The organism is Methanobacterium spitsbergense (assembly GCF_019931065.1).
GTDB lineage: Archaea > Methanobacteriota > Methanobacteria > Methanobacteriales > Methanobacteriaceae > Methanobacterium_B > Methanobacterium_B spitsbergense.
On the sequence record NZ_JAIOUQ010000004.1, the window covers coordinates 1 to 57,671 of the forward strand.

The 57,671-nt window shown below is 32.3% G+C and carries 60 protein-coding genes and 1 tRNA gene (1 of these 61 running past the window's edge); 39 read left to right on the forward strand and 22 right to left on the reverse strand.

What is annotated here, in order from left to right; all coding sequences use genetic code 11:
- Nucleotides 1-474 precede the first annotated feature (474 nt).
- The 3 genes from K8N75_RS04790 to K8N75_RS04800 all read left to right on the forward strand — a co-directional run bounded on the left by K8N75_RS04790 (nucleotide 475) and on the right by K8N75_RS04800 (nucleotide 2,159).
- The gene (locus tag K8N75_RS04790) at nucleotides 475-642 is read left to right on the forward strand and encodes a PRC-barrel domain-containing protein (RefSeq protein ID WP_223790980.1); all 168 of its coding nucleotides are present in this window, start codon (nucleotides 475-477) and stop codon (nucleotides 640-642) included.
- 276 nt (nucleotides 643-918) lie between these two features.
- Nucleotides 919-1,653 (forward strand): Hsp20/alpha crystallin family protein, encoded by a 735-nt coding sequence (locus K8N75_RS04795; protein ID WP_223790981.1) that lies wholly within the window; start codon nucleotides 919-921, stop codon nucleotides 1,651-1,653.
- Between the two features lie 236 nt (nucleotides 1,654-1,889).
- A complete protein-coding gene (locus tag K8N75_RS04800) occupies nucleotides 1,890-2,159 on the forward strand; it encodes a hypothetical protein (RefSeq protein ID WP_223790982.1) in 270 nt (89 codons plus the stop codon).
- A gap of 67 nt (nucleotides 2,160-2,226) precedes the next feature.
- Here K8N75_RS04800 and K8N75_RS04805 read toward each other — a convergent pair whose 3' ends face one another.
- From K8N75_RS04805 to K8N75_RS04820, 4 genes are all read right to left on the reverse strand, one after another.
- Nucleotides 2,227-2,727 (reverse strand): hypothetical protein, encoded by a 501-nt coding sequence (locus tag K8N75_RS04805; protein WP_223790983.1) that lies wholly within the window; start codon nucleotides 2,725-2,727, stop codon nucleotides 2,227-2,229.
- Nucleotides 2,728-3,067: 340 nt separating this feature from the next.
- On the reverse strand, nucleotides 3,068-4,228 hold the full coding sequence (gene nifS / locus K8N75_RS04810; protein ID WP_338038028.1) for a cysteine desulfurase NifS: 1,161 nt from the start codon (nucleotides 4,226-4,228) through the stop codon (nucleotides 3,068-3,070).
- A 398-nt stretch (nucleotides 4,229-4,626) separates the two neighbouring features.
- Nucleotides 4,627-6,096, reverse strand: coding sequence for a homoserine O-acetyltransferase MetX (gene metX / locus K8N75_RS04815; RefSeq protein WP_223790985.1), 1,470 nt, complete (start codon nucleotides 6,094-6,096; stop codon nucleotides 4,627-4,629).
- A gap of 149 nt (nucleotides 6,097-6,245) precedes the next feature.
- Nucleotides 6,246-7,616: an O-acetylhomoserine aminocarboxypropyltransferase/cysteine synthase family protein gene (locus tag K8N75_RS04820; RefSeq protein ID WP_223790986.1), complete on the reverse strand. Its 1,371-nt coding sequence runs from the start codon at nucleotides 7,614-7,616 to the stop codon at nucleotides 6,246-6,248.
- Nucleotides 7,617-8,000: 384 nt separating this feature from the next.
- Between K8N75_RS04820 and K8N75_RS04825 the strand changes: the two genes are divergently transcribed.
- The 11 genes from K8N75_RS04825 to K8N75_RS04875 all read left to right on the forward strand — a co-directional run bounded on the left by K8N75_RS04825 (nucleotide 8,001) and on the right by K8N75_RS04875 (nucleotide 18,842).
- Nucleotides 8,001-8,396, forward strand: coding sequence for a pyridoxamine 5'-phosphate oxidase family protein (locus tag K8N75_RS04825; protein WP_223790987.1), 396 nt, complete (start codon nucleotides 8,001-8,003; stop codon nucleotides 8,394-8,396).
- A 237-nt stretch (nucleotides 8,397-8,633) separates the two neighbouring features.
- Nucleotides 8,634-8,704: transfer RNA gene (locus tag K8N75_RS04830), tRNA-Cys, on the forward strand.
- A 155-nt stretch (nucleotides 8,705-8,859) separates the two neighbouring features.
- Nucleotides 8,860-10,263 carry a cysteine--tRNA ligase gene (gene cysS, locus K8N75_RS04835; RefSeq protein WP_223790988.1) on the forward strand — a complete coding sequence of 468 codons (1,404 nt, stop codon included), beginning with the start codon at nucleotides 8,860-8,862 and terminating at the stop codon, nucleotides 10,261-10,263.
- A gap of 183 nt (nucleotides 10,264-10,446) precedes the next feature.
- Entirely contained in the window at nucleotides 10,447-11,412 is a 966-nt protein-coding gene (locus K8N75_RS04840) for an FAD-dependent oxidoreductase (RefSeq protein WP_223790989.1), read from the forward strand.
- Complete coding sequence (locus K8N75_RS04845; RefSeq protein ID WP_223790990.1) at nucleotides 11,412-11,801, forward strand: GMC oxidoreductase; 390 nt, start codon at nucleotides 11,412-11,414, stop codon at nucleotides 11,799-11,801. The genes K8N75_RS04840 and K8N75_RS04845 overlap by 1 nt, the downstream gene beginning before the upstream one ends.
- A gap of 125 nt (nucleotides 11,802-11,926) precedes the next feature.
- Entirely contained in the window at nucleotides 11,927-12,943 is a 1,017-nt protein-coding gene (locus tag K8N75_RS04850; protein ID WP_223790991.1) for a ThiF family adenylyltransferase, read from the forward strand.
- Entirely contained in the window at nucleotides 12,940-13,530 is a 591-nt protein-coding gene (gene hdrC / locus K8N75_RS04855) for a ferredoxin:CoB-CoM heterodisulfide reductase subunit HdrC (RefSeq protein ID WP_223790992.1), read from the forward strand. Before K8N75_RS04850 ends, hdrC begins: the two co-directional genes overlap by 4 nt.
- A complete protein-coding gene (hdrB, locus tag K8N75_RS04860) occupies nucleotides 13,527-14,537 on the forward strand; it encodes a ferredoxin:CoB-CoM heterodisulfide reductase subunit HdrB (RefSeq protein ID WP_223790993.1) in 1,011 nt (336 codons plus the stop codon). The genes hdrC and hdrB overlap by 4 nt, the downstream gene beginning before the upstream one ends.
- Nucleotides 14,538-14,570: 33 nt before the next feature.
- A complete protein-coding gene (hdrA, locus tag K8N75_RS04865) occupies nucleotides 14,571-16,901 on the forward strand; it encodes a ferredoxin:CoB-CoM heterodisulfide reductase subunit HdrA (protein WP_223790994.1) in 2,331 nt (776 codons plus the stop codon).
- A 111-nt stretch (nucleotides 16,902-17,012) separates the two neighbouring features.
- The gene (hisG, locus tag K8N75_RS04870; RefSeq protein WP_223790995.1) at nucleotides 17,013-18,002 is read left to right on the forward strand and encodes an ATP phosphoribosyltransferase; all 990 of its coding nucleotides are present in this window, start codon (nucleotides 17,013-17,015) and stop codon (nucleotides 18,000-18,002) included.
- Between the two features lie 72 nt (nucleotides 18,003-18,074).
- Entirely contained in the window at nucleotides 18,075-18,842 is a 768-nt protein-coding gene (locus tag K8N75_RS04875) for a hypothetical protein (protein WP_223790996.1), read from the forward strand.
- 162 nt (nucleotides 18,843-19,004) lie between these two features.
- On the opposite strand, the gene K8N75_RS04880 is transcribed toward K8N75_RS04875, so the two are convergent.
- Nucleotides 19,005-20,024 (reverse strand): TolB family protein, encoded by a 1,020-nt coding sequence (locus K8N75_RS04880; RefSeq protein ID WP_223790997.1) that lies wholly within the window; start codon nucleotides 20,022-20,024, stop codon nucleotides 19,005-19,007.
- 520 nt (nucleotides 20,025-20,544) lie between these two features.
- Nucleotides 20,545-20,901 carry a hypothetical protein gene (locus K8N75_RS04885; protein ID WP_223790998.1) on the reverse strand — a complete coding sequence of 119 codons (357 nt, stop codon included), beginning with the start codon at nucleotides 20,899-20,901 and terminating at the stop codon, nucleotides 20,545-20,547.
- A 492-nt stretch (nucleotides 20,902-21,393) separates the two neighbouring features.
- On the opposite strand from K8N75_RS04885, the gene K8N75_RS04890 reads away from it, so the two are divergent.
- Both K8N75_RS04890 and K8N75_RS04895 read left to right on the forward strand, forming a co-directional pair.
- Nucleotides 21,394-22,068 carry a stage II sporulation protein M gene (locus K8N75_RS04890; protein WP_223790999.1) on the forward strand — a complete coding sequence of 225 codons (675 nt, stop codon included), beginning with the start codon at nucleotides 21,394-21,396 and terminating at the stop codon, nucleotides 22,066-22,068.
- An 87-nt stretch (nucleotides 22,069-22,155) separates the two neighbouring features.
- The gene (locus K8N75_RS04895; protein WP_223791000.1) at nucleotides 22,156-22,446 is read left to right on the forward strand and encodes a putative quinol monooxygenase; all 291 of its coding nucleotides are present in this window, start codon (nucleotides 22,156-22,158) and stop codon (nucleotides 22,444-22,446) included.
- 60 nt (nucleotides 22,447-22,506) lie between these two features.
- Here the strand turns inward: K8N75_RS04895 and K8N75_RS04900 are convergent, their stop codons facing one another.
- From K8N75_RS04900 to K8N75_RS04910, 3 genes are all read right to left on the reverse strand, one after another.
- Nucleotides 22,507-23,106 carry an NAD(P)H-dependent oxidoreductase gene (locus tag K8N75_RS04900; RefSeq protein ID WP_223791001.1) on the reverse strand — a complete coding sequence of 200 codons (600 nt, stop codon included), beginning with the start codon at nucleotides 23,104-23,106 and terminating at the stop codon, nucleotides 22,507-22,509.
- 314 nt (nucleotides 23,107-23,420) lie between these two features.
- The gene (locus K8N75_RS04905; protein WP_223791002.1) at nucleotides 23,421-23,963 is read right to left on the reverse strand and encodes a THUMP domain-containing protein; all 543 of its coding nucleotides are present in this window, start codon (nucleotides 23,961-23,963) and stop codon (nucleotides 23,421-23,423) included.
- A gap of 152 nt (nucleotides 23,964-24,115) precedes the next feature.
- The gene (locus K8N75_RS04910; protein WP_223791003.1) at nucleotides 24,116-25,015 is read right to left on the reverse strand and encodes an ABC transporter substrate-binding protein; all 900 of its coding nucleotides are present in this window, start codon (nucleotides 25,013-25,015) and stop codon (nucleotides 24,116-24,118) included.
- A 545-nt stretch (nucleotides 25,016-25,560) separates the two neighbouring features.
- Here K8N75_RS04910 and K8N75_RS04915 point away from each other — a divergent pair.
- Nucleotides 25,561-26,538, forward strand: coding sequence for a transglutaminase domain-containing protein (locus K8N75_RS04915; protein WP_223791004.1), 978 nt, complete (start codon nucleotides 25,561-25,563; stop codon nucleotides 26,536-26,538).
- Between the two features lie 12 nt (nucleotides 26,539-26,550).
- Nucleotides 26,551-26,925, forward strand: a complete 375-nt coding sequence (locus K8N75_RS04920; protein WP_223791005.1) for a PepSY domain-containing protein — start codon at nucleotides 26,551-26,553, stop codon at nucleotides 26,923-26,925.
- Nucleotides 26,926-27,067: 142 nt separating this feature from the next.
- Here the strand turns inward: K8N75_RS04920 and K8N75_RS04925 are convergent, their stop codons facing one another.
- The 4 genes from K8N75_RS04925 to K8N75_RS04940 form a co-directional block, all read right to left on the reverse strand.
- The gene (locus K8N75_RS04925) at nucleotides 27,068-27,565 is read right to left on the reverse strand and encodes a hypothetical protein (protein ID WP_223791006.1); all 498 of its coding nucleotides are present in this window, start codon (nucleotides 27,563-27,565) and stop codon (nucleotides 27,068-27,070) included.
- 201 nt (nucleotides 27,566-27,766) lie between these two features.
- The gene (locus K8N75_RS04930; RefSeq protein ID WP_223791007.1) at nucleotides 27,767-28,546 is read right to left on the reverse strand and encodes a hypothetical protein; all 780 of its coding nucleotides are present in this window, start codon (nucleotides 28,544-28,546) and stop codon (nucleotides 27,767-27,769) included.
- Nucleotides 28,547-28,825: 279 nt separating this feature from the next.
- Nucleotides 28,826-28,969, reverse strand: coding sequence for a YHS domain-containing protein (locus tag K8N75_RS04935; protein WP_081882625.1), 144 nt, complete (start codon nucleotides 28,967-28,969; stop codon nucleotides 28,826-28,828).
- Nucleotides 28,970-29,210: 241 nt separating this feature from the next.
- Nucleotides 29,211-29,486, reverse strand: coding sequence for a MoaD/ThiS family protein (locus K8N75_RS04940; RefSeq protein WP_223791008.1), 276 nt, complete (start codon nucleotides 29,484-29,486; stop codon nucleotides 29,211-29,213).
- 225 nt (nucleotides 29,487-29,711) lie between these two features.
- Between K8N75_RS04940 and cysK the strand changes: the two genes are divergently transcribed.
- The 17 genes from cysK to K8N75_RS05025 all read left to right on the forward strand — a co-directional run bounded on the left by cysK (nucleotide 29,712) and on the right by K8N75_RS05025 (nucleotide 46,105).
- Nucleotides 29,712-30,701: a cysteine synthase A gene (gene cysK, locus K8N75_RS04945; protein WP_223791009.1), complete on the forward strand. Its 990-nt coding sequence runs from the start codon at nucleotides 29,712-29,714 to the stop codon at nucleotides 30,699-30,701.
- Nucleotides 30,702-30,812: 111 nt separating this feature from the next.
- Nucleotides 30,813-31,526 (forward strand): serine O-acetyltransferase, encoded by a 714-nt coding sequence (gene cysE / locus K8N75_RS04950; protein ID WP_223791010.1) that lies wholly within the window; start codon nucleotides 30,813-30,815, stop codon nucleotides 31,524-31,526.
- A 253-nt stretch (nucleotides 31,527-31,779) separates the two neighbouring features.
- Nucleotides 31,780-32,172 carry a transcriptional regulator gene (locus K8N75_RS04955; RefSeq protein WP_048190729.1) on the forward strand — a complete coding sequence of 131 codons (393 nt, stop codon included), beginning with the start codon at nucleotides 31,780-31,782 and terminating at the stop codon, nucleotides 32,170-32,172.
- A 273-nt stretch (nucleotides 32,173-32,445) separates the two neighbouring features.
- Entirely contained in the window at nucleotides 32,446-33,993 is a 1,548-nt protein-coding gene (gene asnB, locus K8N75_RS04960; RefSeq protein ID WP_223791011.1) for an asparagine synthase (glutamine-hydrolyzing), read from the forward strand.
- 103 nt (nucleotides 33,994-34,096) lie between these two features.
- Complete coding sequence (gene gatC, locus K8N75_RS04965) at nucleotides 34,097-34,312, forward strand: Asp-tRNA(Asn) amidotransferase subunit GatC (RefSeq protein WP_048190731.1); 216 nt, start codon at nucleotides 34,097-34,099, stop codon at nucleotides 34,310-34,312.
- A gap of 1 nt (nucleotide 34,313) precedes the next feature.
- Complete coding sequence (locus K8N75_RS04970; protein ID WP_223791012.1) at nucleotides 34,314-34,802, forward strand: amino acid-binding protein; 489 nt, start codon at nucleotides 34,314-34,316, stop codon at nucleotides 34,800-34,802.
- Between the two features lie 89 nt (nucleotides 34,803-34,891).
- Nucleotides 34,892-35,905, forward strand: a complete 1,014-nt coding sequence (locus K8N75_RS04975; protein ID WP_223791013.1) for a homoserine dehydrogenase — start codon at nucleotides 34,892-34,894, stop codon at nucleotides 35,903-35,905.
- Nucleotides 35,906-35,982: 77 nt separating this feature from the next.
- On the forward strand, nucleotides 35,983-37,188 hold the full coding sequence (locus tag K8N75_RS04980; RefSeq protein WP_223791014.1) for a cofactor-independent phosphoglycerate mutase: 1,206 nt from the start codon (nucleotides 35,983-35,985) through the stop codon (nucleotides 37,186-37,188).
- 206 nt (nucleotides 37,189-37,394) lie between these two features.
- On the forward strand, nucleotides 37,395-38,777 hold the full coding sequence (locus K8N75_RS04985; RefSeq protein WP_223791015.1) for a Mur ligase family protein: 1,383 nt from the start codon (nucleotides 37,395-37,397) through the stop codon (nucleotides 38,775-38,777).
- A 13-nt stretch (nucleotides 38,778-38,790) separates the two neighbouring features.
- Nucleotides 38,791-39,522 (forward strand): type 1 glutamine amidotransferase, encoded by a 732-nt coding sequence (locus tag K8N75_RS04990; protein WP_223791016.1) that lies wholly within the window; start codon nucleotides 38,791-38,793, stop codon nucleotides 39,520-39,522.
- Nucleotides 39,523-39,780: 258 nt separating this feature from the next.
- Entirely contained in the window at nucleotides 39,781-41,361 is a 1,581-nt protein-coding gene (locus tag K8N75_RS04995) for a CTP synthase (RefSeq protein ID WP_338038027.1), read from the forward strand.
- 191 nt (nucleotides 41,362-41,552) lie between these two features.
- Nucleotides 41,553-42,728, forward strand: a complete 1,176-nt coding sequence (locus K8N75_RS05000; RefSeq protein ID WP_223791017.1) for an A24 family peptidase C-terminal domain-containing protein — start codon at nucleotides 41,553-41,555, stop codon at nucleotides 42,726-42,728.
- Nucleotides 42,729-42,829: 101 nt separating this feature from the next.
- Nucleotides 42,830-43,261: a hypothetical protein gene (locus tag K8N75_RS05005; RefSeq protein ID WP_223791018.1), complete on the forward strand. Its 432-nt coding sequence runs from the start codon at nucleotides 42,830-42,832 to the stop codon at nucleotides 43,259-43,261.
- Between the two features lie 72 nt (nucleotides 43,262-43,333).
- On the forward strand, nucleotides 43,334-44,260 hold the full coding sequence (locus K8N75_RS05010; RefSeq protein WP_223791019.1) for a DUF2101 family protein: 927 nt from the start codon (nucleotides 43,334-43,336) through the stop codon (nucleotides 44,258-44,260).
- Nucleotides 44,261-44,425: 165 nt separating this feature from the next.
- On the forward strand, nucleotides 44,426-45,178 hold the full coding sequence (locus tag K8N75_RS05015) for a 4-phosphopantoate--beta-alanine ligase (RefSeq protein ID WP_223791053.1): 753 nt from the start codon (nucleotides 44,426-44,428) through the stop codon (nucleotides 45,176-45,178).
- Nucleotides 45,175-45,786, forward strand: coding sequence for an AAA family ATPase (locus K8N75_RS05020; protein ID WP_223791020.1), 612 nt, complete (start codon nucleotides 45,175-45,177; stop codon nucleotides 45,784-45,786). Before K8N75_RS05015 ends, K8N75_RS05020 begins: the two co-directional genes overlap by 4 nt.
- On the forward strand, nucleotides 45,731-46,105 hold the full coding sequence (locus tag K8N75_RS05025) for an RNA-binding domain-containing protein (protein ID WP_223791021.1): 375 nt from the start codon (nucleotides 45,731-45,733) through the stop codon (nucleotides 46,103-46,105). The genes K8N75_RS05020 and K8N75_RS05025 overlap by 56 nt, the downstream gene beginning before the upstream one ends.
- Before the next feature lie 56 nt (nucleotides 46,106-46,161).
- On the opposite strand, the gene K8N75_RS05030 is transcribed toward K8N75_RS05025, so the two are convergent.
- The 7 genes from K8N75_RS05030 to K8N75_RS05060 form a co-directional block, all read right to left on the reverse strand.
- A complete protein-coding gene (locus tag K8N75_RS05030) occupies nucleotides 46,162-46,842 on the reverse strand; it encodes a diphthine--ammonia ligase (RefSeq protein ID WP_223791022.1) in 681 nt (226 codons plus the stop codon).
- A gap of 102 nt (nucleotides 46,843-46,944) precedes the next feature.
- A complete protein-coding gene (locus K8N75_RS05035) occupies nucleotides 46,945-47,748 on the reverse strand; it encodes a hypothetical protein (protein ID WP_223791023.1) in 804 nt (267 codons plus the stop codon).
- Between the two features lie 78 nt (nucleotides 47,749-47,826).
- Nucleotides 47,827-48,243: a PepSY domain-containing protein gene (locus tag K8N75_RS05040; RefSeq protein WP_223791024.1), complete on the reverse strand. Its 417-nt coding sequence runs from the start codon at nucleotides 48,241-48,243 to the stop codon at nucleotides 47,827-47,829.
- A gap of 39 nt (nucleotides 48,244-48,282) precedes the next feature.
- Nucleotides 48,283-48,717, reverse strand: coding sequence for a hypothetical protein (locus K8N75_RS05045; RefSeq protein ID WP_223791025.1), 435 nt, complete (start codon nucleotides 48,715-48,717; stop codon nucleotides 48,283-48,285).
- A 4-nt stretch (nucleotides 48,718-48,721) separates the two neighbouring features.
- Nucleotides 48,722-49,792: a hypothetical protein gene (locus tag K8N75_RS05050; RefSeq protein WP_223791026.1), complete on the reverse strand. Its 1,071-nt coding sequence runs from the start codon at nucleotides 49,790-49,792 to the stop codon at nucleotides 48,722-48,724.
- Nucleotides 49,793-49,807: 15 nt separating this feature from the next.
- Nucleotides 49,808-51,880, reverse strand: coding sequence for a hypothetical protein (locus tag K8N75_RS05055; protein ID WP_223791027.1), 2,073 nt, complete (start codon nucleotides 51,878-51,880; stop codon nucleotides 49,808-49,810).
- A 19-nt stretch (nucleotides 51,881-51,899) separates the two neighbouring features.
- Entirely contained in the window at nucleotides 51,900-52,808 is a 909-nt protein-coding gene (locus K8N75_RS05060; protein ID WP_223791028.1) for a hypothetical protein, read from the reverse strand.
- 323 nt (nucleotides 52,809-53,131) lie between these two features.
- Here K8N75_RS05060 and K8N75_RS05065 point away from each other — a divergent pair, with 323 nt between their 5' ends.
- From K8N75_RS05065 to K8N75_RS05075, 3 genes are all read left to right on the forward strand, one after another.
- The gene (locus K8N75_RS05065) at nucleotides 53,132-53,539 is read left to right on the forward strand and encodes a class III signal peptide-containing protein (protein WP_223791029.1); all 408 of its coding nucleotides are present in this window, start codon (nucleotides 53,132-53,134) and stop codon (nucleotides 53,537-53,539) included.
- Between the two features lie 56 nt (nucleotides 53,540-53,595).
- The gene (locus tag K8N75_RS05070; RefSeq protein WP_223791030.1) at nucleotides 53,596-53,829 is read left to right on the forward strand and encodes a hypothetical protein; all 234 of its coding nucleotides are present in this window, start codon (nucleotides 53,596-53,598) and stop codon (nucleotides 53,827-53,829) included.
- A 65-nt stretch (nucleotides 53,830-53,894) separates the two neighbouring features.
- Nucleotides 53,895-54,920, forward strand: a complete 1,026-nt coding sequence (locus K8N75_RS05075; RefSeq protein WP_223791031.1) for a M42 family metallopeptidase — start codon at nucleotides 53,895-53,897, stop codon at nucleotides 54,918-54,920.
- Between the two features lie 157 nt (nucleotides 54,921-55,077).
- On the opposite strand, the gene K8N75_RS05080 is transcribed toward K8N75_RS05075, so the two are convergent.
- Nucleotides 55,078-55,767, reverse strand: a complete 690-nt coding sequence (locus K8N75_RS05080; protein ID WP_223791032.1) for an ATPase domain-containing protein — start codon at nucleotides 55,765-55,767, stop codon at nucleotides 55,078-55,080.
- 91 nt (nucleotides 55,768-55,858) lie between these two features.
- A complete protein-coding gene (locus K8N75_RS05085; protein WP_223791033.1) occupies nucleotides 55,859-57,124 on the reverse strand; it encodes a methanogen output domain 1-containing protein in 1,266 nt (421 codons plus the stop codon).
- Between the two features lie 258 nt (nucleotides 57,125-57,382).
- Between K8N75_RS05085 and K8N75_RS05090 the strand changes: the two genes are divergently transcribed.
- Nucleotides 57,383-57,671, forward strand: the 5' portion of a protein-coding gene (locus K8N75_RS05090; RefSeq protein ID WP_223791034.1) for a tyrosine-type recombinase/integrase. The gene runs 836 nt beyond the window's last position; the window shows 289 of its 1,125 coding nt (coding positions 1-289); its start codon is at nucleotides 57,383-57,385; its stop codon lies off the right edge, out of view.

The following is a 57,671-nucleotide window of genomic DNA, read 5'->3' on the forward strand; positions in this document are numbered from 1 at the left end:
ACTTCACAACGTTGATGAATTGATCAAGGTCCACTGGTTTGGTGATGTAACAATTAAACAATTTAATTTATTTTAGTAAATGGTCTAATGTCAATATAATATAGAATTTTGAAGCTAATAGAACTTCCTATCTAATATATAACTATAGTTATATTTAAATGTTATTGGATTAATTAGATAATCCAAAATTCAATCAGTAATTTACTTTATATTCTATTAGAAGTAATTAAATCTAATTTTATACTTATAAAATGGTTCATTATGTAATTTAAAGCTTTATTGTTTTTTCCATTAGTTTAAAATCAAAAAATGAATTTATAAAAAATTGTTTCTAATAATTTTGAAATTGTATATTCATTATTTTAAACAGAAGATAGTTAAGAAATTAAAATCATAAAATAGGTTTGTATAAGTTGTATTAGGGTGTAATTGAATTATACTTTAATACTTAATCCAATTATTGGAGGTGAAAAAATGAAGATAGAAAGTGAATTAATTGGAAAAAATGTCATTGATTCATCTGGAGATCAAGTAAGTGTTGTTAAGGATGTAGAATGGGATTTTAACTCCAAACGCGTTGAATCTATCGAGCTCAAAGAGGCAGGAATTTCATCTAAAATTGGATTAGGTGAAAAAAAATAGTACCCATCAACATGGTTGATAAAATTGGTGATAATGTACTCTTAAAAAGTAAACTTTTCAACAAAAAATAAAACACATTCCAATTAACCCTTCCCTATATTTTTTTAACAAACCGATGATCAATCCAAGTAATTGTCTGAAACTGGCTTAAAAGGAGCGGAATTTTATGAAAATTGCAGATCATATTTGACATATCAATTTAATTTGCCGGTTAAATAAAAAATAAGCAATATTTAAGGCTTTGGATACAATTATGATTCAAATGGAGGATTTATTATGGCAGAAAAATATGAATCAGATCCAGAATTAGAAAAGAAAATGAAATTGGAAAAGACAGATGAAGGAAAAGTTATTGATATAAAAGGAACTTCATCTGGAAAGAAAGAAGAAATGGAAGCTAAGATGAAGGAAACCAAAGCAAAAATGGCAGAAAAGAAAGAGGATATGAGCAGTAAGATCCATGAAGTGAAAAAAGGTGCAGAAGAAAAAAAAGAAGATGTGAAATCCAGTCTTGAAGATGTTAAAAAAGAAGCTGAAGAGCAGAAAGAGAAGCTTGAAAAAGAAAGTGAAGAAGAAGGCTTGACACCTGCAGAGAAAATCCTTAACGATATAGTTAACAGATTTAAGCAGGGAACAGGGCAGATTAATGATGCCATATCAGATTATACTGAAGACGAATCTAAAAACCTTGTAGAAAAACCATTGGTCGATGTAATGGAAACTAATGATACAGTTACCATTATAGCAGATATTTCAGGTCTTAAAAAGGACGATATAGATCTTGGCATATCAAAAAACCGTGTTGAGATAATTGCAATGTTTAAAGATGAACCCGAGGATGAAGAAATAAAATTCACAAAAAAAGAGAGAAGTTATGGAAAAACTCATCGAAAAATTATGTTATCATCTGAAATAAAAGTACATGAAGCCAAAGCAAACTACAAAAATTGTACATTAACCATAGTACTTCCAAAAACAGTAGAAGATATAACTAAAGTGAATATAGATTAAAATATTTGATACCTGAAGTCAGGAAACATTCTGGTTTCAAGTAATAATTTTTTAACCAAAGGACATTAGTCATTCCTAAAGAACTAATAGCCTAGTTTATTGGTTAATGTATTTATTTCTCTTTTATCATTTTTTTTTTAATTATTGAGGAAGTTATAATTTTAAAATCATTTGAAATTTAATTACAACAATTGACACAAATTTAATAAGTTTTAAATTCAAGGAGATGATATATTATGGTTAATTATGCCACTTCTGAGGGATTTACCTTTAATATGATTATGTTAAAATCCTTTTCCCTGTGTGCTGAATGTATAAACATTGAAGTTTGGGAAGATCCATCTTGTTCTGAAAAGTTAAAATGTCTTATAGATTATAAAAAAAATCTTACAAAATTTAAATTCATTGATGAATATGAGATAAAACAACAACAAAGTATGATTAATGATTTATCTGCTATGATTTCCAAGCTTGAAAATTTGAAAAAAAACTTTAAAACATATTGATTTGATAAACTGTTAATTGGCAATTGAATTCATTTTTTTTGGCTCATTTTAATCTAAAAATTACCAATTATATGATTACAATCAAATAGGCTATAACAGGAAATATAATTAAGTAAGAGAATCCTGTTATGAAATGTGCTTTAAAACTGTTATCTGGATCATCCCCCCTGCCCCATTTTGACATGACAATGTTAAAGTCTTCATCTGAATAAAATTTTTTATGTTTTTCAGTTGCAATAACAGAATGGAGAATACGTGCAAAACCCAAGATGGATAGGGCTGCAAATGCTGCAGCCATAATTGGAAATGGTCCGGGTTGATTTGGAATTATAAATGTATAAAGTACTAAAAACCATAAAATGGGCATCACATCGATTATTATAAACCCTGAAATAAATCTGCGTATTGACCTATTTCTTTTTGATTTATCATTAGAAAAGAACAAGTAAATATCAAACGTACGGTACTTTCTTATCAAATTTATAACAACAGTAAGGTAAACTCCAAAAAATAATATAAGAGCATTCTTGCCGGATAATAAACTAACTGAATCAGGAACATAAACCATTCAAAACTACCTCTTTGATCCTATTTATCCTTTTTAATGGACATTAAATATAATTATCAAATTAAAATACAATGAACGAAAAATATTAAACATTAATAAAATATTTCTTAGTAAAATAGTATATTTACTATTATTTGGTACTAAAATCTGCATTTGTACTTATAAACTATTGTTGGCTGTTAGATAAATAACTTTAGACTTGAATATTTAGTAAGAGTTAAGAAAAAAATAAATTGATAGATAAATCTGAATTTTGTGATTCAGTAGATATTAATCAAAGCTAAAGAGGGACTTTAAATAAAATAAATATCACTCCTTATTTATAGACAAAATGGGACATTTATGTCCCACTTGCACACCATAGAGGTGACATCTTCCTTAACTTTGCAACAACTTCTTTTATAGCATTGATTGTATAATTAATATCTTCCTCTGTATTTTCATGTCCCAAGCTTATTCTTAAAGATCCGTGTGACTCTACTTCCTTGAGTCCTATTGCCATTAGAACATGTGATGGTTCCAATTTAGTTGAAGAACAGGCTGATCCTGTTGATGAGGCAATACCCTTGGAGTCAAGTGTAAGAATTAATGATTCTCCCTCGATAGCAGTAAATCTAAAGTTTGCATTATTTGGGAGACGTTTAGTTCTGTGACCGTTTAGATATGAATCTTCGACCTGTTCAAGTACACTATCGATGAGTTTGTCTCTTAAACTTGTGAGTTTTTGTGCATCCCTTACAAGGTTTTCCTTTGCAATTGAACATGCTTTACCAAGACCAACAATTCCGGGAATATTCTCCGTACCTGGTCTGATACCTCTTTCATGCCCTCCACCGTGAATAATTGGTTCTACTCTAACTCCTTTTCTTATATATAATGCACCAACACCCTTTGGTCCGTATAGTTTGTGTGATGATAATGAAAGCATATCCACGTTCATTTCCTTTACATCAACAGGTATTTTTCCAACAGTCTGAACTGCATCTGTATGGAAATATATGCCCTTTTCACGGGCTATTGCACCGATCTCTGCTATTGGCTGGATAGTACCTATTTCATTGTTTGCATGCATAATAGTAATTAAAATGGTTTTGTCGGTAATAGCTTCTTTCAGATCTGAAACCTTTACAATACCATCGTTATAAACTGGAAGGTAAGTAACTTCAAATCCATTTTTTTCAAGGTATTTACATGTTTCATAAACTGCAGGATGTTCTATTGTACTTGTAATGATATGATTTCCTTTATTTTTAAATTTATAAGCTGTTCCCTTTATTGCAATGTTATCTGATTCTGTACCGCCACTTGTGAAAATAATTTCCTTTGTTTCAGCACCTATTATGGATGCTACTTGTTCCCTTGCTGCTTCCATTGCATTTTTGCCTTCTCTTCCAAGCGAATACAGAGTAGATGCATTTCCAAAGGAATCTATGAAATATGGTTTCATTGCTTCAAATACTTCAGGATCTACTGGGGATGTTGCTGAATGATCCAAATAAATCATGTCTATAACCTCTTGTATTTTTGTTAAAATAATCAATTTTATTTATATTTCATTTTTTAGTCGTATTAATAATATTTTTTTTTATGGGCTTAAAATATTCATTAATTATTTTATAACTATAGTTATATTTAAATGTTATTTACAAAACTATTCCAGAGTTTTTATAATGTATTATTAAGTTATTATTAGGTTAGATATATTTTTTTAGGCTATTAAAAGAATAAGAAAACTATTTTTATATACTAACATCAATATTCTAAAAAATAATAATTAATATTATTAATATTCAGTTTCTATAGTATTATAATCGGTAACTAACTTTTTCAGTACTATTTTAAGGTAAGTTTTTAGTAATTTAACCCGTACAAGTAACAAAGAAAAAATATTTGATTACATTAATTTTCAGTCATTAATGTGCTTATATGGTCTGTGGTTACGATTCCAATGACTTTATCATTATCATCCACTACTGGAAGAGAGGATATACTATATTCCTTCATCTTTCTAGCTGCAAGCTCTATTGGATCTTCTGGACTTACTACTATTACTTCTTTGGTCATTATATCATCCAATTCACTAATTTTTAGTGCAACTGATTTGGATACGTCCCATGCTGTAACTATTCCAAGTAATTTATCTTCAGTTGATATTACTGGTATATGTGTGACTTTTTTTTGTAGCATTAACTCTGCAGCATTTTCAATGCTTGAATTCTCCTTTATCTTAGCAAATTCCCTAGTCATAACATCCTTAACAAGTGTGTCCGATAAAAATCCTGCTATCAAATAGTTTAACTGCCCTGCCTCTATAAGGAATGCATCATGGCCATAACTTGATTTTATTTCACAGTACCTTACATCAATATCATTTGCATTTAACCCCATTACTATATCTTTAGACTGTGATGGAGGATATAACCAGTCTGAATCAACTGATATTACTAAAAATTTGATTTTAAGGCCGTAGAATGTTTCTGCAAGAGATCCTTTACCTGCAAGATCAAAATAGTCTATTGCCTTTGAAATGTATAAATATGAGTTTGCATCGAATCTCTTTGTAAAAGAATTGCCCTGATAATGGAGGTAACTTTCAACTTCAAAATCTGTTTCAAAATCGAAGCCATAATCATCCTTATCCTGCAGTCTTCTTCCAAATTTCTGGTACATGGATTCGTTACTAAGGTAAGTTATGTGTCCTATCATTCTGGCTAAAGCTAGACCATCATCTGGAAATTCAGAGTCATAATAATAGCCATTATTCCAGTCGGGATCTGATATTATGGCTCTCCTACCAACCTCGTTAAATGCTATCTGTTGTGGAGATGAATATGCTGTTGTTGCTATTGGAATAGCAGATCTAACCATTTCGGGATATGATATACACCATTGTAAAACCTGCATTCCACCCATAGAACCTCCTATTACAGCAAAAAGCTGTTTAACTCCTATTGAGTTTACCAATTTTTTCTGGGCATTAACCATGTCTTTGATGGTTATTATAGGGAAATCCAGCCCATATGGTTTTTTGGTATCAGGATTTATTGAAGCCGGGCCTGTTGATCCCATGCAACCACCAATAACATTAGAACATATTATGAAATACTTGTCTGTGTCAAGGCATTTACCTGGGCCAATGATTATATCCCACCAACCTGGTTTTTTATCCCCCTCATACCAACCTGCAACATGGGCATCTCCTGAAAGAGGATGGCAGACTAATATAGCATTGCTTTTTTCTTTATTCAGCTTACCATAGGTTTCATATGCTATTTGAGGGTTATTTAGCTTTTCTCCACTTTCAAGGATCAAATCATCGGATAGTGAATGGTATTTAGTTTCTACAATCCCGATTGATTCGTTTTTCATATTTCTTCTCCTTATTAATTATACCCCAATTATCTTTTTTAGGGTCAACAACTAAATCTTTTTTCATCCGAGTAAATTAATGATATTTGTGACATATTTCAACTGCACTAATTTTTCCTTGATTATTTCATATGCAATTTAGTTTTTGATTAAATTTTTGCAAGTGCTTGTTCAATATCTGCTATGATATCTTCCACATCTTCAATTCCTATTGAAAGTCTAACAAAGTCTTCTGTAACGCCTGTTGTTTCCTGTTCTTCTCGGGTTAACTGTTGGTGAGTTGTGCTTGATGGGTGTATAACAAGGCTCTTTGAATCTCCAATGTTTGCAAGGTGTGAGAATAATTTAACACTTTCAATGAACTTCTGTCCTGCTTCTAATCCTCCTTTAATACCGAATCCTATTAATCCACCATAGCCTCCTTTGAGGTATTTACTAGCAATCTCATGTTTAGGATCGTCTTCTAGTCCAGGATAGTTCACCCATGAAACTTTTGGATGATTTTTCAGGTACTTTGCAACTTTAAGTGCATTTTCAGCATGTCTGTAAACCCTTATCTCAAGTGTTTCCAGTCCTTGTAGGAATTGGAATGCATTGAATGGGCTTAAGGCAGGTCCAAGATCTCTTAAAAGTACTACACGAGCTCTTATTGTGAATGCAATGTTACCTGCTTCAGGGAAGTCTCCAAATGTTTCCCAGTATTTGAGTCCATGATAACTTGGATCTGGTTCTGTAAATTCCGGGAATTTACCATTACCCCAATTGAAATTACCAGAGTCCACTATGACACCACCAATGGATGTTCCGTGTCCACCAATATATTTAGTTGCAGATAATACAGATATGTCTGCACCGTGTTCTATTGGTCTTACAAGTCCCACTGTTGATGTATTATCTACAATTAAAGGTATTCCTGCGTCATGTGCTATTTCAGCAAGTACTTCAAAGTCCGGTACATCAAGTTTTGGGTTTCCGAGTGATTCAACATATAATGCTTTGGTTTTTTCATCTATTGCAGCTTTGAAATCTTCTGGTGTTTCTGAATCAACAAATTTTACAGTTCTTCCTAGACGTGGAAGTGAGTAGTTGAATAGTTCGTATGTTCCTCCATAAAGGTTGTCACCTGAGACTATATTATCTCCAAGTTCTGTTACATTCAGTATGGCCAGAAATATTGCACTCATTCCTGATGAAACTGCAAGTGCACTTGTTCCGCCTTCAACTGCTGCTACCCTCTTTTCAAAGATATCTGTGGTAGGATTCATGATCCTTGTGTAAATGTTTCCAAATTCTTTAAGTCCAAAGAGATTTGCTGCATGTTCAGTGTCTTTGAATACATAGGATGATGTTAAGTATATAGGTACAGCTCTTGATCCTGTTGCTGAATCTGGTTCTTCCTGTCCAACATGCAGACCTATGGTACTTAATCCTGGGCCATGCCATTCTTCTGATTTGTTTTTATCCCCGTTTAATTTAGATTTAATATTTCCCAATACTGATTCTTTTTTTTCTTCTGTCATTTTTTTTTTCCTCCATTTAATTAATATCCGGAAGATTTTATCCTAATTTTAATTCATATTTGTGTATTTTCATTAAACAATAGTGTTCTGGGTTTCTTCTTTTCTGGTTGGACGTTATTTTAATCTTTAATTGTACTTATAATCCAAAAATACCACTTAACAAAAATATAACAATTGTTATTTTTTTATCTTATTTAAAGTTTCCTCTGTCTGGTTTACCATTTAGATCCAAATTAGTATATTATTAAAAGCAAAAACTGGAATTATGAATATTAATCATATAAATTTGAATTTCATTTGTATTAACCAACTTAATTTTCTTTTCAGACATTTTTTCCACAACATTTATATTATTAACAATTGTTATATATAATTGGTGATAATATGACTATGACTAAAGAAATGATAGACGCAGTTGAAAAGGACTTAGTCTTTCTTGCAACCTCATCCAAGGAAGGAATTCCAAATGTTGTTCCAATAGGATTTGCAAGACCTATAGATGATGAAACTATTCTTATTGCAGATAACTACATGAATAAAACACGTAAAAATCTTGAAGAAAATCCAAATATTTCCCTAGTTACTAAAGATGCAACTAAATGCCCATTCCAATTTAAAGGAAAAATAGAAATTGTTGAATCTGGAAAATACTTCGACATAGTGACAGAATGGGGCCAAAACGCCATGACCAAATTAACCCCAAAGGCTGCCATATTAATGAAAGTAGAAGAAATATATTCAATACAGCCTGGCCCTGATGCAGGTAAAAAGATAGGATAAGAAGATATTAAATTAATTTTTATTATAATTCTTTTTTTATTGAAGTGCTGAAGTAAAAATATATATGATAATATTTTATAGTACAAAGATGATATTGTATATAGTAATGTTAATTAAATAACTTTAAAAAGAAATCCACGTATGGAAATTCTTTATAAAATATACAAAAACTATTTATATAACAATTGTTAATCTAGTACTGCTGCTGAAATTAATATATATTTAAGGCATTATTTTGCCGAGATGACCGAGCGGCTAGGTGCGTGGCTGCAAACCACGATACTTGGGTTCAATTCCCAATCTCGGCCTACATTTTTTAATTATAACCAAATTTAGGGATCAGGTAAATAATTTTCATGATCTAAAAAATTTTTTGTTAAAAATATAAACATTCTTAAATAAATAGTAAACTTAATAATTTATCAAAACTTTATTTGTAGAACTATATGGACTAGTGAAACACATGATAAAACTGTACAACACAATGACCCGCAGAAAGGAAATATTCAAGCCAATACAAGGAAACCGGGTAAAATTATTTGTATGTGGGCCAACAGTATACGATCACTCGCATATAGGACATGCAAGAACCTATATATCTTTTGATGTGATTGCAAGATATTTGAAGTACAGTGGATTTACTGTGTTTTACATTCAAAACATAACTGATCTAGACGATAAAATCTTAAAAAGGGCAGATGAATTAGGTTCATCACCAATAGAACTCGCAAGGAGATATGAAGAAAAATATCTCTATGATATGAAGATATTGGGTGTTGAAAACGTTAACTTATATGCAAGGGCAACAGAACATATCCCAGAGATCATAAAACAGATAGAAATTCTCATAGAGAAGGGTTATGCCTACGAAACTGATAAGGGTGTTTATTTTGATGAATCTAAGTTTGAAGACTTTGGTAAGTTATCAAACCGTAACCTTGAAGACCTGAATGTTCATAGGATAGGACCTGACAGTTCCAAAAGGAATCCTGGTGATTTTGCACTCTGGAAAAAGAGGAAAAATAAATCTGAAAGTCAGGAAATGATCTGGGATTCACCGTGGGGCACAGGAAGACCCGGCTGGCATATAGAAGATACAGCAATAACAGAAACATATTTTGGACCCCAATATGATATACATGGAGGCGGTCTTGACCTTATATTCCCCCATCATGAAGCGGAAATTGCACAGATGGAAGCAGCTTCGGGCAAAAAACCTATGGTACGCTACTGGATGCACACTGGATTTTTAAATGTCAAGGGTGAAAAAATGTCCAAATCCCTTGGTAACTTCATAACCATAAATGAACTCTTGCAGGAATACTCCTCAGAGGTTTTCAGATTCTTTGTTCTTTCAACACATTACAGGAGTCCAATTGACTTCAGTCAAGAAATACTATCTCAATCCCAAAAGGGACTTCAGAGGATCTACAAGTTCATCGAAACAATAAACGAAATGTTAGATGAAGATACCAAGATATCTATGGAAAACGATGTAGAATACATTGAAAAACTAGTTAAAGTCCGAAAAGAATTCTTCGATGCCATGGACAATGATTTTAACACCCCTTCAGCTTTTTCATCGGTTTTTGATCTTATAAGGGAAGTTAATAGGGATATTAATCAATCTAATATTTCAAAAAATTCATTAACCAAACTAAAAGCATTAATTATAGAATTTGGTGTTATATTAGGATTTGATTTTTCAGTCAAACAAAACAATGAAGAGGGACTAGAAGACGACTTGGTTACACTTCTTAAAGATGTAAGAGAAAAATTGCGCGAAAAAAAGGAATGGGCACTTTCTGATGAGATAAGAAGCAGATTAAAGGATCTTGATATTGTTTTAGAAGATAAATCCACTTGATATCTTCATGGTATATTCTATTTATTGTTCAAATATTTTTTTTTTATGATAAAATATTCTAATCCAATTAAGCTGATCAATAGATTTATTAATCATGTACTTAACAATTGTTATCTAATTGTTATTGATTAATTCCCTATAGTGATAAGAATTAGATTTAAAAAAAAATTAAAAGTGAAAACCATGATATACGATGTTATAATTGTGGGAACCGGAGCTGGGGGGGCAACGGTTGCACATGAACTTTCTAATAAAAAATTGAACATACTCGTACTTGAAAAAGGCGCTGATTATCCAGATGGAACTGCAGCCAGCCATATTAAAAACACGGCTTTAAACCTTAGATTACCAGATGGAGATCATGATAATGAAGAATATGAATTTTTGAAACATGCTCCCGAGCTCATGAATATCGAAGGTGTAGGCGGTACAACACCAGCATCACTTGCAAATGCATGTTATGCATGTACAAGTTGTTATAAAAACTCTGCTACAGCCCAATTTAAAGTACATGATATGGAACTCTTTGAAGAACTACTCGATGCAAGTAAGAATCTAAAGGTTGGATCTCTACCAGCTGAAAGAATGGGACAAGCAACACGCAGAATTGTGGAAGAAGGTGAAAAACTCGGATACTTCATGGAACCCATGCCCAAATTCATTGACTTAGAAAAATGTGACAGCTGCGGACTCTGTATTATGGGATGTACAAAAGGTGCCAAATGGGATGCATCTCATTTTATAAATCAGATAATTGAAAATAACAATAATACCGAAGTAATCACTAATTTTACAGTCTTAAAAGTTTTACACAATAATGGAATTGTTGACGGAGTTGAAGGAATAGATAACAACGGTAAAACAATTTCGTATAAAGCCCGGAAAGTGATAGTTGCTGCTGGGGCTTTGAACACTCCCAAAATACTCATAGATTCGGGTATTGTGAAACATGTTGGTGATGGGCTCTTCACAGATCTGTTCATTACAGTTGGAGGTTATCTCAAGGATATCAAACTCAACAAGGAAATTCCTATGGGAGTTAAATCAGAGTTTGGTCCTTACTTTTTATCGCCACATTTTTCAAACCAACTAATACCATTAATAGAAGAGAAGGGATATAATCCTCGTCCTGAAGATGTTATAGGATAATGGTTAAGATAGCAGACGAAGCCAATGGTAAGATTGGGGAAGAAGGTAAAATTGAGAAAAAACTGACACAAAGAGACTTAGATCTTTTGACAGAAGGTTATAAGAAAGCTGTTGAACTTTTAAAGGCTGTTGGAGTAGAAATATCTTCAATATCATCCACTCCTATAAGGGGTGCTCATCCAGGGGGAACAGCAGCAATTGGCAAAGTTGTTGATAAAAACCTTGAAACACAAGTAAAAGGACTGTATATTTCAGATGCAAGTGTAATACCTCAAGCACCAGGAAGACCACCTATACTCACTATAGCTGCCCTTTCTAAAAGGCTTTCAAATATTATTATGGGAGAATTCACACCGGAAACTATTAATTCAATCACAACTGAAAGGTGAATATTAATTTCTTTAATTTTTATTTTTAAAAAATAATTTAAATTTTTATAATAAATCATATTATCATAAAAAAATGTCATCATAACAGATTAATTTAAGAAATAATAAAATTAGGAAGATTTATTATGCAAAACAGATATGCACGACAAATAATATTGCAAAACATTGGAGAAGAGGGACAGAAAAAACTTCTTGCTAGTAGCGCTGCCATTGTAGGTTGTGGTGCGCTGGGTACTGTTGCTGCCAATAATTTGGCCCGTGCAGGTATTGGGAAAATTTATATTATTGACAGGGATTTTGTAGAGCTTAACAATCTGCAGAGACAAATGCTCTTTGATGAAAATGATATTGGGACACCTAAAGCAGTTGCAGCAGCAGAGAAGGTTAAAGCAATAAATTCTGGAATTGATGTATATCCAGTTATTAAGGATGTAAACTATACCAATGTTGAGGATCTGTTAAAAGGTGTGGACATTGTAATCGATGGAACAGACAATATACAGACCAGAATGTTGATAAATGATGTTTGTGTTAAACATAAAATTCCATGGATTTACACCGGTGCCATAGGAACATCTGGAATGAGTATGAACATAATACCCGAAAAAGCATGTATCAGATGTCTCTACCCCGGTGTACCCAAGTCAGGATCACTCCCAACATGTGATACAATGGGAGTATTGAATACAGCAACGGTTATAATGGGTTCAATAGAAACAACCGAAGCAATTAAAATATTATTAGGATATTATGATGAAATAGAATCAACCCACAGTAACTTAGTTGTATACGATATATGGAAACAATCTTTCGACAGTATAATGGTTAAAAAGAATGAAAAATGTGAGTGCTGTGTTAATGAAAATTTCGAATTTTTAGAGTCTGATGAACAGGAAATAATAACATCACTATGCGGTAGAAACGCAATACAGATCACACCTGCAGATCCAAAGGAATTGGTACTTAAAAATATTGGAGAAAAACTTGAAAAACTCGGTACAGTTAAGTGCTCAGATTTTATTATGCTCTTCAAAAACCATGAAACAGAAATTTCATTATTCCGTGATGGAAGAGCTATTATTAAAGGAACCAACGATGAAATGGTTGCTAGAACCATATACGCGAGGTATATTGGAACATGAAAACTATTAAACTTAACAAAAATTCATTAAAACTTGTAAAGGATGTTTTAAATGATATGAAAGCATCCCCAGATCTTGGTATTTACAAGTGTGTACAATGTGGTATGTGCACATCCGTCTGTCCAGGAGCAAGTCAAACAGAATACGACCCTAGGGATATGATAAGAAGGGTTCTTGAAAACGATGAAACAGTTATAGACTATGAAGATATATGGAACTGTTTTTCATGCTACACCTGTAACAGTGTATGCCCATCTGGTAACAATGCAAGCGAAGTAAACCAGATACTAAGGCAAATGTCTATAGAAAGGGGAAAAGGTGCCGAAAAAATTACAGATTTCAGTGCTTATGGAGATAGTTTTATGGAACTGGGAGTTGGTTCCATACCCAGTAAATTTTTTGATGTCATGGTCAAAGATGTTGGAAAAGATTACATGGATCTGAAGGTGAATATTGAGGATATACGTGATGATCTTGGTCTTGGAAACTATATATTACCCAAAAAATCCACAGATGAAATTGAAGCTATACTTGATAAATCCGGCTTTAAAAAAAGGCTTGAAAGAATAAAGAGATGTAAAAAATGAAGTTTATACCTGATAAAGATATTTTACTCTTTAAAAGCTGTTTAGTGAATGTTGAATATCCTGGAGTTGAATCATCTACATGCTATATATTTGACAGGATCGATGTTGAATATTATGTGGATGAAAGACAATCATGTTGCACGGGGCTTGGGCATTACTACGATCTATTTGATCAACTTTCAACAACTGCACTTGCTGCAAGAAACTTCCATATAGCAGCAGAAACTGGTCATAATAATATAGCAACCATGTGTGCAACATGTTATGCAATACTTAAAAAAACAGTTAAGATATTGAACCAGAATGAAGATGCAAGAAATCAAGTAAATAATATCCTTGATGAATCTGGACTTGAAGAAATGGAATACACACAGGACAGTATGGATCCATCCAAAAACATATTCCATGTAGCTGAAATCCTATTCAATAAAAAAGATGAAATATCCAAGTTAGTAACTGTTGATCTTTCAGGATTCAAAATAGCAACCCATCATGCCTGCCACTACTGTAAGGTTCATTACAACGACACAATAGAAGGTGTTAGAGAACCTAATCTTATAGATGGCCTTGTAAAGGCTGTTGGAATAAATACCATTGGATGGTATGACCATAAAAGAGTTACTTGCGGTGCGGGGTTCCGTCAGAGGTTTACAAACAAGGAAATTTCATTGGCTGTAACAGCAGAAAAGCTCGAGGCATTGAAAGATAAAGATGTGGAAATATTGTTACATATGTGTCCCAATTGTCAGATGCAGTTTGACCGTTATCAACCATATATCGAAGATAAACTAAAAACAAAATTCAATATATTCCATTTGAACATTACACAGTTCATTGCACTGGCAATGGGAGCAGATCCTTACATGGTTCTAGGTATACAAACTCATACTGTACCTATAGAACCCCTTCTAAAACGTTTAAAACAGCAATTTGATCTGAAAGAAGATCAAGTTAGTGAATCTAACACTAAAAAATCACTTAAAATTGACAATAAATTTATGGAATAATATTTCACAATTCCCAAGGAGGAATTTAAAAAAATGAGCAAAGCTTCATTTAACGAAAATAAACCTGACCTTAAAATTGGTGTTTTTCTCTGTAGATGTGGTGGAAACATCTCAGACACCATTGACATGGAAAAACTACGATCATCGGTAAATGCTGAGGTTGTTGAAGAATTTGAGAACTTATGTTCAATAAATGGACGTAAAATCATAAGAGACAACATTATACAGAAAAACCTTGATAGAGTAGTTGTTGCAGCTTGTTCTCCTATAACACATGAAAAAACTTTTCAAAAATATGTGAACCCACTTAACCCTTACCTCCTTGAAATGGCAAATATAAGGGAACAGTGTTCATGGGTAAATCCAGATAATAACACAGCAACTGAAAAAGCAATTTCCCTTGTTAATGCAGCAATAGAAAAGGTAAAATATTCTCAACCACTAGACCCAATACTCCGTAAAACTCCTAAAACAGCTGCTGTGATAGGTGGTGGAATATCAGGTATAAGTGCATCGCTTTCACTTGCAAGACAAGGTATAAAAACATGCCTTATAGAAGAAGAACCAACTATTGGAGGTTCCATGGTTAAGGTGGGTAAATTATTTTCCCCAGAGAAATTGGCAGAGGAATGTGCTATGTGTCTCTTAAATCCATTAGTCAATGAGGCAGTACAGCACAAAAACATTAAAATAATGACCAATACCACATTAAAAGCTGCGGAACGAAGGGCTGGAAATTTCAACTTGTTAATTGAAAACAAAGCTAGGAAGGTTATAGAAGACAGGTGCATAAGCTGTGGAAGTTGTGCAGAAGTCTGTCCAGTCGAAGTTGATGACTCATGGAACGAAGGAATGACCATTAGAAAGGCCATCTACAAACCATTTCCACAGGCTGTTCCAGATGTATATACAATAGACCCTGAAAACTGTAAAGAATGTGGAAAATGCCAAGATACCTGTAGAATGAATGCAATAGACCTTTCAATGGAAGGTGAAGTTATCCCGATTACAGCCGGCTCTGTTGTTATTGCAACAGGCCATAAAACTTTTGATATGAGCAAAAGGCCAGAATATTCCTATGGTAGGCACAAAGATATTGTAACTCAGATGGAACTGGCAAGGATCATGGGTGTTAACGGACCAACCAAGGGAAAACTTCTCAAACCATCAGATGGTCAAGTTCCTCAAAGGGTTGTTATGATACAGTGTGTTGGTTCAAGGGATGAAAAACCAGGGGGAAGAAAGTATTGTTCTAAAGTATGCTGTATGGTTGCAATAAAGCATGCAAATGTAATAAAACAACATTATCCGGATACTGATGTAATAATATGCTATACAGATATGAGAACTCCTGGAATGTATGAAAAATACTTTAAATATGCGCAATCAAACGAAGTAAGACTTATAAGAGGTAGACCTGGAGAAATAGAGGAGAAAAACGGTATATTCATTGTCAGATTGGAGGATACCCTTTCTAGAGAGCCAATGGAAATAGAAACAGATCTAGTTGTTCTATCAACTGCAATGGAACCATCAGAAGGTACTATAGAAGTTTCAAATATACTTGATGTTGGTTTAACAGAAGAACTCTTTGTCAAGGAAAAACATTCCAAGATCAAACCCGTTGCAACCGAAGTGGAAGGTATATATGTCTGTGGAACTGCACAAGGTCCTAAAGATATTACAGACAGTATTGTTCAAGCAAATGCAGCAGCAGCAAAAGTTTCCGAACTTATAAATGGAGGAGTAGAGCTGGAACCATTTGTTGCAACTATCGACAATTCCAAATGCAATCTATGTAAAAAATGTATCGATGTTTGTAAATATAAAGCAGCATTCATACAAGATGATGTATTGAATGTTGATCCTGTGTCCTGTATAGGATGTGGTGCATGTCTATGGGAATGTGAAAATAATGCAATAGAAATAATGGGCCAGACCGATGAACAGATTCTTTCAATGATCACAGGTATGTTAAAGGATAAAAAACCCGGTGAAACTCGCATAATCACATTTTTAGATTCAGTTGGTTATATATCAGCCGATAATATAGGAATAAATAAAATAAATGTTCCAAGCTCTATACGAATTATTAAAATCCCTTCAATGAACCGGATAATGCCAAAACATATACTTCATGCATTCAATATGGGTGCTGATGGAATAATTATGGGAGAATATCCTTACAACCCAATGTACTCCAAAACAAAGGAAAGAATTAAGGGGTTGAAAAAGGAACTTTTAAAAAATAACATAGACCCTGATAGACTTGCCTTCTACAAAGTATACATACCCTACTTCAGGGGACTAGCAAACAGATTCAATGAATTCGATACTGAAATAAGATGTTTAGAGGAAAACTGAGTCCAATTTATTAAAAGATATATTTAACTTTAGGATATATTTTTTGATTTTTTTTTAAATTTTAATTTTTTCATCGAAACATTTATATAAAATTGTCCTTTGCTTATTAATATGAACAAAATAGTGCTTGGTCTTCCAAAGGGGAGTTTAAATAATGTTAACCGGGGTAATACTTATCAGTTATTAGTTGATGCAGGATACGAAGTGAGGGGATATGAACCTGGTAAAGAATCTAATGAGATTGGAATAATGAACGATCCTGAGATCAAAGGATTTTTAACAAGGCCACAAAGTGCGCCTGTTGAATTAAACCGTCAAATCCTAGATATTGCTATAATAGGTGAAGATTGGGTGCAGGAAGAATCTGTTAACTACAAAGAAAAATTAATAAGAAAAATAGGTGACTTAGATTATGGTCAAACAAGGTTAATTGTTGGAGTTCCAAAAGAATCACCTTACAATTCGTTAACTGACTTCTTCAGGGCCAATAAAGATAGAAAAACTCCAATACTTTGTTTTACAGAATATCCTAATTTAACGCGACAGTTCTTCATGAACAACAAGGGATACAAAGAAGTCTTTGGATATAGTATTCCATTTGTACAAGTAAGAGGATTAAGAGATGGGGACAATCAGATGGTCCAAGTCATAAATTCTGATGGTGCAACTGAGGTTTATATTGCAAAGGGTGCAGATCTTATTGTCGACAATACTCAAACTGGGAGTAGTTTAAAAAAAGCAGGACTAAAAGAACTTGAAACTATAATGGAATCAAGTGCAGGTCTGTATGCCGGACCAAGTTGTAAAGGAGCTAAGGAAGAGAAAGCTCATATGATGTTTGAACAGCTTTTCGGTGCAATAAAGGCCAGGAAATATTTTGATGTCAAGTTCAATATTTCTAATCTGAAGGTATCTGATGTAAAGGATTTCCTACTATCAAATGCTTACTGTTCAGATGAACCAACTGTTGTGGAGGGAAGTACATTTTCCCAAGTTAATGTTTTAATACCCAAAAATAAGTTTCCTGCAATGTTAAAGGGAATTAAAAATTATGGTGCTTCATCTATTGTGAGAGAGAATGTTAAACAGTACGTTAAATAGTCAAAATTTGAATTGATCTCATATAAATGGATTTCTTAATTAAATCTAAAAACATATGGAAGGTCTAAATCTATGAAACAATTTTTAATTACACCTGCAGCAGGTAAAAGGCTGATTGCAAAGGCTTTAGTAACATATTCTCCCATTACAGATGCACTTAAAAATGGTACATTTGTAATTGTAGCTGGAACAACCAATGGTTACGTTGCTGAGGAAATTCTTACAGCAATTGGTCAATCTGATGATTTTTCTAGGGAAAGATTCTTTAGAGGAGTGGTACTGCCTCCTTCAAAACCTAAATCAGATTCTGGAAGATTATACGATGACGCCAAATTTTTTGGCGATGTTGTAATTAAAAAAGGGGTTTGGCAAAAGGGATTAACTATTTATGATGTAGTAGACCAGCTTGAAGAAGGTGATGTAATCCTAAAAGGTGCAAACAGCTTAGATTTAATCCGTAAGAAAGCTGCTATTTATATTGGCCATCCGGAAGCTGGAACAATTGGTGCTGCATTACCAGTTGTTGTTGGACGGCGTGTTCGTCTGATTATTCCTGTGGGGGTAGAGAAACGTGTTTCAAGTGATCTGGATGATATTGCCAAAAAATTAAATATACCTGGTTTAACTGGACCGCGGCTTTTGCCCATAAGTGGAGAAGTTTTTACAGAAATTGAAGCCCTTAATATGCTTTGTGATGTAAAAACAGATCTAATTGCTGGCGGTGGTGTGTCAGGAGCCGAAGGTTCTGTTTGGCTGGGTATAACCGGTGCGGATAATTCTTTAGAGTTTGCTGAAAGAGTAATAAAATCAGTTTCTTTTGAGGAACCGTTTAATATTTGAAAAATATTTCTTTTCCTAAGGAAAATATTATAAAAAAATTAATTCTCAAATACACCATGATTTAATTGGAATTTTCATTTGTGCATAGAAAGATATGAAAAATAAAAAAAATGAATTAGATGCATAATGATTATCCATGTAATTGGATTTACATAGTTTTTTTTATGTAGTTATTTTACTGATTATTCCAGTCACAATGTTTTTCATATAGGTAGAATACTGATTTGAGTTTGTAATCTGTGTCCAGAGAATATTTTTACCTGAAATAGCTGGTTCATTGCTCTCATTAAATTGAGATATTATATTGATTGTTCCGGTTAAGAGATTTTTATAGTAAATATTAGATTTTCCATTGGATTCATATTGCTGCCATGCCACGATATTATCCTTGATAGAAGGGAGGAACTGGGAATTTTTTGATTTTAACATAACGCTAACTTTTCCAGTTTTAAGATCTTTGTAGTAGATATTTGAGTTTCCTGACTCTGTCTGAACCCATACAATATGATTATTATCAATTGCAGGATTGAACTGGAATTCATGAGTATTTAATACTTTGTTGCTTATTCCGGTTGCTAAATCTTTATAATATACTAATGAATAGCCTTTAATATCATACTGGGTCCAAACAATCATTTTACCATTGGTAACTGGTTCGAATTGTCCCTCGTCGGATTTCTTAACAATACCTATAGTTCCTGTTTTAAGGTTTTTGTAATAAATAGACGTACCATTGAAAGTATCCTGCTCCCAGACAATAATATTACCCGAAATATCAGGGGAAGCCTGATTTAATTTTGAATTGGAAACTCTACCGTATTTTCCAGTTACAATATTTTTGTAGTAAATACAAATTTGCCCTTTGGAATTTTCCTGTTGCCATACAATGTTTGAGCCTGAAATTGAAGGTTTAGACTGATCTTGATTAGAAGACAGTAATTTATGGCTTAATCCCGTTACAAGGTCTTTATAGTAAATAGATGTATGTATTGTTGGATCTCCCTGTGTCCATACAACTATTTTACCATCTGCAACGGGTTCAAACTGATCAACGTTGGTTACTGAATTGCTTAATTTAACCTTTGCAATGTGATTAGTATTTACGGTTGCAGCTGATGCTACACCACAGAAAATAATTACAGCAACAAAGACTGTTAATAACATTATAAGTTTAGTTCTCATTTTTTGTACATACTCCACCAATTATTTAAATTTGTATAATGGATAATGTAAAAGTTTTAATATATAAATTTATCTCTAATTTTGTTCATTTAAGCTATAAAAATAGAATAATATTTAAATTATATTCAAAAAAATCATAGAAAATAGAAGAATAATACTAATTTTACTTCTTCAAATACTGCATCAATAATCAAGTCAAAAAAATTAAATTGAAATGGGGAAGATATACCGAATTTAAGATTAAAATTAGAGAGGAATAAGTTTACCAATTTTATCTTATTCATTTAAAATTTTTATTAAAATATTACAGAATATTATAGATATTGAAATAAGTATAATATAATTCCAAATTTCAATTACTGATCTCTAAATATTTAGGTTCCTATTCTAACTGAGATATACATTATTTCAGATATTCTGCATTTAAATGATGAATTAATTCCATAATCTATTTTAAGGGACCCTATAGTACAAGTGCACGTTCTTGAACTGATATTTTTCATGAATATACTCTTTATATTTAGTTGGTTTCAGAAACATTGAAGTCACCATTAATTAGTCTCATAATCATGGTTGTAAAGTATCTATGTTGTTTTTGTGAAAATGATAGATTACATTTGGCACATAAATGCCATATTTCTCCAGGGTCGCTATTTAATTCATAACTATTCATTTTGGATCTACAATTAGGACATTCCATTGAATCTAAACCAGCATTCCGTTCTTTTATTCCAATTTCTCCTATAATTCCTTTTGTATTTTTAAACCATTCTAAAAATTCTTTTTTGGGAGTTATTACCAGTTCTAAACTATCAATTTTTTCGATGGGTTGCTTTCCAAGAATTTCTGGTTTAAGTTTTGCTTTTATGTCTTTCATTAAAAATCACCAAAGTAAGATCTAGTTGGTGTTGTTGGTGCTTGTAATGGTAGAGCATATGAGAATAACGCATACCATAAAAATACTGCATAAAAAAAAGGTGGAATAAATGCCAATTAAATCTTTAATGTTGAATTAACTAAAATTAGAATTGAAAACTAAATTTAAACATTTTTTAAATAAGTTAATTAAGAAAATAAAATAATGAATTGGAATCATAAAATTTTTTTTTATCTGTGTTTTATTTCAATTTTATTATTGAAACGATTTTTCAGATATTCTATCATTATTTTATGGTCTTCCAAAGTGGGACTAGGCCCATTATAATACCATGAATGCTTTTTTTGTTTGTTGTATACCGTTGAAATTTTATCATCTTCTGAGTTTATAACTCGAAGTTTGATATCTATATATAATTTGTATTACATATTATATAGGTTTTGATATCGTCAACATAAAATAAATAACTTGAAAAATAAATAGTAACTTAACATGTCCAAAATAGCTTTTTTAAATAGATTTTATAATGGTGAATTCAATTATCTCTGTATAAATTTTTATAAACGAAATAAAAAGTTTTTACTCCTCTCAGCAGCCATATATTTTTTAGCATTATTTATTGGCCTGATTATAGGTTATTTCATACCTGGTTTGATTGAAAATTTCTTGAATAGTGTTGTTAAATCGGACAAACAGTTTGTTATAAAAAATGGGATAAATACATTTTCAATATTCCTGCACAACCTTACTTATGGAGTATTTTTCCCCTATACCGCAGGTGTAACAGGAATAATTACAGCAGGAATATTGATACTTAACGGATTCCTATATGGGTCTTTTTTAGGATTTCTTTCATCTAATATTGGAGGTATTTTAAGTCCCTTAGGAGTGAGTAATCCTGTAGCTTTTCTAATTTACACAATACCACATGGTATATTTGAAACATCTGGTATTATTGTAGCGGGTGCTGGAGGATTCAAACTTACAAATTTGGTTATTAATATACTAATAGATAAAAAAACAAAAAATGAATGGTATAATGAATTTAAAGATTCACTAATATTAGTTGTAATTGCAATAATTTTAATTTTAATTGCAGCTATAATTGAAGCCAATATAACACTTCCATTAGGAAATTACATAACACATTTGTCTTTAGCAAAATAATATCATGATAATCATAAAGTTGAAAATGTTATTGAAAATTAAAAAAAAATATGTTAAAATAGTTTAAAAGTCAATGGAGAAGATATAATGATTATTGTGACGGCTAAAATGAATTTAAAACCTGGAAAAAAAGATGAATTTATTTTAAAGGCACAAGATTTAATTTGTGCTACCAGATTGGAAGAAGGTTGTATAAGTTATGGTTTGTATGCAAGTACAGAAAATAAAGATGAACTTGTAATGTTAGAACACTGGGAAGATATTAATTCATTAAACACACATATGGAAACAGATCATTTCAAACAATTTGGAAAAATAATAAAACAGTTATTAACAGGAAAAATTGATGTTAAATCATATTCTGTTAAACAAACATAATCCATTATAACATTAAGGATTAATGCGATTTAAAAGTTTAATTATTAAAATTGTTTCAACTTATAAATTTAAGGGAAATATTGAATTAGTGGTATCTTCTACATTTTTTAACCATTTATTTCTTTGTTTTAACGTGCTTGTTACCATTACTCCATAATTTTTACGATGAACATTGTTAATACCGCATAATCCGAAAACACAATTTTTCCATATTAGTTCAAGTGGATCTCCAAATACTTTATTTTCCCTTTCGGTTGTTGTGTTTGATGTGTTAAAAATTAATACATTAGCTGCATTTAATAAGCCTGTTGGTATTCCTTCCCCCAGATCTCCTTCCACAAATTGGTAGGCTACACCGGCACGCATAACTCTGTCAACCCAACCCTTTAAAATTGCAGGCGGCATTCCCCACCAGTTAGGATGAACAATTATTATCCCATCAACACTTATAATCTCTTTACAATATTTTTCAACCATTGAATCTGTTTCAGCATTTTTAGGAATTTCTTCAAAGGGAAGAGTAGGATTAAAATTTTCAACGTATAAATCATGGAAGATTACATCATATCCATTACTTTTAAGAGTTTTAATAGCTGTATGGGTAATTGCATGATTAAAACTACCTTCTTTAGGATGTGCTAGAATAACAAGAATTTTCATTTATTTACCTCAATTATAATTTTATTCATTATACAAATTTAAATATTTATTTCATTAGTTATCTTGATAAAAAGTATTTATTTATAATCCTTCTATATTTGAGGCTTAATATTGATAATATAATTTGAACTTTAGGCAATCCGATTGTCAATAAAAATAAATTCATTATTTATAAGTTTTTTTCACACTCCCCTGTTAAAAACCATCTAAAAGTAGTATAATTAATTTGATAATTTCTAGGTTTCTTAAATACTTTAATCTTGTATGAACAATTATAATGACAGATAGTTTAAAAAAAATTAATTTGGTAGTTTTTATAATTTTTTTAAGATCATTTCAGGGTCAAGTATACTTATACCTGTGTTTTCACCAACTACCTCGATCTGAATTACCCAATCTGAATCTGCACCATTAACTTCTAAATTAAATTTTTCAACTAACTCTTCTGTGACTTTTTCAACCAATTCATCTGAGGAGTTAAAGTACTTTCTTCCCCTTAAATCACATACCACCTTAAAAGAATCTCCTTGAACTACTCGATTACTTGCTAAATTACTAACTTGTTCTAATATACTTTCCAAACGAGTTCTAACCACCTTTTCAATAATTACCACTTTAGATATTACAGTAGTGGAAGCATTTGATAGTAATTTAACTGCATCTAATGGTTCCATATCCAAATCAATTAAAATAACATTGGGAAAGTTAGATTCTTTAAAATTCAACACTCTTTCTTCATTCTGGAGTGCCATTTCAATTTCTTCTAGCCCCATTGCTTCTTCACCCGCACCTTCACCTTTCTGTCCTCTAAGGGTTATAAGTAGATTAAATGATTCTGTTGGCTTGATAAGACTCACCTCTTAATTACTATTATGTTGATGAATGATATTAAAATTTTTGTAAATTTCTCATTATATTTAGAACAAAAGGATATAATAAAAAAGCAGATAATAATTTGATTCTTAATTTTCTTAAATCAATTATTCTTGTTTATATTTTATAGGTCCAATTAGTAGTGTGCATCTTCCTTGTGAGTCTCTTCAATAAATCTTAGGTTAAATATATCTCCAACTTTAAGATCATGATTCATGTATCCAAGTTCCTTCAAAACGGGTATGAATTCCATTGTAGATTTTATGTATTCATCAGGAACTTTTGCACAATACCGTGGTGAAATATTATATGTTTCACGTACAAATTTCTTATCAACTACACCCATTTCATTGGCAGCAATCTCTGCTGCTGTATTTGGTACGTTCTGTATAAGGTTGGATGCATCTTCATGTGCCTTTAAAAAACTTGTTATATATTCGGGTGAATTAGATATAAGTTCTTCTTGTACAACTATACCGTAGCTTGGATTGTAGGGCCATATTTTATTTGGAGGTATTACTATTTTAGAATTGAATTGGTTTGATGCTACTGTCGCAAGGGATGGTGTTCCAACACCGGCCTCTATTTCTCCGTCTTGAATTGCATCTGGGATGAAGTCAGCCCACGTGTAATTTTTTATGGAAATATCTCTATTTTTTAAGAGATTGCGTATGATAACATCATGAATAGAACCTCTTGTAGGTGTTCCTATGGTTTTTCCATTATATTGGTTTAAAACAGATGCAATATCTCCAAGCTCACTGTATGAACTGTAAGGTTCATTTGAAATCACAACTGTACCTTCAATATGTCCACCAGCAACACATTTAATTTTCATACCTTGTTCAATACCTATAATAACAGGTGGAAGCCCTATGTAACCCAGATCAATATCCTCACTTTCTAATGCTTTCATCATTTCAGGGCCTGTTGGAAATAGTTTCCAATTTGTCTCGTCTGAACTTTCAAAGGAGAATTTTCCACTTTTAAGAATGAATGATGTGTGGTATATTGTTGAGAGGTATCCTATTTTCATAAATTAGCTCCATAATTCTACTATAATTGGTAAAATTTTTCTAAATGATTATATAACAATTGTTATATTTAAAGTTGATCTATTAAATACATACTCTAAATCCAATTTAGACTCTTTATCACTCATTTTTATAAAAACAACAAGATACACATTTAATCATTATTTCAGACATGAAATAGGTTTATTTAGCCCAAATAAATTCAAGATTAATGTTTTATAATATATGGGATGATGTCACCAATTGTTAAAACTATTGAATACGTCTTTTTTTTAGATAAATGGTTTGCGTTAACACGATTTCTTGAAAATAAGAATGGAGACGGCTTATCACGAGCAAGGTATATCGAAAACCTCTAATCTGAGCTTAAATTATTAAAAAGGCTGTCTGATGGTCTTTTTTTTGAAATTAAACCAAAGGGTTTATAAAGGATGTTCAAGTCATTAGAGATAAGTTCACTAAAACGTCATAAATGAAACTTTTATGATGAATTGAACTCGGAGGCGATCGAATTAAGCGAAAAACAATATGCTCAATCTTTTTGCTATTGGCTTTTGCACTAATTTTAAATGTAAACGCGTCATCTGCTGCAACAGTTAATAACACAAGCAGCATTAATTCAAACGTGAAAACTGATATGTCATCAAGTATGACTCAGATTAGTACAGTTAGTGCATCTGCTAGCAAATCTAGCACAATATCTAATTCAAAAGTTACAACTACTGCATATGCAGTAAAAAAAACTGATAATACAAAACCTAAAATTAAAGCCATAGATCCAGCGAATAAAGCTGTGAATGTGAAAACAACTAAAACAATTAAAATCACATTCAATGAAAAAATTAAAGCTGGAACTAAATGGATAGAATTCAAAAACAGCAACGGTAGCAAAATATCATTTAGAACTATTATTAGGGAGAATATACTCTATATAGACCCTATTAAAAGTTTATCAAATGGAATTACGTATTCCTTAATTATACACACCGGCAGTATAACTGATACAAGTGGTAACAAGTTATCTTTACAAAGAACAAAATTTGAAGTAGCAAAAAAACCAATATCAGCAGCATTAGTTAAATACTTAAAACCTACAGCAAATTGCCAATCAACCAACTCGAAAATAAAATCACTAGCAGCATCGATTACCAAAGGTAAAACATCACAACTCAGTAAAGCATCAGCAATATTCAATTGGGTAAGAAATAATATAAGTTACTCATTTTACTACAACACCAGGAAAGGTGCATTGGGAACATTAAGTTCAAGATCAGCTAACTGTGCTGACACAGCACATATAATGGTGGCTCTTGAAAGAGCAGCAGGAATACCAGCAAGATACAATCATGGAACATGCAGATTTTCTAGTGGACATTACTATGGTCATGTATGGGCCCAAGTATATGTAAATGGTAAATGGTATTATGCCGATGGAACCAGCTCTAGAAACTCATTTGGAGTTGTCAAAAATTGGAATACTAAAAACTTTACATTACATGGTATCTATGCATCATTACCATTCTAGGAGGGGAAATTTATGATGAAAAAAATCATAGTGGCCTTGGTAATTTTAGTGGCTGTCCTTGGTTTAGGATTCGCAACTATAGGGAATACAGCTAAAAAAAATACAACAAACAATACAACAAGTCCAGCAACACAGCAAATTGTAACGAACACTAACAATACAACAGACAACAGTACAAATACAAATATAACTTCTGCAGAAGCTCAGAAAATAGCCAGTAAATACATAGCAGTATCAGGTGCTATTGCAGGCACACCAACATTAACTAAACAAAACAACAAATTGGTATACATTGTACCAGTAATAGACAATGGAAAAAATGTGGGTGAAATTGATATAGACGCTCAAACAGGTGAAAACCTAGGAGGAGCAGGTGGAGCTCCATAAGAATCTGTTTTAAGTAAAATGGGAACTAAAAACTTATGTCCCATTTTATATTTTTTTTTAAATTTTAAATATCTTCTATAACATGCAAATATTAAATCTATTTTATTGATTTTTATATTTTATGAAAAGATCATGAAAGAAATTAGTTCTTCTTGTATTTATTAAAACTTTCAGGAAATCTATTCATTATAAAATCTGTTAAACCCCTATTTTCAAGGTCATGAATAACCAGTTCCATAAATTCAATTTGATCTTTAGAATCTTCAACAAATTGGTTCTGTGATTTAATTTGTTTTCTTGCATTGTCAAGCTGGTTTTTAGTGACCTGCAATCTGTGAACTAGCTGATTATGTTCTTTTTTTAATTCTTCAAATTTACCAAATTGAAGACTTATGTCCTTAAATTCCAGTTTATTTAATCGTTTTTCAATGATAATTTTTTCATTAAAAACGTCATGGATCCTTTCATTTGCATATTCAAGTCTTTTTTGGAGTTTTAACACTTCATTATGCTTTATTTTTAATTCTTTTTCCAGTTCTTCAGATAAATCATGAGTTTTGTCTGGATCATTTTTTTTAGACTCATTGGTATCCTTCTTGGAAACTGGGCTTAATTTTTCAATTTGAGAATTTTCTTTCATTATTTGGACCTTCTCATATCAATTGATATATAATCTATTCTAAGTAACGAGTGTCTTATATAAACAGTTATTATCATTAAAATCAGAATATAATTATTGGACCTTTTAAATGAAATATATGGTTAATGGAGGGTTATTATTCTTTTTTATTAATGTACAATCTAACTAAATAAAATAAAAAATTAATATATTACCTGTTTCTTATCCATATTCATAGCTATTTTGGTTGTTTTTATAATATTCACTGGTATTAGTGTGGGATTCTTTAAAATCAAAGTTTAATAAACCTTCATTATAATTATTTTGTAATTCAGTTGCATGACTTAATTCGAAGTTTGTATATGGATTATTCATGTATGGAAAAATCATTCCATAGACCATGTATACATACGCTGGAATTAATCCGTACTGTTTTGTTAGTATCTGGAAATATAATGGAAAACCATCACCCTGGACCAGTTGAGGATTATCTGTTCTTGCGTTGCCATGCCATATTATGGGAATTGGGCCGGTTTGATTATGTTGTTTTGCAAGGGTATTGACATGGTCCATCATCTCATCGTATGTATCGTAAATTTTTCCATCGGACATATATTTATATCTACCATCAGGAACTCCGTATAATGCCACTTTAAGAGAATCTATAAAGTTAATTTGGTTTAAACCAGCCGAACCTATTCCCTGTGTGTCAATAAAGGCCACTTCTATTATATACACATTTCCTTCAGGATAACTTTTGTAGTTTGAACCTCCAGCCATGTGTACTACTAAAGCTGTTGGGGAGTTTCTTTCTTGTGCTAACTCGGCCAACATTTTTGAATGTGGATGTCCTGGATAAAAGTCTGGATTTAAAAGTTTAACAAATGCCAGCCTTCCTAAAGGTTCAATTGGGCCATTTGAAACTATTTCGTATGAATAACCTACAGAAATAGCTATAATCGACAGTATAACAACAAGAAATATGATTATCTTTTTTGCCATCAGTTTATTTATATACTCAATAAAGATTATATTTACTGTTTTCACACTAACTATTCAATTGAACCTTTGCTAAAGGAATGATATATTACTAAATAGTTTATTATCTCATATTATTTCCATTATAATAATAAAACTGTATTCTTGGACCTATATATGAATATAAGTATGATTGATGGGTATTATATATTGAGTTAATTTTTTTAGCATGAAAAATTTATAATTTATAATTTAGAATTAATATTAAAATTTTAAATTGAAAAATAAAGAAGGGATATCTCTTTATTCTGCATATTTTTCAGGATTTTCATCGAATTCTTTTTTACATCCTGGGGCGCAGAAGTAGTATTTTTTGCCTTTATATTCACTTACCCATTTAGCACTTTTTTCTTCCACATCCATCTTACATATAGGGTCTACTGCCATATTTTCTCCTCCAAAAATATTTTAAATTTTTTAAATTCTAAAACAATTAATTCTTTTTCTATTGGTTTGTTCATTTACGCAATATGTATGAGTTTAATTATAGTATATACTTAAAAATAGATAAAATTTATTATTTTAATATGTTCTAAGAAGAGTTATCATGAAATAGAGGTGAATTTAAAATTGATTGATCTACAAATATACTATTCCAATGAGGTTGATATTAAATAGTATGTATTAATTAACCGCCTGCAATGGTTTGGAACATTACAATTTGATCTCCATCTTTTAAAGGAGTGTCTAGTCCATTAATATCTCTTATGTCTTCTCCATTGATCATGACTTTCAGATAATCTCTGAGGTTTCCATTTTCATCAAATAAGACTTCTTTGAAACTTTCATCATATTTCTTACATAAAAATTCTACGAGAGTTTTTATATCTGGAACATCCTCAATTTTGATGTTCTTTTCTCCTGTAATATCAATAAAGCGTGTTAAAAATTTTATTTCTATCAATTGAATTCATCTCCTTTATCCATCAGTTTTTAACTCTTTTAAAGTTAAATTGGTAAGAATTTTTTGTAAAATCTTTGAAGGTTGTTTTTCTTACTCATTATATATAACTATTGTTAACTTCATAAAGGAAATTTCAATGGTAAAGAAAGAATACTATAACAACGTTATATAACGATAGTTATATATATTTAAAAAAAATAAAATAAATGCAAAGAAGGTGAAAAAATGGTAAAGATTCCAGAATTAACAAGGGGAATTGCAAATAACATTACAGAAACCATAGGAAATACTCCTTTAGTAAGATTAAATAAATTGACAAACGAATCGAAAGCAGATGTAGTGGTGAAAGTCGAATCTTTCAACCCACTCTCAAGTGTGAAGGATAGAATTGGTGTGGCAATGATAGAGGCTGGTGAAGAAGCAGGAGTGATCAAAAAGGACACAATTCTTATCGAACCCACAAGTGGTAACACCGGAATTGCCCTGGCTTTTGTTGCAGCACAGAGAGGATACAAACTCATCCTAACCATGCCAGATACCATGTCAATTGAGAGAAGGAAGTTGCTTGCTTTGCTTGGGGCAGAAATTGTACTTACACTTGGGGCCAAAGGTATGAAAGGAGCTGTTTCTAAAGCAGAAGAATTAAATGCTGAAATTTCAGGCTCTGTAATGCCCCAACAGTTCAAGAATAAAGCCAACCCTAAGATACACAGGGAAACCACAGCTCCAGAAATTTGGAGAGACACCGAAGGAAAGGTGGACATATTAGTATCTGGTACAGGTACTGGTGGAACAATAACAGGTGTTGGACTGGCCCTTAAAGAACTCAAACCCAGTGTGAAAGCCGTGGCTGTTGAACCTGTAAAATCTCCTGTACTTTCAGGAGGAAGTCCAGGTCCACATAAGATACAAGGTATTGGACCGGGTTTCGTTCCAGATGTACTTCAAACAGAAGTAATAGACGAAATTGTACAGGTTTCAGATGAAAATGCAGCAAAAACCCTTTTAAGACTCGCAAGAGAAGAAGGAATACTTGCTGGTATTTCATCTGGAGCTGCAACCTACGCTGCACTTCAATTAGCAAAAAAAGAAGAAAATAGAGGAAAATTAATTGTAGTAATTTTACCAGATACTGGAGAAAGATATTTGAGTATGGATTGGATATTTGATGACATATTCAAAACAACAGATAAGACATCGGATTTTACTAGTTAAAAAGTACAAATAATATAATATAATATAAAGGGAATTTGAAACAGTAAATAGTTAAATAATAAATTAATTTCCTGTTCATAATTCAATTTTTATGTTATCAATGGTGATTGAATGTTTGAAAGAATGAGAGAAGAAATACAGATGGTATTTGCAAGGGATCCTGCAGCTAGAAGTACTTTAGAGATTATTCTATGCTCACCTGGACTACATGCAATATGGTTACACAGACTTGCAAGCTGGTTTTGGACACGCAATCACATATTTTGGGGACGATTCATTTCAACTATTAACAGATTTTTAACAGGAGTTGAAATACATCCTGGAGCCAAAATTGGAAGAAGAGTTTTCATAGACCATGGCATGGGAGTGGTTGTTGGTGAAACAGCAGAGATAGGCGAAGATGTTCTAATATATCAGGGTGTAGTTTTAGGAGGTACCAGTCTTGAAAGATCCAAAAGACACCCCACAATTGGAAATGGTGTTGTAATAGGTTCGGGAGCTAAGATTATAGGCAATATTAAAATTGGTGATTGCTGCAAAATAGGTGCAGGATCAGTTGTTTTAAAACCAGCACCACCCGGTGCAACCATAGTTGGTATCCCTGGAAGGATTGTTCAAGAATCTAGAAAATGTGCAATAGACCTTGATCATGGCCAGTTACCAGATCCTGTTGCAGAAGTTATCAAACTTATACTGCAACGTCAAGATGAACTTGAAAAGGAAATTAAAGATCAGAAGATAAGTACAGATATTGCTAAGTTGAATCATTTCTTAACTAAAAAATCAGAAATAGAAGAAATTTTCACAGAAGGCGCAGGAATATAATATTTTCAACCCATTTAATTAAAACGCACAATAATGATAAAAAAATACTTTTTATTTTAAAGAAATGAAAGATGATAGATATGAAAGTAGTTATATATCAATTGTTATATATTGAGATATATTATTATAACATTATAAAATGAAATTAATATAACCAAAAAAATTCATTATAAAATGATTTTAATCAAAGAATAATTAACAATTCTTGTTTAATGTCATTTATTATAAATAAATTCAAAAAAGAGTGATTAAGATGAGACCCCCATGTGAAATAGTTGTATGGTATGTAATTCCAAGCATACGATCAGAGCTTGCTAAAGAGCTTCTAAATCTTGGAATGAAACAAAAAGAAATTTCAGAATTACTTGATATTACTCAGCCTGCAGTATCCCAGTATATAAGTGATAAAAGAGGCCACGGAATTAAATTTAACGATGAAATACATGAATTAATAAAACAATTTGCGGTTGATCTTAAAGAAGGAAGACTCAATCAAAGCAGTATAATATCAAGAATTTGTGATTTATGTAGAAAGATTAAAACAGAAGATGTAGTATGTCAGCTGCACAAAGAAAAAGATAACATACCGGTTAACTGTGATGCTTGTATGGGTTCAAATGCAGACCATCATTCTGAACCCCTGTAAATTATTCTACTACATTTAATCCATATTATATCCTATTAAATTTGTAATTTGGGCTATTTTTTATATTTAAATATTCTAATAATTTGAAACATTCCATTCTAAACCTATTTAGATAAACCCAAGTAAACTAAGGGATTTTAGAATAATAAATTTTTAAGAGATATAATTATCCGCTTATTATTTATTTAAATGAGATAACCGAGATTATATAATAAAATGACTTGAAACCCTAATACTAAGAATAAATAAATTTAAACTTTAAGGAAATAAAAAATGTGCGGAATTGTCGGTATAAAAGCATTTGATCATAATCAAGATGTGGGAAGTGACCTGATAAAAATGCTTAATACAATTAAACACAGAGGTCCTGATGGATCTGGAGTTTTCATAGGGGGGAAAACTGTACATGGCCCTTTGGAAAATTTAAAAACTCCAGAAGGTTCATTTGGATTGGGCCACAATCTGCTTTCCATTGTTGGAACAGAAGTTACACAGCCAATTGAAAAACATGGATTTATATTGGTTGCAAACGCAGAGATATATAATTTCAGACAGCTTAAGAGCTGTATCAAAGATAATTTTAAGACAAATTCTGACTGTGAAGTTATTATAAATGTTATTCAAGAATTTTATAATGGATCACTTATAGATGCTGTGAAAAAATCTCTTAACAAGTTAGATGGTGACTATGCATTTGCAATATACGATGGAAAAGACTGTGTGGTTGTAAGGGATCCATTGGGTGTAAAACCCTTGTATTATGGTGAAAATGATTTAAATGAATTTGCTTTTGCATCTGAGAGGAAGGCACTTTGGAAGATTGGAATAGAAAATGTATATACTCTGGCTCCCGATCATGTACTTTTTAATGGTGTACCGTTGAAACTTGATGATAGAGATAATTCAAACTGGAAATTGAATAATATATTTTCTTTTAATGATTTTAATGGTGGTAAAATAAATTCTAATATTGAATATCAAAATTTTATTGAAATTCATAATCAAGACCATAATAAAATTCAAATCAAAAATCTGTTAAAAGAACTGTTAGTCAATTCTGTTGAAAAAAGGATTAAAGGACTTTCCAGAGTGGGTATTGTCTTTTCTGGTGGTGTTGACAGTACAGTTATAGCTAGAATATCTCAAGATCTTGGAGTTGATACAACATTGTACACTGCAGGCCATGAGAACTCTAGCGATATGAAATTTGCTAAAAAAACTGCAGAAGATATGTGTTTACCCCTAAAAACAAAGATATTAGATGTTGAAGATATTAAATATTACACAGGTCTTGTATTAAATGCAATTGAAGAATATAACATCATGAAATTAGGAGTTGGAATGCCCGCTTATCTTGCATCTGAAATGGCCCATGATGATGGTGTCAAAGTAATGATGTCTGGTCAAGGTGCTGATGAAATCTTTGCTGGTTACCATCGATATACACAGTTTTACAGTGATAAAGGTGAAAAAACCCAAGAAGATCTTGAAGAAGATATTTTGAATCTTTATCATGTCAACCTGCAGAGGGACGATGCAGTTACAATGGCAAATAGTGTAGAGCTTAGGGTACCCTACCTAGACCTTGAACTTGTTAAAATGGTAATGAAAGTGCCTATGAATTATAAACTTGATGGTAAAGTAGATGGGCTGCGTAAATGTATCCTCCGAGAGATTGCCGCTGATATTGGTGTTCCATATGAAATTGTTAGAAGACCAAAAAAAGCTGCACAGTATGGTTCGGGTATTCACAAGATCCTTGTGAAGAAGGTTTTAAAGGATGAAAACTATAAAAATATACTTGAGGTATTGAAAAATTAGATGGAAATGGTGTACAAACAATAAGTGTTAAAAACATTTATGAATAAATTAACCATTATCAAGCTTAACAATTATTAATATTATTTATGATAGGGTGTTGGATTTGAAAATAGAAAAAGAAGCAGAAACCATATTGAAAAAGTTTTCAGAAGCGCTCAAGGACATCCCTGATCTTGAGGAAACCCACTACATGGTGGATAATGTAAATCTTTCGCGTGAAGATATTGCAGAAGATAAAAATCCTGAAAAAATTCTGAGAAATGCTCATACTGATGAAAATGGCAATATCATTGCTGAGAAAGGAAAATGGGTCAGATAATATGAGATTAAACCTTGTTTTAGAACTTTTAGATGTTCCTGGACAGCTTTTAGATGCACTGGATCCAATTGGAAAATTGGGTGCAAATATAGTTGCTGTTATACACCAGAGAGATGTTAAAACAGAAAGAGGAACTGTACCCGTCCATATAACATTGGAAGGGGATGATGAAACTCTTAAAAGGGTTTTAGATTCCATAGAAAAAATGGATATTCAGATAATGGAAGTTGATGGTGTTGTAAAAAAAGAGAAGATAACAACAATATTCATTGGCAATATAGTTGATCAAGATTTAAAAGAAACAGTCAAAGTACTCAACAATATCAACGGTGTTTCTGTGGCAGATCTAGACCTTAAAATGTCTGACAATCCAACTAAATCTGCATCAAGAATAGTTATAGAGGCAGATTATGGAATAAAAAAATCTTTGATGGAAAATATTAAAGAACTAGGCAGATCTAAAGGATTTTTAGTAATAAACGAGGTTTAAATAGTTAGAAATGTATTTTATGGTTAAATTTTTATTAGTTAATTTATCTAAATCCGATTTAACCTTCTTTTAATTTGGAGGAAGTTTTTATGAAATTATGTATCATTGGTTTCGGAGCAGTTGGAAAGGGAGTTTCAAGGGTAATCTCAATGAAAAAAGAGATTCTCAAGGAGAAATATGGTCTTGATATCAGCGTTGTGGCTGTAACAGACAGATCAGGAGCAGCAATAAATCCAGATGGACTGGACACAGATTTATTGATTGAAACCAAAGAAAAAACTGGTAAAATATCCGAATACCCTGAATACGGTGTTACAGATGTTACAGGAATACATGTACTAAACCAAGTGGATTATGACTGTCTTATCGAAGTGACACCAACCAATATAGATGATGGTGAACCAGCAAAATCACATATACTAACTGCAATGAACGATGGTAAAGATGTTGTAACATCAAACAAAGGACCACTTTCTTTATGTTTCAGTGAACTCATAGAAGCAGCCAATTCAAATAATTCAATATTTAAATACGAAGCCTCTGTTGGAGGTGCAATGCCCATTATAAATTTTGCCCATGAAACACTGGCAGGAAATGAGATATCTTCTGTACAGGGAATCTTGAATGGAACATGTAATTACATTCTTTCAAGAATGGCAAATGAAGGATCTCCATACGGCCAAACTCTTAATGAAGCTCAAGAGTTAGGTATAGCCGAGACAGATCCATATCAAGATGTGGAAGGTATAGATGCTGCATGTAAAATAGTGATACTAGCAAACTCTGTATTAAATATGAATGTGAGTTTAAAAGATGTTCAAATAGAAGGTATTTCACGAATTACACCCGAATCAATATCACTTGCTAAAAAAGAGGGTTTTCTAATCAAACTTATAGGTGAAGCTTCTCACAATAATCTGGAAGTATCTCCAAGGCTTGTTAGAGAAGGATCACCCTTTGCAGTTGATGGTACATTGAATGTTGCAACCCTTAGAACAGACCTTGCAGACGATGTTACTGTAGCAGGTAAAGGAGCAGGATCAATTGAAACTGCCTCTGCAATTTTAAGCGATATCATAAGTATATGGAAATCCAGTTTATAAAATTTATATTTCAAATTATTTTCAATCTTTTCTCATAAAATCGAAATAATACTATTCAAATTAAGGGATCTAAAAAAATGAAATATATTGTAGTTATAGGGGATGGTATGGCAGATCTCCCCATCAAGGAATTAAACGGTTTAACACCACTTCAAAGTGCTGAAACTCCAAACATGGATTTAATTGCATCAAAGGGAGTTAGTGGAATGCTTAAAACTGTTCCAGATGATCTTACTCCAGGATCCGATGTTGCGAACCTTTCAATCATGGGTTACAATCCAAAGAAGTATTATACAGGAAGAGGACCACTGGAAGCACCAAGTGTTGGTGTGAAATTAGATGAAGGAGACGTTGCATTCAGATGCAATTTCATAACAGAAGATAATGGAATACTTGCAGATTTTAATGCAGGACATATCAGTACTGTTGAAGCATCAGAACTTATAGAAACACTGAATCAAAAATTTTATCATTATGGAAAATTTTATTTAGGCACCAGCTACAGACATCTTTTTGTATTAAAGGATGAAAAATCGGCTTCTCTTAACTCAACACCCCCACACGATGTTGTTGGAGAAAATATTGAAGTAAATCTTCTAAAACCTGCTCATGATAAAAATGCTGTTTTGCTCAATAAAATAATGGAAGAATCTAAGGATATACTCATAAAACATCCAGTTAATGAGAAACGTATTACAGAGGGCAATTTACCTGCTAATATGATCTGGTTATGGGGACAGGGAGTTAAACCATCCATGCCCAGTTTTTCAGGTAAATATGGGCTTAAAGGTGCCACAGTTACAGGTGTTGATCTTGTTAAGGGTCTTGGTATTTATATGGGACTCAATAATATCCATGTTCCGGGCGCTACAGGATATTTAGATACGGATTATTGTGGAAAAGCTAAATATGCTCTTGAAGCATTGGAAACTCATGATATAGTTTTTATTCATGTGGAAGCACCCGATGAAGCGGGTCATTCAGGAGATCTTAAAGAAAAAATTATGGCAATAGAACGCATAGACAATAGAATTTTGGGCAAGATCCTTGATGAAGTTCCGGGGTATGATGAATATTGTGTTGCTATTCTCCCTGATCATCCCACACCCATATCATTGAAAACCCATACACATGACCCTGTACCATATTCAATGTGTTCAACATCAAATTCATGCGATGGTGTAACAAAATATGATGAATTTTCTGTAAGAAAAGGTGTTATGGGAATTAAACCAGGCTATGAATTCATTAAAAGCTTAATTAATTATTCAAATCATAAATAAATTTTTTTATATATATTAACTCTAAAAACAGTAAAATAATTCTATATTAAAACCAATTATTATATGAAAACAATATCAATCCATTTATTTGTTTACAAGAACTTTTATATAGAATGTTATCTAGACATTTACTTTCAATTATTAACTCTAATAATAAGTTTCATTAAATTATAAGATAATCCTGGGGAGGGTAATTTATTTTAGATTTGACACCATCAATTTTATTTGGTAAAATTACAAAATTTGCATTGAATATTGTTGGTATGACTGGAACTGCACTTCCAGGTAAAGTTGCAATGATGATCAATCCTGATCTACTGCTTATTTTAAATTCAAGATGTAAAAGGAAAGTAATTATAACGGGTACCAATGGTAAAACAACAACCAACAATCTTATAAATCATATATTAAACTCTGAGTACGAAGACATTCTTTCAAATCTAATGGGTGCCAATATGCCCCAGGGTGTTGCAAGTGCATTTTTAAACAACACAAAAAAAGTATATGATTGGGGTATATTTGAGGTTGATGAAGGATCGTTTCCCGATGTTGTAAAATATATAGAACCCGACTACGTTGTTATAACCAATTTCTTCAGGGATCAACTCGATAGATTCGGTGAAATAGAGAACACGTCAAATATTGTTTATGAGGCAATTAAACCGTTAAATACAACTTTAATTTTAAATGCTGACGATCCAATGGTTTCTAATTTTAAAGATCTTGGAAAAAAGAATGTATATTACGGTGTTGAACAAACAAAATTCAGCTCAAAAACACAGCGGGTTGTTGAATCACGTTTCTGTCCAATCTGTTCAAATAATCTCGAATATGAATACTTCAACTATGGACAGTTAGGTAGATATAAATGCAATAGCTGTGACTTTAAAAATCCTGATTACAACTACAGGGTATCTGAAATTGAGTACCATGATGATTCATACCATTTCAAGGTTGATAATTCCAAAGGTCAGACCAATGATGTTATCTTTAGATATGATGGAATTTATAACGCCTATAACTGCTGTGCCGCCATTGCATTTTCAATTGAAGCCGGTTTGGACATGGAGCAAGTAGTAGAAAGAATTGATAACTTTGATTACAAACTTGGTAGAATGGAAAACTTTGAGTTCCAAGATAAAATTGTTAAAATTGTACTGGTAAAAAATCCCATAGGACTTTCAGAAGTAATTAAAAGTATATCCAACGACAAGAGAAAAAAATCTCTTTTATTCATTCTTAATGATAATCCTGCTGATGGAACAGATGTTTCATGGATATGGGATGCAAATGTTGAAGCTATTAATGATATTGATAATCTGACATCAATACACTGCTCAGGAACAAGGGCAAACGACATTGCTCTCAGAATCAAGTATTCTGAAAGCAGCAAAAATAATATGGAGATTAACGATAACATGGAAGAATCAATTGAAAATGTGCTCAGAGAAGATGTTGAAATTATTTATATACTTCCCACTTACACAGCAGTTTTCCTGACCCGTGACTATATTATGGGACATCTAAACCATACAAATGCCCGTATCCCAAGGATCAAAGAGTTGATCAAATCAAAGATAGGTACCTAAAGGAGGAGATATAATGGAATTAAATATATTTCATATGTATCCCGACCTTTTAAATCTGTATGGGGATATAGGGAATGTAACATGCCTTAAAAAGAGGTGTGAATGGAGGGGAATAAAGATTAACATCGTTGATTTTTCACTTGGAAACGAGGCAGATATCAATGGTGCAGACATATTATTCATGGGCGGTGGCTCAGATAGGGGGCAGAACATTGTTTACTCTCACTTTTTAAAGTATAAAAATGATGTAAGCAATGCAATTGAGGATGGCTCTGTTTTTCTTGCAATATGCGGGGGATACCAGCTTTTAGGTGAAAGTTACATAGATGCCAATGGTATGAAAATTCCAGGGCTGGGAGTATTCGACTACACAACTGAAAGTGAAGTGGAAAGACTTATTGGAAATATTATAATTAAGAATAAACTTGGATTAAATCCCCAAACCATTGTGGGCTTTGAAAACCATGGTGGCAGAACATATCATGATTACAATGCACTTGGATCTGTTGTTGTTGGTAACGGTAACAATGGTAAAGATGAACTAGAGGGAATGATATATAAAAACTGCATAGGAACCTACCTTCACGGCCCTTTACTTCCAAAAAATCCCCATTTAGCTGATCATATCATATTAACAGCTTTAAAACGTAAATATGATATCAAAATTCTTGATGTTATAAACGATGACTTGGAATATGCTGCTCATGAAAAGGTTCTTGAACTGTATAGCAATGGGAAGGTTTAGGAATATTCTAGAAGTTTTTTTTTAATAATTTTCAATAATATTTATATTCATTTCATTTCAATAATATTTATATTCATTTCATTTCAATATAGGATCATAATTAGAATTTAAATAATAAAGATATAAATTAAATTTATTTAGTTTGATATAATCAAGAACAAATATTAATATAAATTAATATTTGGATATTATCAAACATTACAATATTATTAATGATTAAAAGTTTTTTGAGGAGTTGGTAATCTGTCAAAGTATATAGTGGTTACTGGTGGTGTTGTTAGTTCAATAGGAAAGGGAATTACAGCCGCTTCTATAGGTAGAATTTTACGGTCATATGGTGTCGATGTAACAGCCATCAAAATTGATCCATATTTAAACTGGGATTCAGGAACACTGAACCCATATCAGCATGGAGAGGTTTTTGTAACAGAAGATGGTATGGAAACAGACCTTGATCTAGGACATTATGAACGATTTTTGAATGTAAACCTATCAGGAGAATGCAACATTACAACGGGAAAGGTTTATTCATCTGTTATAAATAAGGAAAGGAAAGGGAACTACCTTGGAGCATGTGTCCAAATTATTCCCCATATCACAGATGAAATAAAAGCCATGATAAGAAAAACAGCTGATAAAACCCAGGCAGAAGTTGTTCTTGTTGAAGTGGGCGGTACTGTTGGAGATATAGAAAGCCAACCATTTTTAGAGGCACTAAGACAACTCCGTAACGAAGAGGGCCATGACAATGTGATGTTTGTACACGTTACATACGTACCTTATCTCAGGGCTGCAGGGGAATTTAAAACTAAACCAACACAACACAGTACCAAAGAATTAAGGGGTACAGGTATCACTCCAGATATGATAATTTGTAGATCTGAACTACCTATAGACAACCATCTAAAGGAGAAAATTGCACATTTCTGTGATGTTGATAAAAATGCGGTTATAAATGCTCCAGATGTTCATTCAATCTACGAAATCCCATTAATACTCAACAGCGAAAATGTTGGTGAGTATATTATAGACAGGATAAAAATAGAGGCAAGAAAACCTGATCTATATGAATGGAGCAGGATTGTTGAATCCCTTAAAATTGATGAATCAAGGATAACTGTTGGAATTATAGGAAAGTATGTTGAACTTGAAGATGCTTATATAAGTATAAGGGAATCATTGAAACATGCTGCAGCTGAATTGGGTGTTAAAGTAGATATAGAATGGATAAGGGCAGAAGACAGTGTTAACAGGGAAAAACTGGATCAATTTGATGCATTACTTATACCTGGGGGTTTTGGTGAAAGGGGTATCTCAGGAAAACTAGATGCTGTTAGGTATTCAATTGAAAAAGAGATACCTATATTTGGGATATGCCTTGGAATGCAATGTATGGTGGTAGAATTTGCAAGAATGCATGGTTTTGAAGGTGCAAACAGTACAGAATTTGATGAAAATGCCAAACATCCTGTTATTGACATAATGCTTGAGCAAAAAAAGATAAAAAATATGGGTGGTACAATGAGGCTGGGTTCCTATCCCTGTAAAGTTGAAGGGGGAACAATTGCCCATGATGCATATAAAGAAGATGTTGTTAGCGAACGTCACAGGCACAGGTTCGAATTCAACAATGATTATCGTGATATATTAGTTGAAAAGGGTTTAACAATTTCCGGTACGTCTCCAGATAATTTCCTGGTTGAAATAGTAGAAATAAAGGATCATCCCTGGTTTTTAGGTTGTCAGTTCCATCCTGAATTTAAGTCAAGACCTAATAAGGCACATCCAATTTTTAAATCATTTATGAAAGCTGCAATTGATAAGAAGAGGAGTAATTAAAATCAGAAGTAATTCAATATTATTCCAAAATTCAGTATATTAATATATATAATCTTACTTTAGTTAGGATTAGATTTCATTAGTTATCCATTCTTGTAAGGAGAATAATTCAATAGATCTTTGATTGGATGAATTAAATAATAATTGTAAATAACTTATAATAATATTTAATAAATTTAGGGACGATTATCATGTTAGTTACCATACCATTTATCAGTATAATTATAGCTCTTGTTGCGTGTATCTACGCAAGTTACACAGATTTTAAGGATGGAATCATACAAAACAAACTCACATTCCCATTAATAGCCATTGGAATCATTTTAAATGGTATCTATGTTTTTACTACCGCCAATATATTGCTGTTTATTGAATGTGTGATAGTTACAGGAATAATATTTATTTTGGGATATGTTTTCTGGAAGATGGGAGCCTGGGCAGGAGGGGATGTTAAACTGTTTACAGGTCTTGCAGCTTTAATCCCATTTTATGCCATACCATTTTATTCATCTTTGGTAAGTTACCAGATACTGGGTCTGCAGTTTCCATTGGTTGGAACCTATCCTTTCCCATTCACACTCATAGTCAACAGTATACTTGCAATTCTACCGTTCCTTCTAATATATGTGATTTACATAGCAGTTAAAACTAAACCCTACCTAATTGGAGAACTATTATCACCAATAAAAGAATATAAAAAGAATATAGTACTCACAATGGTTGTAATATCTGCTGTTACAATTACGTTCACTCTGACTAAACAGTTAGATATTCAGATTATTCTGGTATCATTAATTTTAATATCTTTACTTTCATTAATTATATCCAAAATCCCAAACACTATTAAAGCAGTTTTAATATCCATTGTAACTGTTTATGCACTAATAACCAATTTATATGTCACATCAACTGGAATTGTAATTATTTTCATTTCCATAATTCTAATTGAGATAATCAAAAAATTACTAACCTCTGTAAGTAAGGAAGCTCTTCAGGATGATTACAACATTGAAGATCTGAAAGAGGGAATGATATCTACATACAATATCTACGAAAAGGATAATGAGATTGTTATTGGGGATAAAAGTTTTACAACGCGAATTAAGGATGCATTAAATACTGGTGATCTTTCGCTTATTAATCCACCACGTGGAAAGTTGATTATAAGCTCAATGGCAGCTGGTCTTACACAAGAAGATATTAATCTCTTGAAAGAACTGAATATCAAAAATAAAATTTCTAATACTCTTAAAATTAAGAAAGGAGTACCATTTGCCCCATCAATATTAATAGGACTTTTAATATCACTTTTCTTTGGAGATCTTGCATTTATTCTTGGAAAAATTTTAGCAGCAATAATATACTGAATAAAAAATAATGGTTTATCATTATAAATATGTGTAAAAACATAAATTTTTTATATAAATGTATATATGCAATAGATCAATAAATTATAATTGTGAGTAAAATGGATGTAAAAGGACAAGTATCAGCAGAATATTTACTTTTAGCATTGGTATTCCTAATTATAATTGGTTCAGTAACAGTGCCATTGGTTGGTAAGTCTATTGATAGTAGTAATGATATTTCTGATACATCAAATGTAGATGCTGCAATTAATACTATAACTAATGCAATAGGAGTTGTTTATGCCAATGGTCCGGGTGCTAAAAGAACACTCAACGTATACTTCCCCACAGACGGACAACTTACCTATAATAATAAAAACCTTCAAATGCCTGTTACTTTATCTAATGGAACAAGTAAAACAATATCTTCAAGTGTACCATATGATGTAACATTAAGTACTAACACAATTAGTAGAGGTAACTACAATGTTACAATTACATGGCCAACGAGTCAATCATCAATAAATGTTGCTTTAACTTCTACAACTTAATTTATAAGTTTTAGTAATAAAAAACTATTTAATTATTTTATAATAACGTTTTTACCTTTAAGGGGAATCCTAATGAGTTTATTTAACAAACTTGGATATTATATAATCAAATTATTTTCTATAACTGGAATGCTAATTTTATCAATACCCAAAATACCTGAAAAACTTCGAAATATCAACTCTAAAGATATTAGGGAGAAAATGGATACAGAAAATCTTAAGGACAATATATCACGTCTAAGGGATGATGTAGGTTTTGAAGAAAAACTATCACAAATAAGAGATGATGAAAGGATATTCCGTATAACAGGTTCAGAAAAAAGATCTAAATCCTCAAAAAAATCAGAACCATACGAAGAGAAATCTGAAAAATCTGATTCAAGTGTTGTTATGATAGGCGGTGCATTTACATCTGCGCAAAAGGAAAGAACCGTTCTAACCCTTCAGATATTATCTGCAGCATTTGTTGTTGTGTCTATTTTAAGTATTTTCCATTTTATATCAACAATCATATACATACCTCTAGGGGTAGTTATTGTTGGTTACATATTGTACCTACTTTATAATAAGATTAAATTAATGTACAAAAACGATTTTAATGCTTATCGTGATTTCTTTTTAATGTATGTTGCAGTTGGAATAATCCTTGCACTCGTGAACACCAATTCAAATTTTGTAATGGCATATTCGTTCCAATTATTACCATCACTCACCATACTTATTTTTGCAGTGGTAGCTGTTTTAGCAGTATTTCTCATATTCAGAATTCGTTATTACAGAAATTTCACATATGGAACTGTTATAGAAGCTGGTAAGAAAACTGCATATGTAAAGGTTGAATATGATATAAGATCCAATGTTAAACCTGATATCTATATTGTAGAAAATAATGTAGGTGTTGTTGAAGGAGATTATGTAAAACTTCAATTGGAACAAAAATTAATGAGTATGAGTGGTAACAAACCAATTAGCATAATTGAAACTGTAAATATTCTTTAGGTAAAAATTGAGTTACATCCAACCAAAAACCTAATAAAATTATCCATCTATAATTTTATTTTTATATTTTAAATGTTTTTTAAAATAGAATTAATATATACATTTTTATGGGGATTACTACTCTGAAAATGAATATATACCATGAAACCAAAACAATCTAAATGTATGATACACAAGGATCATCCGAGATACGAATCATTGAAATTAAGGGCCATGGTTGTTGACGCCTATAAAAGGGGGATACTTGCTGACTCTGGAATGATAGCCCATGGGCGGGGAGAAGCATTTGATTATCTCTTAGGTGAAAAAACATCCAATAATGCTAAAAAAGCTGTGAAAGCTGCTGCTGCTGCACTTATTCTGGCTGAAAACCCTGTTATTAGTGTTAATGGTAACACTACTGCCTTGGTTCCTAGAGAGATTGTGAAGCTTGCAAAGGAAATACAGTGCAAGATTGAGATCAACCTATTTTACAGAACACCAGAAAGAATATCAGCCATAGAGAAGGTTTTTAAGGATGTATGTGCTGAAAATGTTTTAGGCAATGATCACGAAGAAAAGGAATCGATTAAGGGTCTTGAAGGCCCTAGATCAAGTTCTAGTAAGGAGGGAATTTACATTGCAGATGTTGTGCTTGTACCACTTGAGGATGGTGATAGGGCAGAAGAACTTGTGAAACTTGGAAAACTCCTAATTACAATCGACCTTAATCCACTTTCAAGGACTGCTAAAACTGCAAGTATAACAATTGTAGACAATATAGTGAGAGCAATACCTAATTTAATAGAAGCAATTCAGGAACTCAAAGGTGCTGATCCATCAACCCTACATCAGATAATAGAAAGCTTCAACAACAACGAAAATATACAGGAATCTCTAATAAAAATTTCAAAAAAGTACACCGGTGTAGAACAATGAAGGTTATTGGAGTAACAGGACTTCCAGGATCTGGAAAAGGTGTTGTTTCACGTGTGGCCAATAAATTGGGTATACCCATTATTTGTATGGGTGATGTTATAAGAGATGAAGCCAAAAAAAGAGGCGAAAAAACTGGAGATGTCGCTGTTGAACTACGTAAAGAATATGGAGAATTTGTAGTTGCCGAACGTTGTGTTGAAACCATAAAAAAATATTTCAACACCAAAGACAATTCACCCAAAAATAAAATCATGGTTAAATCCAATATATTCATGGTAGAGGGTATTAGAAGCCAGTACGAAGTTGAGATATTCAACAAAAACTTCAAGAACTTCAAGGTTATAGCAGTACATTCAACTCCCAAAACCAGATTTAAACGTTTGAAAAGAAGAAAAAGACCGGATGATTCAAAAGAAAAATCTGAATTTTTGCTTAGAGATAAAAGGGAACTCAACTTTGGAATAGGTAATGTAATTGCAACAGCAGATTATATGATTATTAATGAAGGTCCAATAAAGAAAATTAAAGGTATTGTAAGGAGTATACTTGAAAATGAAATGCAAAATGACAGCAAAGGCAAGGGTAAATCCAACAGAAGATCTGGATAAGGTTATAACAGCCATCTCAAACATATTTAAATTTGATGAACTTGAAATTGGCGATGGTTATGTTGTTGTTACAGGAGAAAATGATTCTCTTATACCACTAAGAGATTCTCTGAAAGAAAGGAAAATACGGGACACTGCAGAAAGAATGTTTATAAAGGGAGCCGAAAAAGGCAAAATAACCTTTTCATTGAGTAAACAAGCAGCTTTTGTTTCAATTCCCAACATAGTTGATAGGGAAATGTCAGCGCTAGGCGAAATAGATGTAACCATTGAAACAGACAATGAAACAGTTTTCATGGAGTGGATGACCCAAAAATAAAATATAATTTTAATACATTTAAATTTATTAATATATGTTAAATGAATATTAAGGTTTTACTTATCAACAAGTATTACCTTGGTAATTAAAAGGTATCCATTATCTCTGTCCCATACATTAGATGATTCAAGAATTTTTATATGTTTTTTAAAAATTGGACAGTCTAGAACAAGTGTTTCAGCTTCTCCACCTTCAAATGCCATGTGCATACCATATTTTTTGTTTAAAACAATAACATCCTCTAAAAGGTTACTATCAACATTTCTCCCGAGCCAAGACTCATCAAGACCTTCTGCTGATACACTTGTCAGTATAACATCAAAACCTAATTCTATGATCTCTTCCATGTACTCCTTGGGATCTCTGTGCCAAAGAGGAGCATGTGATTCTAGTCCAATTTCATGGCATAAATTATCAATTCTTGATTTCTGATACTCTGATGCCAGTGCACCTGCAAATATTGCTTTAACACCTTTACCTTTCAATTCTATTAGAACCCTTTTTAAATCATCAAGTTCCTTTTCTTTCTCACCAAGGGTTTTAGCAACAATAAGTGGAATTTCCATAGCTTCTGATGACAGTTCGGTTATATGTATGCTTGCAACATGGAACATGTAAGACTCAGAGTTCTCAGAGATCATTGTAACAAGATATTTAATATTATATCCTTCTTCAATGGCTTTATAAACTGCCATTGTACTATCTTTACCTCCTGAGAAAAGTACTGCTGCATCCATAATTATTTACACTCCTTCTTTTATTTTAAGATAAATTTTGGGTTAATTTGTAATTATTTTAATAAATTAATTCATGGGTTAATAAAAAAATAAAATAGTAAATTATTTTTTTAGTTTCAGTATTCTTTCACGAATACCATTGAAAACGCTTACAATGCTGTCAATAAATAATCCTGCAAGTCCGGTTATCATTCCCAGGAAACCGCAGAATAATACAACATTTGATTTGTTTGGTAGTATATCCTTTAATGCCTGGACATTTTTTTCTGTGGGTCCATTTACATCTGTAATTACCACATCTCCCTGTGGAATTTGTGCTATTACTTTATCAAGCTTTGGTGCATCAACATTCAACGTTACTCGTACAATACTGTATCTTATAGTTCCACCACTTACATACAGCATCCATTTTTCCAGGTTATTTATTACCTCTTGGGGATCTGTATTATTTTTTACCTGAATTATCATGGTGTCGTTTGTTGGTATCTGTACTGAAGTTATATTTTCGTTAATTTCAGGTATTCTATTTAGAAAAGTGCTTTTCCAGTCATCCGAAATATAGCTTGTTTTCAGGGTTATTCCATTACTCTGAACACTTTGAACACCATCAATTTTTTTGGTATTTTCAATGAAGTCAGTTACATTTAATTCAGTTGAAACATTTAATCCAATAACATCGGTACCTGTGGTTGTAACCATATACACCGACCGTGCCATATCAGGAATATCGTCAAATACTGGGGCTATAAAAAAAGCTCCACCTACCGCACCGACAGTAAATCCTAAAGCAATTACAAATAAAAGATTTTTTTTACCAATTAAAGGTGTTAGAAGAGCTGTTGAAAATATAAAGACTAATACCAATATAAATAGTCCTATCATTAATATAACTGCAAGTGGTTCCATGTTTTAATCTCTGATTTTATCGCTAATAATGTTTGTCAATTGATATTATGATAGAGTTATATATATTTAAAAGTTCTGTCAGGTAGGTTGAAGAATGTTACCTGACTTAGCATCTACAAAAACGGTTTTAGAAATTGCTTTATTTGTGATGGTTACAACCCATACTGGAAATGATGTTTCATTAATTTTAACATTACCCTGTGTTACAGAACCAGCTGAAAAACCTTGGTTAGCATTTATTGCAATAGTTTTCGCTTGTTCAGCTGTTATAATATATGTTCCGTTGGTAGTTGAGTTATTGTTAGAAGTAGAATTATTTGATGAGGGCATTGCATATGGTACTGGAACCATTTGTGCGGGTGTTGTTTGATTCTGTGTTATATTTGATGTTGGAGTACCTGTAAATGGTGCGAAATAAGCATATCCAATTATAATAAAAATTATAATACCCACACCCAATAGTGCCTTTTTTTCCCAGCCTTCTTTTAAATCCATTTTAAACACTTGTATATCTTCTAAATTAATTCTTTGATGTTATGATATTTGGACCGTACCATTAACATTCTGTACATGATAAACATTATTATTGTTGAGTGTAGTTGTTCCATTGATATTTTTTGGAATTAATTTAATATTTACGCTACTAGCACCAGTTACCATTGTAACAACATTACTGCCAGATATAGAATTAATTGTTGCTGTGAATGCAAAAGAATTTGAATTGGTTGAAAGTGCAGTGTTCATAGTTCTAAGATCCATGTCAATTGAATAGCCATTCCCATTTATATATACTGTGTTTATGGTTTCAGCTATTTTTTCACCAATTATTCTTGCGCCTCCAACATCTCCTGCCTGACTTTGATCCATTGTGCCGCTGATTAGGCTGACCAATCCTCCTATAATGATCAAAACTATTAGGGTAATGAAAATAAATTCTGCACTTGCTTGTCCTTTATTGTCAAAATACATTTTATCACGTTAATGCATATGGGCTGTTTGTAAGCCCTAATATTATTTTGTAAGGGTTAGAAAGATATACAATCGGGCCGTTTGGTGTTCCAGTGGAATCTGGTTGCCTAATGGCTGTTATTGTATTGTGATTTTTGGTTGTTATAGTATATCCAGCAACTCCTGCAAAGTATTCATGGTCAAGGAAAGAAATAGCATCTGTCCCATGATCTTCATTTAACGGATCTCCAAGTACAAATGTGCTCATTTTTGTATATGGCGGACTTAGTGATGTGCTAATTGTTTTATTTTCAAGCCGGTCAAAGAATGAAAGCCCTTGAGTGTCAAGGAAGTAGTATGGTCTTGGATATATTTTACTGGGATTATCTGTTCCATTCATAGCATCCCAAAGATGGAAAATTTTATCCTGTTCAACTCCTGCATCTGCAAAGTGATAATTTGGATTACCCGCAAAAGTTGTGTAATACTGATATTTATAAATAACAGAAGTAGTTCTTTCTTTACTGTTTATCCATATATATGGGTCTTCTATTCCCTCTATAGAAACATAAACCTTAATTGGAGGAGTTAAACCAGAATATGACTGATTTGTTTGATCAATCCTTATAGGTATACCTCCCCTCACATTTACATAGAATCCAAATGGATCCTCTTGAGTAATACTAACATCGCTAGAAGTGAACACTTGAGTTGTATAATTGTTTATTGAAATATTGTTAATATATATACTTCTTCCAGTCTGGGTTTCAAGAGCTTTACATGCTGACAATACATGTTCATTCAATGAAGAAACTACTTGATCCCTAATATAAGATTTGCTATCTGTCAAATAACTTCTATCATCAATCACTTTCCTTGTAGCATTATATGCTCCATTACGACCTGCATCTGCAGCACCCTCTCGTATTGCAGTATAAACATTGGTTGCAGCTGAAAATGTAACATCTCCTCCTATTGCTATAGTTGAAATTGTGTTCAGCTCGTTTACAATGTTACCCATAGCCAATGCTACCACAATAACAGGAATGAACAACAAGAATGCCAATGGTGTGAAAGCGTATCCTTTATTATCCATATTATATTTCTCCTATTATTTCCATAAATCCAACCTTACAGGTATAGCATTAGGCAAATTACCTGTATACATTGCTTCTGATTTAATATAACTAGGGTTCGGTGTAATTCCTGACTGAGTTAACAGTGCAATAAGATTCTCCCTTGCTTGGTTTTCTGCATCTTGAGCTGATGATGAAAATGATGTGGTCCAAACATTTTGAAGGAATTTGGGATAGACAACAGATACTCTAGTTCCAGAAAATAATGCAGCATTTGCATTGTTATCTCCTGATTCCCAATTATTAGCAGGTCCGGTAATAGTTACTCTTAAGTTATATGTACCTGTTTTTAGACCACCAGTACCATTGGTAATTACACGACCCCCTGTAGCTTTTGCATCCAAGGCTGCAAGATCAAGAACAAATGGAACAGTATCACTATCATATAAAATATTATTGTTATTATAATCGACTCTAATATGTCTAGTTGTAGTACTTGCACCAAAAAATAAAAAGGCTTGTTGTGCTTCAGCACCTATAGTAAATTGTTTTACTTGACTATAGGCATTATTAGAACTTTGATGACTATTAAAAGCAAAATTTTCCCATTTAATAGGTAATTTACTGTAAGAAGTAACAGCATAACAGTTAGTTAAGCCTACAAAATCGTAATCATTACCCGGAGCTTGATCCCATACAGTAACCCGTACTTTATTATTACCATTCCTCAAGTAGTCTTTAATATATATAATTCCGGGATTGTTACCGTAACCATCACCGACATCACTATAATCAACACCATTCAAATCAAAAGAGTTAAATGCAACATTCCAATTTGTTCCATTCCAGACTTCAACAAGTGTGTCGTCAACTCCACCATAGGCATTTACAACCAAATAACTGTCAAATATTCTGGCTCCTGAAGGTATGTTAATATCAACTACTTGACTTACAGCACACCCACTGGTTTGGCCCGGAATATTTGTTAAAACAAACGGAACACCATCAGAATAGATATTATTCTTTCCTAAGAAATCAGACCATCTTATACTTCTTAAATTATTAAAAAATGTACGCTGCCCTGTATTTAAATCATATGAAAATCCATACTCATTATTTCCACCATTACCATCTAAATTTTGTGCTGTGGGTACTGCAACCCCTGCAGCATCTGTTAAATTATTAACATCTGTAAGTATTCCAACAGGAACTTTAAGCGTTGTTGTATATGATGCAAGCATCGAAAACCAAGGCATATCACTCTGACTATTTAAACCAGGATCTAAAAAATTTACATAAAAATTATTATTTCCAGTTTTCAACTCAGAAGAAGTTAAATTTCCCTGATAATTATACATGGTTTCATAACTTCCAGGTCGTAAATTTAAAAATGTGAAACTTGTATTAGATATGACATGGTTTAAATTGTTTACCTTCACATTCGCACTGTAAGATGGATTTCTATGATATCGATCATTATTATGATTACTTGAACCTAATAAAAACTTTCCACCAAGTATTGTGGTATTTTCAGGTATTGAAAATGGTATATTGGATGCAGTACTCCCACTACCCCAAAATGGTCGATTTTCTAGACCATAACTTTGCCAAGGTTGGAAATTACTTAACCAATTGTGGAAGTTCCAAACTGTAGTTGTAACGTTTTGTTGTTTATCTTCGTAAGTAACTTCTTCAAGTTTATAATAAGCCCTTCCAACCCAACCCTCTTGAGGTCCTGAAATTACCTTGACCTTGGTTACTGAATCATAAGCTGTGCTTCTTCCGGTCCGTATATCCTGAACAGCAGGATTGGATCCTAATGTCATTTGATATGTAACATCAGAAGGCATAAGTGTATTTAATGAGTCCGTAATAAGTTGTGAAGCATTATCAGGATATCCGTTTGCATATAATACAGCTGCTGTTCTTAATGTTCCGTCCTGTTCCATAACATTTAGTGCGCTGTCTGCCAGTGCTTCTAAATGTTGATGATCTTCCCCATTGTAAATAGGTAAAATTTGGTAGGTTACAATTGAAGCTGTAAATACTATAACCACAATTAAAGCCAGAGTTGCATCTGTTGTAAAGAGAAAACCTTTATCATCCATTTATAATCATCACCTTAAATCATGCTCCCCTGTTCCATACAAACAATTCTGCCCTAACTTTTTTTGGAATTATTGTATCAACATTGATATTCTCAGGTGCGGTGCCCTTAGGAACTTGTATTATATAAATATCTAATGTGTCACCAGGGTTACTGTTACCCCTTACTGTAATAATATTATCTTGTAGTGTTGCACCATCCTTCAATGCACTTGGATCTATTTTTTTGGTAATGTTGACAAATCTTGTAGCTTGCCCTCTAAAGTCATGTTGATCAACTACATCATTACCATTTATATTAACATCTGCTGAATTGTATCCCTGGTTAACTATTAAAACATAATAATCAAATGTCGCTAAATAGAATTGATCGGTTGGAAATGGGTTTGGTGGGGATGTGTATGTAATGGGTGTTCCTGTAAACCTTCTTAGATCCTTTGCACTAGAAACAACGAGTGATTCTGTATAAATTGCAACTCTTTCAACTCTAACAACATCATTCGCAGAAGTATAACTGTTATTTCCAAGAGATTTAATGATCTGATTGTTATCAATACGAGTAACTTTAAAGTAATAGTTATAACCACCAACAAGAGTTTGAACATTATCTTGGCTGAGAGCTGCAAGTTTACCAGTGGATAATGTACCTTCTTGGGGACCATTTTTAGTATCATAAATAGCGAGACCTGTAACATTTGCATTTCCTGTTACTTCCCAGTTAGTAGGTTCTCCTGAAGTTTCAAGAAGTGTATTCAGAGTGTCAAAGGCAGACCTATCCATTGATCCACGAAAAACAGTATCTTCCATTTGATACATTAGATTATCCATATCTGCTGTTACAAAACCAAGTATTAATGTAAGTGGAATTATAGCCAATAAAAGATCAAGAGATAATGCAAACCCCCTTGAATCACGAGATAAAAATCCCATTTTCCCTCCCCATTATATCAGATTTATTAATATGATATTTACTATATCACAATTATATTTATATACCTTTGTGAGATACCTATCCAAATATTTTATTATGCTATATATTAATAGTAAATATGTAGTTAACTTTGAAATTATTCAAAAAAAATCATAAATCAATTAATTCTCTCCGATATACTTGTTATAAACTCCCTGGGATATGTAAATATGAAGACTTCAAAGAAATAATAACAAAAAATATACCATATTAAATCCATTGGATAAATAGATAGAAATAATTAATTTAGAATAAATTGATAATATGGAATGAGAAGATTAACATGGACCAGCGAGCACAAATATCTGTTGAGTACATTTTATTAGTTGCAATTGTAATGTTAATTGTAATAGTATTTGCAGTGATAATTACCGATCAAAATGAACAAAACAATGTTGCCAGTGCTGCTCAACTAGGGGCTACAAATGCTACAGCTAATCTCATATTTACCAATACTGGTCAATCTCCTGTAAAGGTGACCTCGGTTTCTATGACAAACGGTACCACTATAAACATGACAATACACTTTTCAAGATCTGTGACAGGTCAAGAGAGTGTGATTATTGATAGTATTACTAAATCTCTTAATTCTGCAGGATATACTAATACTAGTAAAACCACTAATAGTGTTACTTTAACAACGTCTACTGGTGTGAGCGTAAGGCATACATACTTTATAACACTCGCTTAAATAGTAAATTTTATAACACGATAATTTTAATTGCTTGTATTATGGGGATGAATTTTATGAAGGAAAATATTGAAGTAAATAAACCTGAAGATATTAGAAGAAATAATCCTAAAAAAAGAAATATAAATATTTGGGGTATTTACATCAGTTTGATTTTTATTATACTTGGGGCAGTATGGTATGGAGTGAATGTGGGTTTGATCCCATTAACATTTATTCAACAACAAGCTGGACCAATTATTATAATACTTATAGGTTTGTTGATACTCTTAAAATCATTGAAGAGATAAATTAAATTCACTATTATTTTATTTAACTTATATTTTTTAATTAATCAATTAAAGGAAGTAAAACTATGAAGGATCTATTAAAAAAACTTGCAGATGCTCCTGGAGTCTCAGGATTTGAAGATGAAGTTAGAGATATAATGATCAACGAGCTTAAGGATAGTGTTGATAAAATTGAAATTGATCAGCTTGGTAACTTGATTGCAACTCGCAATGGTAAACCAGATGGCAAAAAGATAATGCTTGCAGCCCACATGGATGAAATAGGGTTAATGATCCGTTACATTGATAAAAATGGATTTATTAAATTTTCAAAAATTGGGGGAATTAATGATCAAATGCTTTTAAACCAGGAAGTAAGCATACACACTTCCAATGGTATCGTTACAGGAGTTATTGGTTCAAAACCACCTCATAGAATGAAAGAAGCTGAAAGGAAAAAGGTAATTGATTACGAGAATATGTTCATTGATATTGGTGTTTCTGACAAGGAAGAAGCAGAGAATATAGTGAAACTAGGGGATCCAATAACAATCAAACAGGAGTTCACTGAACTTGGTAAACTATACAAAGGCAAGGCTCTAGATAACAGGATAGGATGTGCAGTTTTAGTCGAGGTTATGAAAAAAGCTGAGAGCGATGCAACCATATATGGTGTTGGAACTGTTCAAGAAGAAGTTGGACTAAAAGGTGCAAAGACTGCTGCATTTAAATTAAATCCAGACATGGCTCTGGCACTAGATGTTACAATAGCCGGAGATCATCCGGGAATAAAAGAAGAAGATGCTCCTGCAAAGACTGGTAAAGGTCCAGGAATAATACTAACAGATGCAAGTGGTAGGGGACTCATTACACATCCAAAAATTAAAGAACTTCTAATAAGTGTTGCAGATGAAGAGGAAATACCATACCAGCTGGAAGTAAGTGAAGGAGGAACAACAGATGCAACTGCAATCCACCTTACAAGAGAAGGTATACCAACAGGAGTTATATCTCCACCAACACGTTACATCCATACACCTGTGAGTGTAGTTGCAATGGAAGACGTTGAAAATGCAGTAAAACTAATTTTAGCAGTTTTAGAAAGAATTTAATTATTTATTTAATTTCTTTCTTCAACTATTATTTTAATTAATATTTTTTATATAATTCTAATTTAATGATAAAGAGTGAAATGTACATATAAATCAAAACACCCTGTACTATCTTTATTTTACTAAAATAGGATATATTAATTCTTTTTAATAATTTTTATATCATGATAATTCCATTTGAATTTATTTCATAACTAATAAACTGTGTTGGTGTTTTGGTACTTCTCATCTTAACTATATCCATAACACGTTCTCGGCGGCCAGTATATGGATTTTCACGTTTCATTAATTTTAATGCACCATAAACAGAGAATAGAGCTATTTCATTAAACTCGCTTGAAGTTGCACTGTCAAGTACTACAAGTGCTGTGATGTTCCGTTTTTTAAGTTCGTAAATCAAGAGGTCAAAACGGTCTCTGAATTCATATGGTGTTAATTTAGCTGTGTAACTACCTATGTTATCAATGATAACTGTTTGAGTATCTTCAGGAAGTTCATTGATAAATTTTGAGAAGTTACCCTTCATAGCACCTATATCTATGCTCATCTCAGCTTCTGTAACTTTTGCCCTTATACCTGCAAGTTCAGTGAAACTTAAGATATTATTATCTGTAAATGTTTTCAGATCCCAATTAAATGATTCTCCCTGTGTATAAAGGTCTGATGCATCTTCTTCAGTTGTTATGTAAACAGTTTTAAATCCTTGTTTACAGCTGCTCTTTGCAAACTGAAGAGCAAAAATTGTCTTACCCGAACCTGCATCCCCTGTCACAAGCATTGATCTCCCAATTGGAAAACCACCAGTTATATCGTCAATTCCATCTATCCCACTTTTTAACCTTTCCAAGAATAACCCTCCCTTAAACGTTAGATTATTAATAATCTTAATATCTATTAAATTTAATCTATTTTAAGTGTTATAATAATTTATAATTCTATTAACCCTTTTGATCCATTGAAAATTTAAATTCAAAGTCACAATTACTTCCTCCGTCTGCCATGCATGTTGTTTGTTCAACACTGCCCCTAATAGAAGTCCATGTGAAACTTCTTATTACCATTGCACGGCATATCAGGCAGAACATTGGACTTGATCCTGCTTCTGTTAGCCATGGACAGTTTTTGAATTTGAAATAACTTTTATCCTTTTCAACAGTTTTCTCGGTGCTTATACCCAGGTTAAATAAGAAATCAGCCAGCCAATCAATGTAGCAGTTGAATAATATGTCATTGGTTACAGAATTTCCAGTACATTTGATAAATTCTTCATCAAATTTGGGTTTCATATTTTTTTCAAAACTGTCTGCAAAACTCTTTGCAATATTATTCCTCACTTGTGGAGGTATGCTTGAGGCGAAAACAGGCAATGCACTTACAACAAAACTTGATAGTTCTCCTCTTGCTTTTTCCTTTAAAAGTTCTTCCCTTTCTTTTTCTGCCTTTCTTCTTTCGGTAATATCTCTAAAAACAAGTGCTACACCTATTATATTTCCTGCTTTATCCCTTATGGGTGCAGTGCTGTCGTCAATTGGAACCTTTTTATTATCTTTGGTTAATAGAATTGTTGGTTCTTTAAGATCTATTATTTGGTTGCTGTCAATTACTTTGCTAACAGGATTATCAATTGGTGCTCCACTTCCTTCTTTGGTGATATTGAAAACTTCGTTGAGATTTTTTCCCATTGCTTCGCCTTCTCCCCATCCTGTGATATCCATTGAAACAGGGTTCATGAACTTGATCTTACCATTTTCATCTGTTGCAATTACTGCATCACCAATACTTTCAAGGGTGGTTGAAAGCCATTTTTCACTTTCTTTAAGTTTACTTTCCATTTTATGTTTGTAAAGCGCTACCTCAACTGCACTGTGAAGTTCTCTATCTTCGAATGGTTTGATTATATATCCAAATGGCTCTGTTACCTTGGCTCTTTTCAATGTTTTTTCGTCAGAATATGCTGTTAAATACACAACTGGAATATCTAAACTGTCTCGTATTTTTTGAGCAGCTTCTACTCCATCCATATCTCCTTTAAGTACAATATCCATAAGCACAAGATCTGGCAGAGTTTCTGCTGCTTTTTGAATGGCACCTTCTCCAGATGGGGTTATTCCTGTAACTGAATAACCAAGACCTTCGGCCCGGTGTTTAATATCCATTGCAACAATGCTTTCATCTTCAACAACGAGAATTTTTACATTCGACATGATATTACCTTTCTTTTATATATATGCGATTAGCCCTGTTATTATCAAATAAATAGGATATAATAAATTTTTATATTCTATTGATTCAATTGACAGTTTAATTTATTTAATTAACTTTTTATTGCTACAATCATTATTCTATGGTGTATACTTTGTCCAGTTCAATATTTATTCTATCTACTATTTATTACTACACAATATATTTTTCCCCATTAATATATTAATATTGAAACAAGAACATTGTTTATGGATACATATATGGACGATTTGTTTAAAATATTTATCCAAAATCGGGATGTAAAATCTGGAACAATTGAACTATATTCACAGATTATAAAAGATTATAGCAAATTTTTAGATAAAACTCCCTCAGAATGGATAAGTGAAGCTGAATCTGAAGAAGAAAAAGATGACCCTCCTATCAGAATGCGAAATAGATCCATCAAGAAATATTTATTAAATTATAAAGATCATTTGGTTGAGAGAGATCTAAGTCCTAGGACCATATCAACCAGACTAACTGTTGTAAGATTTTTTTATTCTGATT

What these genes read in the sequence shown, in the direction of transcription:
- K8N75_RS05010 (WP_223791019.1), top strand. Translation starts at nt 43,334, where the DNA reads ATGAGTTTATTTAACAAACTTGGATATTATATAATCAAATTATTTTCT.
- K8N75_RS04880 (WP_223790997.1), bottom strand. Translation starts at nt 20,024, where the DNA reads ATGAGAACTAAACTTATAATGTTATTAACAGTCTTTGTTGCTGTAATT.
- K8N75_RS04970 (WP_223791012.1), top strand. Translation starts at nt 34,314, where the DNA reads ATGAGATTAAACCTTGTTTTAGAACTTTTAGATGTTCCTGGACAGCTT.
- K8N75_RS04850 (WP_223790991.1), top strand. Translation starts at nt 11,927, where the DNA reads ATGCAAAACAGATATGCACGACAAATAATATTGCAAAACATTGGAGAA.
- K8N75_RS04790 (WP_223790980.1), top strand. Translation starts at nt 475, where the DNA reads ATGAAGATAGAAAGTGAATTAATTGGAAAAAATGTCATTGATTCATCT.
- K8N75_RS05050 (WP_223791026.1), bottom strand. Translation starts at nt 49,792, where the DNA reads ATGGATAATAAAGGATACGCTTTCACACCATTGGCATTCTTGTTGTTC.
- K8N75_RS04900 (WP_223791001.1), bottom strand. Translation starts at nt 23,106, where the DNA reads ATGAAAATTCTTGTTATTCTAGCACATCCTAAAGAAGGTAGTTTTAAT.
- K8N75_RS04895 (WP_223791000.1), top strand. Translation starts at nt 22,156, where the DNA reads ATGATTATTGTGACGGCTAAAATGAATTTAAAACCTGGAAAAAAAGAT.
- cysE (WP_223791010.1), top strand. Translation starts at nt 30,813, where the DNA reads ATGTTTGAAAGAATGAGAGAAGAAATACAGATGGTATTTGCAAGGGAT.
- K8N75_RS04845 (WP_223790990.1), top strand. Translation starts at nt 11,412, where the DNA reads ATGGTTAAGATAGCAGACGAAGCCAATGGTAAGATTGGGGAAGAAGGT.
- K8N75_RS04955 (WP_048190729.1), top strand. Translation starts at nt 31,780, where the DNA reads ATGAGACCCCCATGTGAAATAGTTGTATGGTATGTAATTCCAAGCATA.
- K8N75_RS05000 (WP_223791017.1), top strand. Translation starts at nt 41,553, where the DNA reads ATGTTAGTTACCATACCATTTATCAGTATAATTATAGCTCTTGTTGCG.
- K8N75_RS04805 (WP_223790983.1), bottom strand. Translation starts at nt 2,727, where the DNA reads ATGGTTTATGTTCCTGATTCAGTTAGTTTATTATCCGGCAAGAATGCT.
- K8N75_RS04890 (WP_223790999.1), top strand. Translation starts at nt 21,394, where the DNA reads ATGTCCAAAATAGCTTTTTTAAATAGATTTTATAATGGTGAATTCAAT.
- K8N75_RS04930 (WP_223791007.1), bottom strand. Translation starts at nt 28,546, where the DNA reads ATGGCAAAAAAGATAATCATATTTCTTGTTGTTATACTGTCGATTATA.
- K8N75_RS05060 (WP_223791028.1), bottom strand. Translation starts at nt 52,808, where the DNA reads ATGGGATTTTTATCTCGTGATTCAAGGGGGTTTGCATTATCTCTTGAT.
- K8N75_RS04920 (WP_223791005.1), top strand. Translation starts at nt 26,551, where the DNA reads ATGATGAAAAAAATCATAGTGGCCTTGGTAATTTTAGTGGCTGTCCTT.
- K8N75_RS05020 (WP_223791020.1), top strand. Translation starts at nt 45,175, where the DNA reads ATGAAGGTTATTGGAGTAACAGGACTTCCAGGATCTGGAAAAGGTGTT.
- K8N75_RS05075 (WP_223791031.1), top strand. Translation starts at nt 53,895, where the DNA reads ATGAAGGATCTATTAAAAAAACTTGCAGATGCTCCTGGAGTCTCAGGA.
- K8N75_RS04825 (WP_223790987.1), top strand. Translation starts at nt 8,001, where the DNA reads ATGACTATGACTAAAGAAATGATAGACGCAGTTGAAAAGGACTTAGTC.
- K8N75_RS05025 (WP_223791021.1), top strand. Translation starts at nt 45,731, where the DNA reads ATGAAATGCAAAATGACAGCAAAGGCAAGGGTAAATCCAACAGAAGAT.
- hdrA (WP_223790994.1), top strand. Translation starts at nt 14,571, where the DNA reads ATGAGCAAAGCTTCATTTAACGAAAATAAACCTGACCTTAAAATTGGT.
- K8N75_RS04980 (WP_223791014.1), top strand. Translation starts at nt 35,983, where the DNA reads ATGAAATATATTGTAGTTATAGGGGATGGTATGGCAGATCTCCCCATC.
- K8N75_RS04910 (WP_223791003.1), bottom strand. Translation starts at nt 25,015, where the DNA reads ATGAAAATAGGATACCTCTCAACAATATACCACACATCATTCATTCTT.
- cysS (WP_223790988.1), top strand. Translation starts at nt 8,860, where the DNA reads ATGATAAAACTGTACAACACAATGACCCGCAGAAAGGAAATATTCAAG.
- hdrC (WP_223790992.1), top strand. Translation starts at nt 12,940, where the DNA reads ATGAAAACTATTAAACTTAACAAAAATTCATTAAAACTTGTAAAGGAT.
- K8N75_RS05085 (WP_223791033.1), bottom strand. Translation starts at nt 57,124, where the DNA reads ATGTCGAATGTAAAAATTCTCGTTGTTGAAGATGAAAGCATTGTTGCA.
- K8N75_RS05040 (WP_223791024.1), bottom strand. Translation starts at nt 48,243, where the DNA reads ATGGATTTAAAAGAAGGCTGGGAAAAAAAGGCACTATTGGGTGTGGGT.
- K8N75_RS05070 (WP_223791030.1), top strand. Translation starts at nt 53,596, where the DNA reads ATGAAGGAAAATATTGAAGTAAATAAACCTGAAGATATTAGAAGAAAT.
- K8N75_RS05035 (WP_223791023.1), bottom strand. Translation starts at nt 47,748, where the DNA reads ATGGAACCACTTGCAGTTATATTAATGATAGGACTATTTATATTGGTA.
- hdrB (WP_223790993.1), top strand. Translation starts at nt 13,527, where the DNA reads ATGAAGTTTATACCTGATAAAGATATTTTACTCTTTAAAAGCTGTTTA.
- K8N75_RS05005 (WP_223791018.1), top strand. Translation starts at nt 42,830, where the DNA reads ATGGATGTAAAAGGACAAGTATCAGCAGAATATTTACTTTTAGCATTG.
- K8N75_RS05030 (WP_223791022.1), bottom strand. Translation starts at nt 46,842, where the DNA reads ATGGATGCAGCAGTACTTTTCTCAGGAGGTAAAGATAGTACAATGGCA.
- K8N75_RS05015 (WP_223791053.1), top strand. Translation starts at nt 44,426, where the DNA reads ATGATACACAAGGATCATCCGAGATACGAATCATTGAAATTAAGGGCC.
- K8N75_RS05055 (WP_223791027.1), bottom strand. Translation starts at nt 51,880, where the DNA reads ATGGATGATAAAGGTTTTCTCTTTACAACAGATGCAACTCTGGCTTTA.
- metX (WP_223790985.1), bottom strand. Translation starts at nt 6,096, where the DNA reads ATGAAAAACGAATCAATCGGGATTGTAGAAACTAAATACCATTCACTA.
- K8N75_RS04840 (WP_223790989.1), top strand. Translation starts at nt 10,447, where the DNA reads ATGATATACGATGTTATAATTGTGGGAACCGGAGCTGGGGGGGCAACG.
- cysK (WP_223791009.1), top strand. Translation starts at nt 29,712, where the DNA reads ATGGTAAAGATTCCAGAATTAACAAGGGGAATTGCAAATAACATTACA.
- K8N75_RS04800 (WP_223790982.1), top strand. Translation starts at nt 1,890, where the DNA reads ATGGTTAATTATGCCACTTCTGAGGGATTTACCTTTAATATGATTATG.
- K8N75_RS04935 (WP_081882625.1), bottom strand. Translation starts at nt 28,969, where the DNA reads ATGGCAGTAGACCCTATATGTAAGATGGATGTGGAAGAAAAAAGTGCT.
- K8N75_RS04975 (WP_223791013.1), top strand. Translation starts at nt 34,892, where the DNA reads ATGAAATTATGTATCATTGGTTTCGGAGCAGTTGGAAAGGGAGTTTCA.
- K8N75_RS04925 (WP_223791006.1), bottom strand. Translation starts at nt 27,565, where the DNA reads ATGAAAGAAAATTCTCAAATTGAAAAATTAAGCCCAGTTTCCAAGAAG.
- K8N75_RS04990 (WP_223791016.1), top strand. Translation starts at nt 38,791, where the DNA reads ATGGAATTAAATATATTTCATATGTATCCCGACCTTTTAAATCTGTAT.
- K8N75_RS04795 (WP_223790981.1), top strand. Translation starts at nt 919, where the DNA reads ATGGCAGAAAAATATGAATCAGATCCAGAATTAGAAAAGAAAATGAAA.
- K8N75_RS04820 (WP_223790986.1), bottom strand. Translation starts at nt 7,616, where the DNA reads ATGACAGAAGAAAAAAAAGAATCAGTATTGGGAAATATTAAATCTAAA.
- hisG (WP_223790995.1), top strand. Translation starts at nt 17,013, where the DNA reads ATGAACAAAATAGTGCTTGGTCTTCCAAAGGGGAGTTTAAATAATGTT.
- K8N75_RS05065 (WP_223791029.1), top strand. Translation starts at nt 53,132, where the DNA reads ATGGACCAGCGAGCACAAATATCTGTTGAGTACATTTTATTAGTTGCA.
- K8N75_RS05045 (WP_223791025.1), bottom strand. Translation starts at nt 48,717, where the DNA reads ATGTATTTTGACAATAAAGGACAAGCAAGTGCAGAATTTATTTTCATT.
- asnB (WP_223791011.1), top strand. Translation starts at nt 32,446, where the DNA reads ATGTGCGGAATTGTCGGTATAAAAGCATTTGATCATAATCAAGATGTG.
- K8N75_RS04885 (WP_223790998.1), bottom strand. Translation starts at nt 20,901, where the DNA reads ATGAAAGACATAAAAGCAAAACTTAAACCAGAAATTCTTGGAAAGCAA.
- K8N75_RS04875 (WP_223790996.1), top strand. Translation starts at nt 18,075, where the DNA reads ATGAAACAATTTTTAATTACACCTGCAGCAGGTAAAAGGCTGATTGCA.